This is a genomic window from Nocardiopsis oceanisediminis, from assembly GCF_048595525.1.
Taxonomy (GTDB): Bacteria; Actinomycetota; Actinomycetes; order Streptosporangiales; family Streptosporangiaceae; genus Nocardiopsis_A; species Nocardiopsis_A oceanisediminis.
Window position 1 is genome coordinate 2,089,759 of the sequence record NZ_JAFMZJ010000001.1, and the last position, 56,663, is coordinate 2,146,421.

Sequence of the window (56,663 nt, forward strand, 5' to 3'; positions counted from 1 at the left end):
GGCCGAGCAGCCGGGCGCCGCTCCGGCGGGCGGCCGCGCGCAGCTCCTCCTCCAGCGCCGCCCCCTCCGGCCCGGACTCGGCGAACCCGCCGCTCACCACCTGGACGAAGCCGATGCCGGCGGCGTCGCGCACCGCCTGCGCGCAGCCGCGCGCCGGGACCGCCACCAGCGCGTAGTCCACCTCCGGCGGGACGTCGCGCAGCGAGGGGACCGCGGGCACCCCGTCGACCTCGGCCGCCTCGGGGTGCACGGCGACCAGCGTCCCGGAGAAGCCCGCGGCGCGGTACTGGCCGAGGAGCATGTTGCCGAACGACGGGCGGCCGGCCGAGGCCCCGGCCACGGCGATCCCGCGCGGGGCGAACAGCCGGGTGAAGTCGGTTCCGGGGCCTCGGCCGGCCCCGCCCGCCCCGCCGCGCCGCGCCGCCGGCGCGACGGGCTCGCCGCCCTCCTCCCGGAGCAGCAGCCGGGCGTCGACCGCGACCGCCCCGCGCGGGCCGGCGATGACCGGGTTGAGTTCGAACTCGGCCAGCCGGGGCCCCAGCCGCTCGGCCAGGCCGCCGGGGCCGCCGACCGCCATGACCAGGTCGAGCAGGGCCGGGCGGTGCACGGGGGCGGCGCCCCGGGCGCCGTCGAGCAGGGCGGCGCCGCGCAGCCCGGCCAGCATCGCCTCGGCCTCGCCCCGGCGCACCGGGCAGGGCAGCACCGCGGCGTCGTCCAGCACCTCGGTCCAGACCCCGCCCAGGCCGACCATCAGCACCGGGCCGAACGCGGGGTCGGCCAGCGCGCCCACGATCAGCTCCACGCCCGGCTCGGCCTGCTCTTCGACGAGGAACCCCGCGGCGGCGTACCCGGCCCCGGACAGGGACCGGCCCATCTCCTCCGCGGCGGCGGCGACCTCGTCCGGCCCGGCCAGCCCGAGCCGGACCGCCCCGGCGTCGCTCTTGTGCAGCAGCCCGGGGCCGTGGGCCTTCAGCACCAGCGGGGGCCGCAGCCCCGCGGCCGCGCGCGCCGCGCCGGCCGCCGAGCCGGCCACCGCTCCGCGCGGTACGGGGACCCCGGCGCGGGCGGCGAGCGCCTTGGCCCGGTGCTCGGGAACGGCCTGCGGGGCCGGCCCGGGGCCGGTTCCGGCGGGTGCACTGGTCATGCGGAACTCCTCGGGTCGGGGCCCCGGTCCCGGGGCGGGGAGGGCCGATGGGCCCTGGCCCGGGCCCGCGGGGCGGGGCCGGAACGGGCCGCTGCGGGGCCCCAGGGCCCAAAAAGGAAAGCGGGCCCCTGGTGGGCCTGTCGGGGCGGACGGTGGCGGGGTGAGGATGCCGGAAGAGCGGTACGGGCCCGGACGTCGCCGAACGGGCCCGGTGGAGAGGCGTCCGGGTACGCCCGCGTCCGCTCCGCGGGCGTGCGCTGGACACGGGCGCAGGAGGACGGGGCCGGCACGGGGATCCGCGGCGCACCTTTCGCCATCCCCAGCGGATCGGACGACCGTGCCGGCCCGCGCCCCCTCCCCGGGCGGACCCGGGGAGGTGCGTCCGGGGACTCCGCGCCTCCGCGCCGCCTCGGAGGCGGGCGGCCGCGCAGCGGTGCGGCCCGCCCCTCTTCCCGAGGGCGCCCGCTCCGCCCCCTTCGGACCGGGCCTTCCCGCCCGCCGTCGCGGGGGAGGCGGGACGCGGGCCCGCCGGGGACCGCTCGGCCGCGCCGGTACGGCGGCCGGGGAGGGCGCACCGCCCGCTCCGGCGGGGGTCCCGGCCCCGGCCGGGCCGGGACCCGTCCGCCCGGAGGGAGGCCGCCGTCCGAGGCGGCCGGGCGGAGCGCACCGGTGTCCCGCCGGAGCGGGGAGTGCCATCGCGGGCGCCGCCGCTCGCGGGCGGGCGCGGACCGCTCCGCGGACCGTCGGAGTCCGGCGCGCCGCCGGAGCGGGCCCGGCTTCGGAACGGAGCTCGGAGGCACCGCCGGCAGGCCCCTTCCCGGCCGGGAGGGAGGGCGGCGTCCGGGGCGGCCGGCCGGGGAGGAGAACACGCGCCGGCGCCTCTTTCCGCACCGGGGCGGCGGTCACAGCCGGTCGGCGTAGCGGGCGCGGATCTCCCGGCGGAGCAGCTTGCCGGGGCCGCCCGAGGCGTCCGCGGTGTGCGGCAGCTCGTCGGCCAGCACCACCGCGTCGGGGCGCCGGTGCTCGGGCAGCCGCTCGGCCAGGGCCGCGGCGATGCCCTCCGCCGTCGCCCCCGACCCGGGGCGGGCCACCACGGCCAGCAGCAGCCGCTGCTCGACGGGGTCCTCGCCGTCGGTGTTCTCCGGCACCCCCACGGCCCCGGCCTCGGCCACCTGCTCCAGTTCGGCGGCGGCCTCCTCGACCTCGGCGGGCGGCGTCCAGCGCCCCCCTTTCAGGATCGCGTCGGAGCGCCGCCCCAGCACGTACAGCCTGCCCTCCGCGTCGATGCGGCCGAGGTCCCCGCCGACGTACCAGACGCCCCGGAGCACCTCTGCGGTCTTGTCCGGGCGGCCGTCGTAGCGGGCCATCCGGTGCGGGCCGGCCAGGTTGATCTCGCCGACCTCGTCCACCAGCGGCTCGCCGCCGGGGCCGGTGACCCGGACCGCGAACCCGGTGCGGGCCCGCCCGGAGGAGCGCAGGTCCTGGCTGCCGTCGTCGAGCCGGCCGCACACCGAGTAGGGGGCCTCGGTCTGGCCGTAGTAGCCGTACACCCGGGCCTGCGGCATCCGCTCCTTGATCCGGTCGAGCAGCGCCGGGGCCAGCGGCTCGCCGCCGAGGACGATGGTGGTGACCGAGGACAGGTCGGCGGTGCGGTGCGCGTCGCCGGCGAGCAGCGCGCTGAAGAAGCTCGGGATCAGGCTGACGTGGGTGACCTTCTCCCGGGGCACCACCCGGAGGAAGTTCTCCGGCCCCCAGTCCTGCTCCAGCACCAGGTGCATCCGCCCGTACAGCGCCGGGCCGGCGATGGCGGGGAAGCCGATGCCCCAGATGATCGCGCCGGTGCCGAAGACCGAGTCGGCCTCGCGCGGGATGTCCTGCCACAGCCGCGCGGTGGCCAGCGCGCCGGCGTGGGTGTGCAGCACCGCCTTGGGCAGGTCGGTGGAGCCGGAGGTGTAGAAGAGGGCCAGCGGGTCGTCCCCGGAGCCGCGGATCTCCGGCTGGTCCTCGGGGCACCGGGCGGCGAGGGCGTCCAGATCCACCGCGTCCTCGGAGGGGCCGCCGAGCCGCAGCCACAGGCCGATCCCGGGCAGCTTGGGGCGGATCTCCGCGACGAGCGCGTCCATCCCGGCGTCGTAGACGAACGCGGTGGCGCCGGAGCGGTCGACCACGGCCGCCAGCACCTCGGCGCTCCAGAACGGGTTGAGCGCCGCGGTCACCGCGCCGATCTTGAACTGGGCGAGGTAGGTCTCGGCCACGCCGAGCGTCTCGCCGAGCAGCGCGGCGACCCGCCTGCCGGGGGCGACGCCGGAGCGGAGCAGGGCGTGGGCGCGCCGGTTGACCGCCCGGTCCAGCTCGGCGTAGCTGAACCGGCGCTCGCCGCAGTAGGTCAGCGCGGTCCGGTCCGGGCAGGCGAGCGCGCCGGCGGTGAGGACGGCGTAGCCGTAGTTGCCGAAGGGGTCGGCCGCGGGGGCGGGTGCGTTGGCGGGGGAGGGCGTCACGGTTCCGGTCTCCTTCGCTGCCTGCGGTCGCCGGTGCCGCGCCCGGCCGGGCGCGGCACCGGGGTCATCGCCGGGGGAGGGGTGAGTAGAGGACCACGGGGTTGCCGGAGGGGTCGCCGACGACGGCGCGGACCTCGTGCGGGCCGGCCTCGGCCGGGCGGAGCAGCGGCGCCCCCCGGCGGGTCAGCTCGGCGACGGCCGCCTCGACGTCGGGCACCCGCACCGAGACGGCGGGGACGCCGCCGGTGACCTCCTCGCCGCCGGCGGCCAGGGCCAGGGTGACCCCGCCGCCGTCCAGCGCGGCGAACCGGTCCCCGTCGGTGAACCGGACCGGCAGGCCGAGGCCGTCGCGGTAGAAGGCGGCGGAGGCCGCCACGTCGGTGCTGGGGTACAGGACGCTGCCGATGCGGGCCGCGGCGCCGTCGCTCATCGCTCTCCTTCGCGTCGGGGGCGGAAGTCGGGGATCGGGCCGAAGCCGGGCAGCTCGGTGAAGGCCACCTCGACCGGCATGCCGACCGCCTCGGCGCCGGGCGGGTGGCCGAGCAGGCCGCCGAAGGCGCGCAGTCCGGGCTGCTCCTCCAGCTCCACCCAGGCCACGGTGTAGGGGGCCAGTCCGGCGAAGCCGGGGACGAAGGGGCGGTGCACCGTGGTGTGGGTGACCACGCGCCCCCGCCCGGAGACCGCCTCGTAGGCCAGGGAACCGCCGCCGCAGAACGGGCAGCGCTCCTCGGGGAAGTGCACGTAGCGGCGGCACGAGGCGCACCGCTGGATGGAGAGCACTCCGGCCCGGCAGGAGGCCCAGTACGGCTCGGTGAGCGGGGTCGGCACCGGGTGCGGCCGCTCGCCGGGGACGCTCATCGCGGCGACCTCCTCACTGCCGGCCCTGCGGTGCGGTCCGGAGCCCGGTCCGCTGCGGGACCCGTGACAACCGGATGCAGTCAAGCTAGCGTACGCTTGGTTGGTCGGCAAGGGCGGGCGCCGTCCGGGCCGGCCGCGGCCGCGCCTCCCCCCGGCCCGGGGCGGGAGGCGCGGCGCCCCGGCGCCCGCGCGCCGGGCCGGACCCGGAGGAAGGCGGGAGCCGATGCCGTTCGACCTGCGCACCGCGCTGGCGCCGGAGCGCACCGCGGTGCTCGCGATGGAGCTCCAGGAGGGCGTCATCGGCGAGGGGGCGCGCTTCCCCGAGCTCGCCGCGGCGGCGGAGCGGGCGGGCCTGCGGGCCAACGCCGCCCGGGTGCTGGGCGCGGCGCGCGCCGCCGGCGTCCCGGTGGTGCACTGCACCGCGGCCTTCCGCGCCGACCGCCGGGGCAGCCACACCGGCAACTCCCCGTTCATCCGCCGCCTGCTGCGCGACCCCGGCCACATGCTGGAGGGCACCCCGGCCGCCGAGGTCCTCGGCGGGCTGCGCGACCCCGGCGACCTGGAGTCCCGCCGCCACCACGGCTTCTCCCCGTTCACCGGGACCGGCCTGGACACCGCGCTGCGCGCGATGGGCACCGGCACCGTGGTCGCCCTCGGCCTCTCGGTCAACCTGGGCGTCCTGGGGCTCGCCCTGGAGGCGGTCAACCTCGGCTACCGGGTCGTCGTCGCCGAGGACGCGGTGGCGGGGGTCCCGGAGGAGTACGCGCGGGCGGTCATGGAGAACACCATCGCCCTGCTCGCGGCGCGGGCGCCGGCGGAGGACATCGCCGCCGCCTGGGCCGGCTGAGCGGGGACGGAGCCGCCGTGCGGCGGCCGACGGGAAGGACGGAGCGGATGGCCGACGGACACCGCGGGCGGCCCCTGGACGGGCGGACCGCGCTGGTCACCGGAGGAGCGGGCGGCATCGGCCGGGCGGTCTGCGCGGCGCTGGCCGCGGCCGGGGCGCGCACGGTGGTGGCCGACCTCGACGGGGCGGGGGCGGAGCGGACCGCCGCGGCGCTGCCCGGCGCCGCCGCGGTCCGGATCGACCTGGCCGACCCGGAGGACGTCGCCGCCGGCGCCGACCGGGTGCGCGCCGCCGCCCCCGGCGGCGTGGACGTCCTGGTGCACAACGCCGGGGTGAGCGTCATCGGCCCGTTCTGCGAGAGCGACCCCGCCGACTGGGATCTGATGTGGCGGGTCAACGCCCGCGCCCCGATGCAGCTCACCCAGGCCTTCCTGCCCGGGATGACCGAGCGCGGGTTCGGCCGGCTGATCTTCGTCTCCTCCGACGGCGCCCGGGCCGGCTCCGGCGGGGAGGGCGCCTACGCGGCGACCAAGGCCGCGCTGTTCGGCCTGGCCAAGACGCTGGCCAGGGAGACCGCCCGGCACGGGGTGACCAGCAACGTGCTCTGCCCCGGCCCCACCGACACGCCGATGCTGCGCGGCGTGGCCCGGGAGCACCCCGGCCTGGTGGACCGGCTGGCCCGGGGGATCCCGGCCGGCCGGCTGGGCGAGCCCCGGGACGTGGCCGAGGCCGCCGCCTTCCTGGCCGGCCCGGGGGCCGCCTACATCACCGGCCAGACGCTGTCGCTGAGCGGCGGCCTGACCATGCACTGACCCGCGGGCGGCCCGCCGCTCAGCGGAGGCTGTCGTAGACCGCCTTGACCAGGCGCATGGAGCGCATCCCGCCGGACAGCTGCGCGCCCAGCCCGTTCACCACGTAGCCCAGGGAGATGCCGTGATCGATGTCGGCCAGGCCGATCGAGCCGCCCGATCCGGTGTGCCCGAACGCGCCCTGCCGGGCGGCCCGGGGCACCGCGAAGGTGAGCGAGGGCCGCATGAAGCCCAGCCCGAACGAGCTCTCCAGCACCAGCACCCGGTCCGGCCCGGCCACTCGGGGCCGGACGGCGCCGCGCAGCGTCTCCGGCGCGACGATCCGCCCGGCCAGCAGGTCGCGGTAGAACCCGGCCAGGCCGGTGGCGGTGGTGACCACGCCGGCGGCCGGCCACCCCGCGGCGAGCACGCCCCGGTTGTTGAACCGGCCGGGCACCGCCGCCATGTCGGGCCGGGCGAAGCTCCGGGAGAACGGGCTCTCCGGGTCCTGCGCGGCGCGCTTCATCCGGCTGAGCGGGTCGTCCCCGGTCGGCGCGGCCCCGGCCGGGGCCCCGCCGCGGTCCGCGTCGGCGGCCGAGGAGGTGAGCCGCGCGGCGCGGTCCAGCACCGCGTCGGGCGCGCCGACCCACAGGTCCAGGCCGAGCGGCCCGGCGATCTCGTCGGCCACGTAGCCGCCCACGGTGCGCCCGTCCAGTCGGCGCACGATCTCCCCGGCCAGCCAGCCGTAGGTGAAGGTGTGGTAGCCGTGCGCGGTCCCCGGCTCCCACTCGGGCTCCTGCCCGGCGAGCAGCGCGGCCATCGCCGCGGGGTCGGCGGCCTCCTCCGCCGACACCGGCCGGGCGAACGCCGGAAGCCCGGCCTGGTGGGAGAGGAGGTGCTCGCCGGTCACCCCGGCCTTGCCCGCCGCGTCGAACCCGGGCCACCAGGAGGCCGCCGGCGCGGTCAGGTCGTGCCCGCCGCGCTCGGCGGTGCGCAGCGCGGCGGCCGCGGTCAGCGCCTTGGTGCAGGAGAACGCGAAGCAGGGGGTGTCGCGCTCCCAGCGGCGCCCGGTCCTGTGGTCGGCGAGGCCGCCCCACAGCTCGACGACCTTCTCGTCGCCGACGTGCACGGTGATCGCGGCCCCGGTCTCCAGGCCGCGGGCGAAGTTGTTCTCGAACACCTTGCGCACCCGCGCGAACTCCGGCGCGCACGCCCCCTGCACCTCGGCGGCCCCGTCCGGAACCGCCTCTCCGCTCTGAGCTGCCGATCGCACCTGCGACACTCCCTTCTCCGGCCGCGCGGCGGCCGCCTCCGCGACTGTAGACCACCCGCCCCCGGGGGCGCCCGCCCGGGACCCCGGGCCCGATGAGAGGCGCGGCACGCCCCCGCGGCCCCGTACCCGCGGGGAGCGGCGCGCACCGCGCACGAACGGACAGGAGGACGGCCATGCCCGAACCGCCGCACAACTGGGGCCGCTGGGGGGACGGCGACCAGCTCGGCACGTTGAACCTGCTCACCCCGGAGCGGGTGCTCGCCGCGCTGGCGGCGGCGCGCACCGGCCGGGTGCTCAGCCTGGCCCTGCCGATCAAGGGGGCGACCTCGGGGGCGGCCCCCTCCGGGATCCCGCACATGGCGGGGCGGCCGCTGCCGCAGCACTTCATGTCGATCGACGGCGGCGACTACGCGGCCGGCGTGCGCCCGATCGGCGCCGGCCTGAAGACCGCCGACGACGCGCTGGTGCTCTCCCCGCACGGCACCACCACGCACATGGACGCGCTCTGCCACATGTGGAGCGGGGACGCGCTGTACAACGGCCACCCGGCGGGCAGGGTGCGCAGCTACGGCGCGGGTCGGCTGGGCATCGAGCACGCCGCCGGGCGCGGCGTGGTCGCCCGCGGCGTGCTGTTCGACGCCGCCCGGCACCGAGGGGTGGAGCGGCTGGAGGCGGGGGACCGGGTCGGCGCGGAGGAGCTGGAGGAGATGGCGGCCGCCGCCGGGTCGGACGGGCCGCGGGCCGGCGACGCCGTGCTGCTGCGCACCGGGTGGCCGCTGGCCTGGGCCGAGGACCCCGCGCGCTACCAGGGCGCCCAGCCCGGACTGGGCGCCGACGCCGGGCGCTGGCTGGCCGGGCGCGACGTCGCGCTGGTCGCCGCGGACAACACCGCGGTGCAGGGACTGAACGCCGAGGGCCGCTCCGACGAGGACCTCGGCGACGACCTGCACCTCACCCTGCTCTGGCGGCACGGCGTCCACCTGGCGGAGATGCTCTGGCTGGAGGAGCTGGCCGCGGCGCTCGCCGCCGGGGACCGGTCCGACTTCCTGTTCATCGCCCTCCCGCTCCCGGTGCACGGCGGCACGGCGAGCCCGGTCAACCCGGTCGCGGTGCTGTGACGGCCCCCTGCCGGGCGGACCCCGGCGCGGCCGGGCGCCGGTCCGGCCGGTCCGCGGAGCACCGGCCCGGCGCCCGGCCCGCCCGCGAGCGCGGGCGCGGGCGCCCGGACCCCGCTCGGCGGGCCGGCCCCCGTCCGCATCGCCCCGGGGCCGCCCGCCGTCTCGCGGGGGCGCCCCCGAGAGACGGGCGCGGAGTGGGCGGGGCCGTCCGCGGCCCCGCCGGCCGCCGTCCAAAAGCGCGAGGCGGCCGCGGGCTCCCGGAGGAGCCGCCCGTTCCCGGGCACCGGTCCGTCCGGCCTGCTCGGCGGGGCCGGGCGGCGGTGCAGGCGGTGGGCGCCCGGCCTGCGCCGACGCGCTCCGAGCGTTCCGGGGCCGGCCGAGAGGGGGGGGCGGATCGTTGGAGAATCCGGCCGCGAGCGAGCGGCTCGGATGGGAATCGAGCAGGCCGCATGCGACAGGACAGCAGCTCGGAGGGGTCCCCGGGGCGCCGAAACCTGGGGGCGGCGGCCGGATCCGGCCGCTCGCGGGGGTGGAAGCCTGTTTATCGGCTGCTTATCCTTGCTGCTCATGTGGGTGGTTCCCGGGCCGCTCAGGGGACGAATCGAGACATTTCAGTTACACGAACAGGCCATGGGCGTGATCCCCGGGCCGCTACGTTCTGAACGCGGCGGGCCCTGCTCCCCGGCGGGCGCGGGGGCCGCCTCCGGCCGGGGCCGGTCCGCCCCGCGGCCGGTCCCAGGGGCTGTCCCCCGCCCCTGGGCCCGGTCCGCTCCCCGGACGCCGCTCATTCCCCCGGGTAGCCCCCGCCGCCGTGCTCCGCGTCCAGCGCCGCGTAGTCCGGCAGCTGCCCGGCCCGGGGCACCTCGTCGGTGAACACCACCCGCCGCGGCTTCTTGTACGAGGCCAGCAGGGAGCGGGCGTGCGCCACCACGGCCCCGGCGTCCAGGGCCGATCCGGGCGCCCGCCGCACCACCGCGGTGACGCTCTGCCCCCACCGCGCGTCCGGCACCCCGATCACCGCCGCGTCGGCGATCTCCGGGTGAGCCCTGAGCGCGCGCTCGACCTCCGCCGGGTAGACGTTCTCGTTCCCGGTCTTGATCATCTTCAGCCGGGGCCCGATGAAGGTGATCGTCCCGTCGGGCTCGCGCCGCCCCAGGTCGCCGGTGCGGTGCCAGCCGCCCTCCGCCTTGCGCCGGTTCAGCTCGGGGCGGCCGTGGTAGCCGCTGAACAGCGTCCTGCCCCGGGCGGTGATCTCCCCGGTCTCGCCGGCGGGCAGCTCCTCGCCGTCCGGGCCGGCGATGCGCACCTGCACCATCGGCGAGGGCCGGCCCGCGCCGCCCGCCCCGCCCATGCCCAGGGCCAGGAAGGTGAGCATCCCGCCGACCTCGGTCTGGCCGTACCCGCCCATCCCGGAGGCGTTCCACGGGTCGGTCCCCACGGTGATCCGGGAGTCCCAGTCCGGGGAGTGCGCGGTGAAGCGCAGGCTGGACAGGTCGCGCCCGCCGGCCGCCTCGGCGATCGCGTCCAGCATCGGACCGAAGCCGAAGATGTGGTCGACCCGCTCGGCCTCGATCAGCCGGGCGGCCTCGGCCGCGTCGAAGGAGGGCAGGTAGACGTTGGCGCCCCCGGCGTGCAGCGCGGCCAGGTTGAACATCACCGTGCCGACGTGGAACAGCGGGCCGCTGTTGAGGAAGGTGAACCCGGGCTCGATCCGGCGCAGCCAGAGCAGGACCGCGCTGTGCGCCAGCAGCGCGTCGGAGGAGAGCAGCGCGCAGCTCGGCCGCCCGTCGAAGGCCGCGGTGTACAGGCCGAGCACGGGCAGCGAGCCGTCGCCGTCGGCGTCGGGGTCCCCGGCGGGCGCGGCGGCCAGGAACTCCTCGTACTCGTCCGGCTCCGCGCCCGGGGCGCCGGCCGCGCAGTGCACCCAGCGGGCCCCGGCGGCCTCCGGTGCGGCCTCGCGGGCGGCGCGGACCGCCTCCCCGATGCCCTCGGACTGCCACAGCACCGCGGCGGGGGCCAGGTCGGAGAGGACGAAGGCGAGCTCGTCGGCGCTCTGCCGCCAGTTCGCCGGGACGAAGACCGCGCCGAGCCGGCCCGCGGCGAGCAGGCCCTCCTGCAGCCGGACGGAGTTGCGCCCGATGTAGCAGACCCGGTCGCCGCGGCCGACGCCGGCCGCGGCCAGCGCGTTCGCCAGCCGGTTCACCCGGTCGTCGAGCTCGGCGTAGCCGAGCCGCACCGGGCCGTCCACGGCGGCCGTGCCGTCCGGCCGGGACCGCCGGTGCTCGCGCAGGACGTCGCCGAGGGTGAGTCGATGGACGGTCATGCTGCCTCCGGGGGCGGGGAGGGGGCGGGGGAGTGCGGCGCGCCGGTCACCGGAAGGCCGGCATGACCTCGGCCGCGAAGAACTTCAGCACCTTCTTCATCTCCTCGACCGGCATCGGCCGGGTGCTGCCGAAGTCGCAGAGCAGGTGGTCGAAGCCCATCTCGCGGAGCATGGCGATCTGGCCGACCACGCGCTCGGGGTCGCCGATCACCTCCAGCTGCTCCCAGCGGAAGTCGGGCCCGACCGAGCCGCCCTTGAGGTAGCGGTTCTGCCAGTACTCGAAGCCCTCGGCGACCTCGCCGGTGCGCCGGTCCACCGGTGCGCTGCGCTCGTTGAAGATGCGGGACCGGTCGAAGGAGGACTCGAACCGCTCCAGGTCCTCGCGGGCCTGCTCGGCGGTGGGCGCCACGTACACCGACCGGCTGACCACGAGTTCGGCGGCGTCCGGGTCGTGGCCGTGCGCGGCGGCGGTGGCCCGCCAGGTCTCGGCGGCGCGGGCGACCTTGCGGAACGGGGCCGCCGGGTCGGCGAGCACGGGCAGGCCGCGGGCGGCGTAGCGCTCGACGGTCTCCGGGCTGACCGCGGCGACGTGGATCGGCGGGTGCGGGTCCTGCAGCGGCAGCGGCACCAGGGCGACGCCCTCGTCGATGCCGGGCGCCACCCGGTGGAACTCGCCCTCGTGGCGCACCCGCTCCCCGCTCCACAGCGCGCGGATCACCCCGAGCGACTCGTCGAAGCGGGCGCGCGCCTGGGCGAGGTCGACGCCGAACCCGTCGAACTCGAAGCTCTGGTAGCCGCGTCCGACCCCGAAGTCCAGCCGCCCGCCGGAGACCACGTCGACCAGGGCGGCCTGCTCGGCGACGTGCACCGGGTCGTACAGCGGCAGCACCACGATCCCGGTGCCCAGCCGGAGCCGCTCGGTCCGGGCCGCCAGGTGCCCGAGGAAGGTCAGCACCGAGGGCACCGCACCGTAGTCGCGGAAGTGGTGCTCGGCGAGGCGCACCCCGTCGAACCCCAGCTCCTCGGCGAGTTCGATGAGCTCGACGTGGTAGTCGTACACCTCTCCGAACGACTGCCCGTCGAAGCGGTGGAACAGGTGGAACGTGGAGAACTTCATTGCTCGGGCCGCTCCTCGTGCGATGGGGTCTCTGCACCGCCTCATACCAAGCGCTCGCTTGGGTAGCGTAACAGCCGCCCCCGAGCCTGGCCAGCGTCGGGCGGTCCGGCCCCCCGGGCCCTTCCAGCGCGATGATCTTGACGCTGCGGGGGCATCGGAGCGCTTCGTCGCCCCCGCAGCGTCAAGATCATCGAGGAGGGGCGGGTGGCGGGCGGCCGGGGGCGGGCCGCTAGGTTCGGGCACATGGCAATCAGGCACATCGCGCTGTTCAGCTGGAACTCCGAGGCGACGCCGGAGCGCGTCGCCGAGATCGAGGGGGCGCTCTCCCGGCTTCCGGGGCTCATCCCGGCGCTGCGCGGCTACAGTTTCGGTCCGGACCTGGGCATCTCCGAGGGCAACTTCGACTTCGCCGTGGTGGCCGACGTCGACGACGCGGACGGGTTCGCCGCCTACCGCGACCACCCGGACCACCAGGCCGTGCTGGGGCTGGTCAAGCCGCTGCTGGCCGCGCGGGCGGCGGTGCAGTTCGTCCTCCCGGAGTCCGATTAGATCGCGTTCTCGTTCACCGTTCCCGGGACGGGTGCCGGTCGGCGCCCGCCCCGCTCTCGTGTCCCCCCGGTGACCTGTTCCCGAGTGGGGGAAAGCGGATCGCGCCGCACCGGACCGGTCGCGAGGGTTGCGCTAGAACGAGTTCCAGTATTACCTTTTGGGGCAGAGCCGGGCCCGGTGCGGGCGCCCGGACCGGGCGCGGACCCGGCGGGGCGGCCACCGGGCGGCAGGCAGAAGAACGCGTCGCCCGCCGGGGATGGATCGCGCCCCGTCCCCGGCGGGCGGCGTCTCTGCGCGGGAGGCGCCATGCGCGGCAGCGGAATCGCCGACCGGGCGGCCGTGGCCGGCGTCGGGGCGACCCCGCTCAGCCGGGCCTCGGGCCGCACCGAGCTCTCACTGGCCGCCGAGGCCGCCCGCGCCGCGCTCGCGGACGCCGGGATCGGCCCGGACGGCGTGGACGCCGTGCTCAGCTACCACCTGGACGACTCGGCGCCGGTGACCGAACTCGCCCGCGAACTCGGCATGAACCGGCTGGGCTGGCACAACGAGATCCGCGGCGGCGGGACGCAGAGCGCCTCGATCCTCGGCGACGCCGCCATGCTGGTGGCCACCGGCCAGGCCGAGACGGTCCTGGTCTACCGGGCGCTCAACGGCCGCTCCGGGAAGCGGATGAACCGCACCGGACTCCGCCTCGGCGCCGGCGTCGAGCAGCAGTTCACCGTCCCCTACGGGGTCCTGGGCCCGGTCAACGCCTTCGCCATGGTCGCCCGGAGCTATCTGCGCGAGGCCGGTCTGGACGGGCGCGACCTGGCCGCCGTGGTCGGGGCGTCCCGGGCGCACGCCGCCGCCAACCCGCGCGCGCTCCGCCGCACCCCGCTGGACCGGGCCGGCTACCTCGCCGAGCCGATGGTCTCCGAACCGCTCCGCCGGGCCGACTGCTGCCAGGAGACCGACGGCGCGTGCGCGCTGGTCGTCACCGGCTCCGGGCGGGCCCTCGCGGCGGGGGCGCCGCGGATCCGCGCCGTGGTGCGCGGCGGCCGGCCGGGGCACTCCCGCCCGGACCGCACCCCCGACCCGGCCGGGGTGTTCTCCGCGGGCCTGGCCCCGGAGCTGTACGCGGCGGCCGGGATGCGCCCCGCCGACGTCGACGTCGCCCTGCTCTACGACGCCTACTCGTTCCTGGTCCCGCGCCAGCTCGCCGACTTCGGCCTGGTCGCCCCGGAGGACATGGCCCGGGTGCTGCGCTCCGGCGGGATCACGGCCGCGGGCGCGGCGGCGGCCGGCGGCGTCCCGGTCAACCCGCACGGCGGCCTGCTCTCCGAGGGGTACGTGCACGGGCTGAACAACACCGCCGAGGCGGTCCGCCAGCTCCGCGGCGACGGGGTGAACCAGGTGCCCGGCGCGTCGGCGGCACTGTGCACCGGCTTCGGCGGCGCCTACGGCGCCGCCGCCCTCCTCGTCGTCGCCTGACCGGGAGGAGGACGCCCCCCGGCGGGGCCGGGCGGGCGCGGCCCGAGGGTGCCCGCCGCGTCCGCCGGGCCGGGGGCGAGCCCCATGAGAACCCGGCCGGGGCCCCGCCGGTGCCGCGCCGGCCCTTCCGGCCGGCGGACGGCGGCCCGGTCGACGAGTCCCGGGGGCCGCCCGGCCGGCCGCTCGGCGCCGCGATCACCGCGCCGCGGAACGGCCGGGACCGGCTGCACAGGTCGGCCCGGTCAGGCCACCGGGACCCCCAGGGCGCGCAGGTCGCCGGCGGTGCGCACGGTGAAGAACCAGTCCCGGAACCGGTCGTGCGCCCGGAGCGGCCCCGCGGGGGCCAGCGCCCGCTCCCCGACCAGGTGGAACCGGTAGCCGAACGGCGCCAGCAGCGCGGTCAGCCGGTCGGTGTCGGCGCCGGGCAGCACCTCGCACAGCACGTCCGGCCGGTGCTCCCGGAGGAACCCCTGCCCGTGCGCGAACACCTCGGCCTCGGTGCCCTCGACGTCCACCTTGAGCAGCGGGCGCCCCCGGTCGGCGCTGCCCGCCTCGCCGGTGAACGCGTCCAGCGCGACGGTGCGCACCGGGACCCCGTCGGCGAAGTCCATCTCGCTGGAGTAGAAGCAGGGCAGCGCCGAGTCGCCGGACTCGGCGGGCATCGCGACCAGGCCGTCCAGCGCGCCGACCCCCACGTGGTGCAGCGTGGTGCGGTGCAGCACCCGGTTGCGCACCGCGTTGTCGAACAGCCCGCGATAGACCTCCGGGACCATCTCGAAGGCGTGCGCCCGCAGCTCGGCGTTGACCGCGGTCCCGACCAGGGTGAACAGCCCGGTGTAGGCGCCGATGTCGAACACCGTCGGCGCCCGGCGGGCCAGTGCGGCGAACGCCTGCACGGCGAGGTCGTCGGCGGGGCCGGGGCGGCGGCCCCGCCCCCAGTACAGCTCCTTGGCGATCACGCAGCGCGCCGGGGCGAGCATGGTGAAGGAGGCCCCGCCGGCGTACCCGGTGACCTCGCGGACCGAGGACGGTGCGGGGAGCCGGCCGGTGGCGCGCAGCCCCGGCGCGGCGAGGCGGACCGCGCCGCGCATCGCCAGGTTCGGCAGCGGGCTGCCGAGGAGCCGCTTGACGTGCTTCTTCGCCCCGTACCAGCTGCGTTTGCGGGCGGTGGCGGTGGCCCGGAAGTCGGTGCCGTCCGGCGGTCCGGGCCGCCGGCCCGGGCCGGGCCCGCCGCGGGTGCGCTGCGCGGGGACGGGCCCGCCGGTGCGGGTGCGCTGTGCCATGGGAGGCGCCCTCCGGGACTTCCGGGTCGGATGTCTGCCGCGGGCGCCGGTGCGGCCCGCGCGGCCAGGCTAACGCGCGGGCCGCCGCCGTTCACCGACATCGCCGGGCGTGTACGCCGGACGTGCCGGGGTCAGGCCTCGAAGGAGCGCTCGCCGAAGCTGATCCCGTCGAAGAGCACCGTCATGAAGTGCTCGGCCAGGTCATCGGTGCCGAGCGGGCCGTCCGGGCGGTACCAGCGGACCGCCACCCAGATGGTGTCGCGGATCATCCGGTAGGTGAGCTTGGGGTCGATGTCCGGACGGAAGGCGCCCTTGGCCTGGCCGTCCCGGATCACGTCCATCCAGATCCGCTGGATCTCCTGCTCGGCCTCCTCCAGGTAGCCGAACCGGGGGAACTGGCGCAGGTAGTTCCAGTCGTTCTGCAGCACGGTGATCGCGGCGCGGTGCGGTTTGAGCGAGCGGTACGCGGCGCCGATCAGCCTGCCGAGCAGCTCCCGGGGCTCGCCGCCCTCCTCCAGCGCGGCGCGGTAGTCGCCCAGCAGCTCGTCGAGGTAGGAGGAGAGCACCTCGTCCACGATCGACTCCTTGGAGTCGAAGTGGTGGTAGAGGCTTCCGGAGAGGATCCCGGCCTCGTCGGCGATCTCGCGGACGGTGGTGGCCTGGAAGCCCTTCTGGGCGAAGAGGTCGGCGGCGAGCCGGACCAGGTCGACCCGGCGCTCCGAGGCGAGCGCGGAGGACTGGCGGCCCCGCCTGCGCGGGGCGCGGGGCGGCGTGCGCGCGGATCCGCCCTGGTCGGAGTCCTGGCCGGAGGGTGAGGCGCCGGTGGCGCTGCTGCGGGTGTTCACGCTCCCATTATGCGGACGCTGTCCAATCGCTTGCTCGTCCGGAGGCGCTCACCCCAGCAGGGCGCTCATCTCGCGGACGGTCGGGCAGGGCCAGCGGAGCATGCAGCACTGGCAGCGCTGCACGGCGGGCCCGGGGCCGCTGCTGATGCCGCCGCCGTCGCGCGGCCGGTGCAGCGAGAGCAGGTTGAGGCAGAGGTCGGCGAAGGCCGAGATCTCGTGCCGGGCGTTGGCGTAGAACGCCACGTCGTTGATGCGCAGCAGCCCGCTGTCGCAGTTCTGCCGGGGAATGCCGACGGTGTCCGGCCCCCAGGGCGCCGCCCGGTCGGCCCGCTCGCGCACCCCCTCGACGTACAGGCGGAGCCGTTCGTGCACATCGAGCTGGTCGTCCGCAGAGGCGAACAGATCGGAGATCGACATCGGACCCCTTCCCCCGGTCCATACTCACTGTGCAAATAATGTCACAGAGTGTGTTCAGGGGAGAGGGGAAACGCCCTGCGGCCCGCTTCCGGGCGGATCCGCGCGGGCCGCCCCGGGGGGCATGGGGCGGCCCGCGCCTCGGGATGGCCGCACGGGGGCGGCCGCCGGGGCCGCCCGCCCACCCGGGGCAGGTGCCCGGGCGGAGCGGGGGTCAACCCCGGATGGCCGGATCCGGCACGGCCCCCCGGCGCGGCGGGAGCACCGGGGCCGGCGGCGAGGCGAAGAAACCGGTGTCGGAGGCGGGCCGGCGCAGCATCCGGTAGAGCCCCACCTGCCCCACCGCCATCAGCGGGACCAGCGGGACGATCGCGATCCCGGCCAGGGCCAGGGTGCCCGCCGGCGGGCCGTCCAGCGGCAGCGCCTGGGCGGCGGCCGCCAGCAGCGGGGCCGAGCCGATCGCCACCGCCGAGGTGTGCCGGGACAGCCGCGGGCCGGACAGCCCGGCCGTCGCCGCCAGCGCCGCGGCCGGCACCAGCGCGGCGGCGGCCAGCACCAGCGGCCGCTCGATCGCGGAGCCGCCGGGCAGCACCGCCGCCACCGCGGTGACCGCGACCGCGCCCAGGGCGACCCGGGCCAGCACCCGGGTGAGCCGGCCGGCGTCGTCGGCGCTCGCCGCCTCCCCGGTCTCCGCCGGCACCAGGCGCTCCGCGCCGAACGCGGCACCGCGCAGCAGGAAGACCGCGGCGACGGCGAGCGTGCAGGCGACGGTGAACGGGCTCGGCGCCGCCCCGCCGGAGATCAGCCCGGCCAGCACCGCGCCCCAGCTCAGCGCGAGCACCCAGCTGCCGCCGACGATCAGCGCGTCGCACCCCCGCCGCCAGGACCCGGTGTCGATGCGGGCCCGGAACCACAGCCCGGCGTCGCGCAGCAGCCACGCCGCGAGCAGCACGGTGAACACCGGCCACAGGCCGCCGAAGAGCGCGCTCTTCAGCTCCGGGAAGAGGCCGGCGACGACGCCGACCGCGCCCACCAGCCACACCTCGGTGCCGAGGAAGTAGGGGGCGGCGGCCGACACCAGGCGCCGCCGCTCGGTCGGGGTGCGGGCCAGGTAGGGCATGAGCATGCCCAGGCCGATGTCGCACCCGGCGAGCACGAAGTAGCCCACGACCAGGCCGGTGAGGAAGAGGACGGGGACGGTATCCATGCTTGGTTCTCCTGCGGTCGTCGGGCTGGTGGTCAGAAGGTCCGGACGGGGGCGGGCTCCGCCTCCTCGGCGGCGGCCGGCGCCAGCGGCCCGCCCTCGGGGCCGCGCCGGGCGAACCGGACGAGCAGCCAGAGGGTGGCCCCGCCGAGCACGGCGAAGGCGACGGTGAAGAAGGAGAAGGAGGCGAGCGCCATCGCCGGGCTCAGGTCGGTCATCGCGTCGGCGGTGGTCAGGTGGCCCCGCACCACCCAGGGCTGGCGCTCGGTCTCCCGGAAGATCCACCCGCCGATGCTCGCGGCGTAGGGGAGCACCGGCAGGAACACCACCGGGTGCAGGAACCAGCGCCACTTGCTCAGACCGCGCAGCAGCCACACCAGCGCCAGCAGCCCGGCCGCGATGGAGATCAGCAGCCACGAGCTCATCATCACGATGTCGCCGGTCGCCCCGAACGCGCCGGCGACGGAGGAGTCCGCGGCCTTCTCGATGGCCGCGATCTCGTCGGCGGTGTAGGTGAGCCCGGCCGTCGGCGGCTCCTTGCCGAACAGGCTGAACTGGGTGCCGCCGGTGATCACCGTGGGCATCACGCCGAGGACCAGCATCACCGTGCCGCCGCGGATCCCGCGGTGGAACATCCGGTCCGGGTCGTTGCGCCGGGCCAGGTGGTAGGCGCTGACCGCGGCCACCACCGCGCCGCCGACCAGCAGGGCGCCGCTCGCCACGTGCCAGAACGCCATCACCGCCGAGGGGTTGGCGACCAGCGCCATCGGGTCCTCCAGCACGGCCTCGCCGCCCTCGATCCGGAACCCGTCGGGCCACTTGAGGACGCCGTTGGCGACCAGCACCCAGTAGGCGGAGAGGTAGGCGGTGCCCGTCACCACCAGGAAGCAGGCCCAGTGCGCCCAGCGGCCCATCCGGTCCCAGCCGAAGATCCACAGGCCGAGGAAGGTCGACTCGATGAAGAACGCGGCCATCGTCTCCACCGCGAGCGGGGCGCCGAACACGTAGCCGAACATCTCGTTCAGCCCGCTCCAGTTCAGCCCCAGCTGGAGCTCCATGACCAGACCGGACAGGATGCCCATCGCGTAGTTGACCAGGTAGAGGCCGCCCCAGAAGCGCACCGCGCGCATCCGCGCGGCGTCCCGGCGCAGTGTCGCGATGAACTGGGTGACCAAGATGTACGGCGCCAGGCCGAGGGTGAAGGCGACGAACATGTAGTGCGTCGCCGCTGTGAGCGCGAACTGGAGCCGCGCGAGGACAAGCGGGTCGTCGAACATCGCCCTGCGCCTTCGCCGGTAGGGGAACGGAACGCTCCGATGCTCCTGCCCGACCCGCCCTCCGGGCATCGCCCGGGGGAAGGCAATCTCCCTACCGCACCGGGGGTGCGGAACCCGCTCCGGCTACGCCCCCGGGGGTAGGGGGGAACCCCGACGCCTCCCCGGGGGCGGCCGCCCGGACCCCGGGGAGGCCCCGGACGCCCGGCCGGGGAGCGGGGGCGCGGCGGCGCCCCGGCCCGCCCCCGGGTCAGTCCAGCCAGCCGGGGGTCACCAGCGACGACTCGTAGGCGAGGACCACCAGCTGGGCGCGGTCGCGCATGCGCAGCTTCACCATGATCCGGCTGACGTGGGTCTTGGCCGTGGCGGGGCTGACCACCAGCCGCCCGGCGATCTCGTCGTTGGACAGCCCCGCGCCGACCAGCGCGAGCACCTCGCGCTCCCGCTCGGTCAGCCCGTCCAGGGAGGCGGCCGGCGCGGCGGCGCGCGGCGCCCGCCGGGCGTAGTCGGAGATCAGCCTGCGGGTGACGCCGGGCGAGAGCAGCGCGTCCCCTTCGGCGACCACCCGGACCGCCTGCAGCAGGTCCTCCGGCTCGGTGTCCTTGACCAGGAACCCGCTGGCGCCCATGCGCAGCGCCTCGAAGATGTACTCGTCCAGGTCGAAGGTGGTGAGGATGATGATCCGGGGGCCGTCCGGGCCGGACTCGGCGAGGATCCGCCCGCTGGCGGCGAGCCCGTCGGTGCCGGGCATCCGGATGTCCATCAGGACGACGTCGGGGCGGGCCGAGGCGGTCAGCCGGACCGCTTCGGCACCGTCGGCGGCCTCGGCCACCACCTCGATGTCGGGGGCGCTGTTCAGCAGGGCCCGGAACCCCGCCCGGACCAGCGACTGGTCGTCGGCCAGCAGTACTCTGATCAATCCTCGCCCCTCACTGTGGTCGAGCGCTCCTCACCCGGCCCCACCCATCATCCGGCAACATCGCGTCCGGCATCGCCGGGGCGGGGGGAACCGCCGCCGGCCGGGAAGTGCGGGAGCCGCGCCCGGACCTCGAAGCCCCGGCCGCCCGGCCGCGGCCCGGCGGAGAAGTCCCCGCCCAGCAGCGCGGCGCGCTCGCGCATCCCGGTGATGCCGTTTCCGGGGCGGACCCCGTCCGGCGCGCCGCCGCCGTCGTCGGAGACCGAGATCTCCAGCCACCGCTCGCCGAAGACCAGGCCGACCCGGGCGTGCGCCGCCCCGCTGTGCCGGACCGCGTTGGTCAGCGCCTCCTGGACGATCCGGTAGCCGGTCGCCTCGACGTTGGGCGGCAGCCGCCGCTCCCCGGTGGCCTGCACCGACACCTCCAGCCCGGCGGTGCGGGTCTCCTCGGCCAGCGCCGCCAGGCCGTCCAGCGCGGGGGCGGGGCTGCGGGGCGCCTTCTCATCGACGGCCCGCAGCACGTCCAGCGTGGCGCGCAGCTCCTGCAGGGCCGACTTGCTGGTCCGCTTGATGGTGGCGAGCGCCTCGGCGGCGCGCTCCGGCTCGGATTCGATCAGGTAGAGCGCCGTGCCCGCCTGCACGTTGATCAGCGAGATGCTGTGCGCCACGGTGTCGTGCACCTCGCGGGCCAGCCGCAGCCGCTCGTCGGCGGCGCGGCGCAGGATCTCCTCCTCCCGGCTGCGCGCGGCGTCGGCCCGGCGCTGCTCCTGCACGTAGAGATAGTCGCGGCGCCAGCGCACCAGCTCGGCGGAGATCAGTACGACCAGCACCCAGGCGAGGACGCCGAACGCCTGGCCGATGCGGAACGCGCCCTCGTCGGTGAACTCCCAGGCGTAGACGGTGAGCCACTGCGCGATCCCCAGCGTCCAGCCCTGCCACCGCATGCCCTGCGCGACCGGGACGAACAGCGCGAGCGCGGCGCAGAGCATCAGCGGGCCGTCGGGGAAGCCGAGCGGGTAGTAGACCGTGGCGGAGGGGACCACGACCAGGCCGGTCGGCACCGGGGCGGTGCGCACCCAGAGCAGCGGCACGGTGCCGAGCAGGATCAGCGCGTAGCCGAGGAATCCGAGGTCGCTCAGGGACCGCTCGAACTGCGGGGTGTGCCACAGGTCCAGGGCGACCGTGGGCAGAGCGACGGCCGCCGCGATCACGGCGGCGATCAGGACGTCGGTCCGGGACGGACGGGGAGGCAGGCGGATCATCGCGGTTCGACGTTACGCGCCCCCGCCCCGGTCGGGGGTCCCCCAGGGGGAGGTTCCCCGGGCCGGGGCGTACTCCGCCGGGAGTACGCCCCGGCCCCGGCCGGGCCCGCGCCCCGGGACGGGGCGGCCGTCCCCGGGGCCCCGGCCGCCGGGCTACGGGGCTCCGGGCCGGCGCCGGCGGCGCTCGCCGACCGCGCGGGCGAGCGGTTCGGCCCCCATCGAGGCGAGCAGCAGCACCGCCCCGGCCGCGCCCAGCGGCGTCATCGCCTCGCCGAGGAAGGCCACCGACAGCAGCGCCGCGGTCAGCGGCTCGGCCAGCGTGCCGACGGCCGCCCCGGTGTCGGAGGCGGTCCGCAGCCCGGCGAAGTAGGCCAGGTAGGCCAGCACGGTGGGCACCGTGCCGAGGAAGGCGAGCAGGGCCAGGGTGTCGGCCCGCACCGGCACCGCGAGGCCGGTCGCGGCCCCGGCGGGGAGCAGCAGCACCGCGCCGATGAGCATGCCCAGCCCGGCGTTGGCCAGCGGCGACAGGCCCTCCACCGGCCTCCGGTTGACCAGGGTCATCGCGGAGAAGGCCAGCCCGGCGCCGAGCGCGCAGGCCAGGCCGCCGGCCAGCCGGGCGGGGGAGCCGCCGGTCCCGGGGAACCCGGCGAGCAGCGCCAGGCCCGCGACGGCCAGCAGCACCGGCACGGCCAGCCGCGCGCCGGGCCGGCTCCGGGACAGCGCGCACACGCCCGCCGCGACGAAGACCGGCACGCTGCCGATCTTGACCAGCGTGGCCAGGCCCACCGGGATCAGCGCGAGCGAGCCGAAGTAGAGCATCTGGAACACCGCGTGCAGGGCGCCGTTGACCGCCAGCCGCCGGAGCAGCGGCCGGGAGCGCGGAATCCGCCCCAGCTCCCCGGTGGCCAGGAGGAAGGCGGAGATGAGCAGGCCGGCCAGGAGCAGCCGGTAGGTCGCCGCGGCCATCGGGGCGACCCCCTGGGCCTGCAGCAGGTGCCCGGCGGGCCCGCCGGTGCCCCAGAGCACCCCGGCGAGCAGCAGCAGCGCGAACCCGCGCTGGGACGGCGCGCGGAAGGGGGCCGCGGCCTGCGCCGCGGGAAGGGAAGACGACACGAAGAGGACTCCTCCGTCGACGGGACAAGGGGTCGTCGAGGGGCGTCCGCGATCACTTGAGGAGCCCTCCGCGGCTCACCGCGGGGGGAGGACCCGGCGCCCCGGTCAGCCGACCGGAGGGGGCGTCACGAAAAGCCGTGACTCGTGCTCCATCGCTTCCTCGCACTCTTCCGCGCCCACCGCCCGCCCGACCGGGCGGGACGTGTCCGGGACACGCTACCGCGCGGACCCGTCGGATGACAGGGCGACCCCGGCTCCCCAACGGTGGACCACCGGCCCCGGACCGGTCGGCCGAGGAGGCCGCGGTGCCTCGGGCGGCACCGCCCGGGCCGGGGAGCGGGTCGGCGCCCGCGAACCCGCCCGGGGCCCTGCGGCCCCGATCCGCTCCCGAGATCCGGACGAGCCGATCCGCGGGCCGGCCGTCGCCGAGGGACCGCTCGGCCGCATCGCGGGCCGGCCGCGCAGGTGCGGGACCCGGCGCCGCGGCCGGGGAAAGGGGTCCTGCGCCCCAGCGGCGCCGATGCGCGGGCGGCGGCCCTCCGCCGTGCGGTGCCCCGTGTCCCGGCGCTGCCGGTCGGGGCTCTCCACGACCGTCGGGTGCGCGGCCGGCCGCCCGGGCCCTTCGCCCTCGCGCCGTCCCGCTTCCCCGCCGGTCTCGGCGTTGCGGCCCTGCCAGAGCCGCAACGCCAGGACCAACGCGGGAGGGAGGGGCGTGCCGGGGCGGAGCGGGCGCCTCGCGGGGCGGGCCGCGCGAGGCGCCCGCATACCCGGCAGGTTCTCAGCGGGTGAAGGCGCCCTCGGGCGGGGCGGGGGAGTCCTCGGCGGCGCCGTCGCGGACCGGTGCGGCCCCCGAGGCGAACCGCTCCAGGTCCGGGCCGCAGACGAGCCGGGCCATGTCCGGGTCGCGGTGGGCGCGGCGGCCCAGCTCGTCGACGGGCAGCGGGCGGTCCGAGGCGGCCAGGACGAGGTTGCCGAACCGGCGCCCGCGCAGCACGGAGGGCTCGGCGATCAGCGCGGTGTGCGCGAAGGCGGTGGCGGCGGTGGCCAGCTGCGCCCTGGTGTGCGCCAGGCGCCCGCCGTCGGCGACGTTGACCGCGAGCACGCCGCCGGGGCGGAGCACGCGCGCCGCGTCGGCGTGGAACTCGGCGGTGGTCAGCGCGGCCGGGGTGCGCGCACCCGCGAACACGTCGCACACGACCAGGTCGGCGGTGCCGTCCCGGCGCTCGGCCAGCCAGGTCCGGGCGTCGCCGATGCCGACCCGGATCCCGGCCCGCCGGTCCAGCGGGAGCTCCCGGCGGACCAGCTCGACCAGGCCGGCGTCGATGTCCACGGCCCGCTGCCGCGATCCCGGCCGGGTCGCGGCGATGTAGCGGGCCAGGGTCAGCGCGCCCGCGCCGAGGTGGAACGCGTCGATCGGCCGCCCGGCCGGCGCCGCGAGGTCGGCGACGTGCCCGAGCCGGCGCACGTACTCGAAGTCCAGGTGCGTCGGGTCCGCCAGGTCGACGTGCGACTGCGGCGTCCCGTCCACCACCAGCAGCCAGGAGTCCGCCCGGTCGGCGTCCCGCAGCAGCTCCGTCCGCGGCCCGTCCGCTGCCGTCTCGGCTCCCATGCCCGCCCCCTGCGCCGTCGGCGGGAGAAGGGCCGCCGGCGCCGGAGAACCCGCCGCCCCGCCCTCTCCCGCGATGATCCGCCCGGCCGGGGCGCCTCCCCGGTCCGCAACCAAAGGTACGGCCGGCGCGGCCCTGGTCGGACCGGGAGCCGGGACGATGATCTTGGCGTTGCGGGGGTACCGGAGCGCCCTGATGCCCCCGCAACTCCAAGATCATCGGGGAGGGGCGCTCCCGGTCCGGCGAGGGCGCGGCCGGCGGGGTGCGCGGGCGTCACCCCCAGGGCAGGTCGCCGTACCCGCCCCGGTAGAAGACGAGCGGGCCGCCGCCGGCCGCCCTGCCGGTGTCCAGGTGGTGCACGCGGGCGACGACGATCAGGTGGTCGCCGGCGGGGTGCTCGGCCTCGACGGAGCACTCGAGCCAGGCCGGCGCGCCGTCCAGGACGGGGGCCCCGGAGGGGGAGGGGAAGTGGCAGAGGCCGGCGAACTTGTCGCCGCCCTTCGAGGCCAGTCGGCGGCAGGCCTCCTCCTGGTCGGCGCCGAGGATGCTGACGGCGAGCCGGTCCGCCCGGCGGAGCGCGGGCCAGCTGGTGCTGGTGTGGGCGACGCAGAAGCCGACCAGCGGCGGGTCCAGCGAGACCGAGGTGAAGGAGTTGGCGGCCAGGCCCGCGGGGCGGCCGGACTCCGGGTCGCGGCAGGTGATGGCGACGACGCCGGTGGGGAAGCGGCCCAGCGCGTCGCGGAACCGGTGCCCATCGACCGGAGGGCGGTCCGGGGCGGGGCCGCGGGGCGCGGCGGAGCCGTTGGCGCGGTGCTGCGGGGCCGCCCCGGGGGGCGGGGCCTCGACGATGGTGCGGTTCGCGCATCCGGGGTTGCCGGCAGACATGGGCGTCGCCCTTCCTGTGCGGGGCCGAGTTCGTCCGGAGCGGCGGCGGCCGCTTGACCCAAGCGCTTGCTTGGTTCATCACTGTACCCGCTTTTCCGCGCCCCGTCACGGGGGCGGTCTCTTGACACCAAGCAGTTGCTTGGTATTGGGTCGGTGCGGGTCGATCGGAACCCGGGCCGCGCCCGCGCCGAGCGGGACGGGCGCGGCCCCGGGCACGGGGAAGGAGGCCGAGGCGGTGGGCGCACCCCTGCGGGACGCGGCGGCCGTGGCCGGCGTCGGATACACCCCCTTCAGCAAGGACTCCGGGGTCAGCACCACCACGCTGGCCTGCGAGGCGATCCTCGCGGCGCTGGACGACGCCGGGCTGGCCCCCGAGGACGTCGACGGGATCGCCACCCACCGGGTCGGCGACTCCAGCCCGCCCTGGGTGGTGGCGCCCGCCCTCGGCATCGAGGACCAGGGCTGGTACCTGGACCAGTTCGGCGGCGGCAGCGTCTCGCACGCGGTGCTCGGCCAGGCCGCCATGGCCATCGCCGCCGGCGTCGCCGAGACCGTCGTCTGCTACCGCGCGATCAACGCCCGGTCGGAGTTCCGGATGGGCGGCCAGGGCCGGCCCCCGGCGGGCGCCTTCGACCTGCAGTACCAGGCGCCCTACGGGCTGCTCGCGCCGGTGCAGCACTACGCGCTGCTGGCCCGCGCGCACATGCTGGCCTACGGCACCTCCCACGAGCACCTCGGCGCGGTCGCCGTCGGCCAGCGGGAGAAGGCGGCCGGCAACCCGCGCGCGCTCAAGCGGGACCCGATCACCATGGAGGACTACCTGGCCTCCCGGTGGATCGCCGAGCCGTTCCGGCTGCTGGACTGCTGCCTGGAGACCGACGGCGCCTGCGCCCTGGTGCTGACCTCCGCCGAGCGCGCCCGGGACCTGCGCCGGCCCCCGGTGAACATCACCGGTGCGGCCTGGGGCGGAGGGCACTCCTCCTACTCGGGGGCGGGGGCCGGCGGGATCGGCGCGGACACGACCACCTCGGCCGCCGCCCGGCTGGCGCCGCGGCTGTACGCGATGGCCGGCCTCGGCCCGGCCGACGTCGACGTCGCCGAGCTCTACGACTGCTTCACCTGGACCGTCCTGGTGCAGCTGGAGGACTACGGGTTCTGCGCCAAGGGCGAGGGCGGCCCGTACGCGGCCTCCGGCGCGCTGCGGACCGGAGGGGAGCTCCCGGTCAACACGCACGGCGGCTTCCTCTCCGAGGGGTACGTGCACGGCATCAACCACGCGGCCGAGGCGGTCCAGCAGCTGCGCGGCGAGGCGGGCGGGCGCCAGGTCCCCGGGGCGGAGGTCGCGCTCTCCACCGCGCAGCCGGGGTACGTGCTGGCCGGGACCTCGGCGCTGCTGCTGACGGCCGCCCGCTGAACGGCGGAGCGCGCGGGCCGCCCCCGGCGGTAGGAGAGAGGAGAGGCCATGACCGAACCGGCACGCCCCCGGCCCGGCGCGGACCGGGACTCCGCTGGCTGGTGGGAGCTGGTGCGCGGGCACCGGCTCACGGTGCAGGGCTGCACCGGCTGCGGGCTGCTCCGCTTCCCCGCGCGGGAGTTCTGCCCGGCCTGCCGCTCGCGGTCGTGGGAGTGGCGGGACTCCGCCGGGACCGGGCGGGTCGCCGCCTGGACCGTCACCCACCGGCCGTTCCACCCCGCGTTCGCCGCCGAGACGCCCTACACGGTGCTCCGCGTCGCCCTGGACGACGGCCCGGGGCTGCACTGCTGGGGCCGGCTCGCCGGCGCCGGCCCCGAGGTGCTCGCCGCCGGCCTGCCGGTCGAGGCGGTCTTCACCGACGCGGAGCCCGGCCTGACCCTGGTGGACTGGCGCCCGGCGGCGGCACCGCGCTGACGGCGCGCCCCCGGGTCACCCGGCCGGGTCCCCCTCGGCCAGGCGGCGCAGGCGCACCTTGTCGATCTTGCCGTTGGCGTTGGCGGGCAGCGAGTCGGCCAGCACCACCCGGCGGGGGACCTTGTAGTTGGACATGTTCCGCTCGGCCCAGGAGGCGATCTCGGCCGGGGAGGCGCCGGAGCCGGGGGCGGGGACGACGAACGCGCAGCCGACCTCGCCCAGGCGCGGGTCGGGCACCGGGACCACCGCGGCCCGCGCGACCGCGGGGTGCCGCATCAGCAGGGACTCGATCTCGGCGGGGTAGGCGTTGAACCCGCCGACGATGAACATGTCCTTCTTCCGGTCCACCACCGACAGGTTCCCCTCCCGGTCGAGGACGCCGATGTCGCCGGTGCGCAGCCGGCCGCGCCCGTCGACCGCCTCGGCGGTGCGCTCCGGGTCGCCCCAGTAGCCGAGCATCACCCCGTGCCCGCCGACCAGGATCTCGCCGCGCTCACCGGGCGGCAGCGGCGCCCCGCTCTCCCCGACGACCTCGACGGTGACCCCGGGCATGGCGCGGCCGGCGCTCCCGGCGATGGTCTCCACCGGGTCGCCCGCCCTGGTCATCGAGACCACGGTGCCCTCGATCAGCCCGTAGGCGTTGACCATCCGGCGGACCACCCGCTCGTCGAGGAGGCGGCGCACCAGCTCCGGGGGGACCGAGGCCGCCCCGCAGATGCCGACCCGCAGCGAGGGCGCGGTCCGGCCGGAGGCCGCCAGGCCCTCCAGGATCCCCTGGAACAGGGTGGGCGGCCCGGCGAGGACGCCGACCCCCTCCTCGGTGATCAGGTCCAGCAGCGCACCGGGGTCGAAGACCGGCACCGGCAGCAGCACCGCCGCCCGCATCACCCCCGCCAGCAGCCCCGCGTTGACCCCGAAGCCGTGCGAGAACGGCGCGATCACCGGGTAGCGGTCGCCCTCGCCCAGCGTCACCACCTCGGCCCAGTCCCAGTAGCCGCGGAGCAGCTGGCCGTGCGGGATCATCACGCCCTTGGGCGCCCCGGTCGTCCCGGAGGTCGCCAGGATCTCGGCCAGGTCCCCCGGGCCCACCGCCAGCGCGCGCTCCTCGGCCGCGGCGGCGGGGACCCGCCCGCCTCCGGCCAGGAACTCCTCGAAGGAGCGGGTCCCGGCGCGCCGCGCCGCGGGGTCGCCCGGTCCGGCGTCGAGCAGCACCGCCCGGTCGAGGCCGGGCAGCCCGGCGAACGGGCGCCCGTCCGCGGGCGGCCCCTCGGCCCCTTCGATCAGCCGCACGAACGAGGTGTCCAGGAAGTGCTCGGTGCAGAGCAGCAGCCGGGCCCCGGTGCGGCGCAGCAGGTCGGCGGCCTCCAGGCCCTTGAACCGGGTGGAGAGCGGGACCAGGACCGCCCCGGCGTCCCACACCCCGAAGGCGGCGGCCGCCCACTGCGGGGTGTTCGGGCCGAGCAGGGCGACCCGGTCGCCGGGGCGTACCCCGGCGGCGATCAGCGCGCGCGCGGTCCGCCGCGCCCCTTCGGCGAGGCCGGCCGCGGTGGTCCGCTCGGAGCCGGAGGCGAGCAGCACACCCTCGGGGCGGGACCGGGCCCGGGACCGGAGCATGCGGGGGATGGACGTCCACCCGGGCGGCAGGGGCGCGAACCCGGGCTCGGGGGCGGGGCGGGGGCTGCTCTGCTGCATCGCGGATCCTCTCTGCGGGCCGGGACCCGCACGGAAGGGGGGAAACCGGGGAGGAGGCGGAAGAGGAGGCGGCAGGGGAGGGAGGGAAGGGGAAGCGGAGGGCGGTACCGGCCGCCGGCCACCGGGAGCGTGGTGAAGGCCCGGTGCAGAGGAACCACCGGAGCCGAGCGGCCCGGGGAGCGACGCCCGCCCCGGCCGGTGGAACGCGGGCGACCCCTTCGAGAGCGGGAGGCCGGACCGGGCGCCTGCCGGGGACCGAAGCCGGTTCCCGGCGGCGCCTGAGCTCCGCCGGGTCGGGTGCCTTCCGAGCGGGCCGCACCGGGTCGGAGCCGGAGGCCGCGCGCGGTCCCGGGCGCTTCGCCGGTAAAGGTTGCGGGTACGGCTTCCGGGCCTGCTGCAGGCGGGGTTCCAGGGGCCGCGGCCCCGCCGGCTGCGGCGTGCCCGCCGCATACCGGGTCGGGCGCTTCCGGGCGGGCCGCACCGGGTCGGGGCCGGAGGTCGCGCGCGGTCCCCGGACCCGGCCGCAGAGGCGGCGGGCGGCACCCGGTACGCCTCCAGGGCCCGCTGCAGGCAGGGGCCCGGATGGGCGCCTCTCGGCCCTCCCGGTGCATCCCCATCGGCCGGGAACGCGGCCCGCCGGGGGCCGCCGACCGGGGCCCGTGCGGGCCGTGCGGGCCGCTCGGAAGGGAGCCGCGGGGCGGTGCCCCCGGCCTCCGGGTTTCCGCGGCGCCCGTGCCCGGGGCGGGGCGGCCGCCCCGCCCCCCGCGTTCCGGTCGGTGGCGGGTGCGCCGCGGGAGGCCGGGCCGCGTCCGTGGTGCGGCGGGGAGGGTCACAGGGCGCCGCGGTCGCGGCCCAGGTGGTGGCCGCGCTCGTCGGTGAGCGAGCCGGAGGCGGGGCCGGGCGGCAGGTCCGGGCCGGCGGCGCCGGTGACCACGTCGATGTGGACCGGGGTGGCGGCGAGCAGGGCCTGCTCGATCCGCTTGGTCCACATCGGGTTGCCCACCAGGGACTCCCGGATGAAGGAGACGTGCAGGGCCGCGGTGTCCAGGGTGCCCGGGCGGGACACCCGCAGCTCCCAGGAGCCGATGCCGTCGATCGGCGCCAGCGCCCGCTCCAGCCGGGGGAGCGAGATCCGGCGCCCCCGGACCAGCACCCCGTCGCCCACGGTGTACCCCGGCAGCGGGACCAGGTCGGCGCCCTCGGCCGCCTCGGCGGCGAATCCGGTGCGCACCGCGGCCCCCTCCAGCGCCGAATGCCACAGCGGCCGGGTGACCAGCTCGGCCGTGCCCGCCGGGTAGGGGGCCCGCAGCACCTCGTCCTTGGCCGGCGGGGCCAGCTCCACCAGGCCCGGCCGGGGCTGGTGCAGCCCGCCGCCGGAGCCGTCCCGGCAGGCCACCGGCACCTGGAGCAGCGGGTCGACGAACAGGTCGGCCACCTCGGCGTCGAACTCCGCCGCCAGCTGCCGGCGGCTGTGCTCCCCGGTGATCTCCCCGGCCAGCAGGATCCGGCGCAGCCCCAGGTCGAGCGGGTCCACCAGGAACTCCGCGTGCATCCGGGCCAGCAGGTCCAGCGCGCCGGTCGGGGTTGCGACCAGCACCGTGGCGGCCAGCGACTCCAGCGCCCGGTGCAGCCGCATCCGCCCGCGCGGCCCCAGCGAGGCCGCGGAGGCGCCCGCGGCGGCCGCCGCCTCCGCCACCAGGGGGCCGGTCTGCTCGCCGTCGCCGTTGAGGGCGACCGCCACCCGGTCGCCGGGTCCGACGCCGGCCCGGGCCAGCACCGCGGCGCCCACCTCCACCGCGGCGGCGCGGTCGGCCGCGGTCAGCGGGACGGCGCTCTCCGCGTCCGGCGAGACCAGCAGTACCTCCCCCGGCCCCCCGGCCCCGGCGGGCGGGGCGGGGAAGGGGGCGTCGGCGCGGATCCACGCCGGTTCCGGCACCCGGCTCATCCCGGGACCACCTCCTGCTTGAAGAGCTTGATCGAGTTGCAGACGTGCTCGTGGGCGAGTCCGCCGACCTGGGCCTGGAGCAGCAGGTCGGTGGCGCCCGCCTCGCGGATCCGCTCGACCGCGGCGCGGGAGCCGGCCACGTCGTCGATGACCACCATGCGGTGCCGGCCCAGTACCTCCAGCGCCTCCTCCGGGGGCATGCCGGCGGCCAGCTGGCCGAGCACCCGGTGGGTGGCGTGCCGGGCGTCGTAGTAGTCCGGCGGGGTGACCAGGTTGACCTGGCGGCGGATGTACCAGAGCACCGCGTCGGAGGCGGTCTGCACCGCCTCGTCCCGGGTGGGCGCCACGTGCCAGGGGATCATCAGCGCGACCCGGCGGGTGTCCGGGTCGAAGCCGTGCTCGGCCAGGGTGCGCTTGTAGGCGGCGATGTCCTCGGCGACGTCGTCCAGCCCCTTGAGCATGGTCATGCCGAGCAGGTTGTAGCCGCGGCGCGCCGCCGCCAGGTACCCCTCCAGGCTGGTGGAGGCCACCCACACCGGGGGGTGCGGCTCCTGGGTCGGGCGGGGGTAGACCGAGACGCCGGGCACCTGGAAGTAGGGGCTGTCGATGGTGACCGGGGAGCCGTCGGCCCGCCAGATCTCCAGCACCGCCTCCAGCGATTCCTCCCAGATCCGCCGGGACTGCTCGAAGGGGCGCTGGAAGGCCTGGTACTCCAGCGGGGAGGCGCCGCGGCCGGTGCCGAACTCGACCCGGCCGCCGGAGAGCACGTCCAGGGTGGCCACCCGCTCCGCGGTGCGGATCGGCGGCTGGAACGGCAGCAGCACCACCCCCAGGCCGAGCCGGAGGCGGCGGGTGCGCTGGGAGATCGCGGCGAGGATCAGGTCGGGGGCGGAGGAGTGCGAGAAGCCCCGGGTGAAGTGGTGCTCCACGAACCAGGCGGCCTCGTAGCCGAGTTCGTCGGCCAGTTCGGCCTGGGCCAGCACGTTGTCGAAGGCGCGCCGCTCGACCTCGCGGGTGCGGCCCCGGACCTCGACTTCGTACCCCAGGCTGACTCGTAGGGACGGCATGGCGCCTCCGGTCTTCGACGGTCACGAGCAACCAAGCGAACGCTTGGTAGCGTATCAGTGCGGTACCGGACCGACAACGAATCCGGAGCGCGCCGCCGCCGGGGAGGGCGCCGATGTTTACCCGGACCCGGCCGGCTCGCAGCCCGGACACCCGCTCCCGCCCGCCCGGCCCGCCTTCTTCGCCCAACCGTTACCGGGGGTTCCGTCCCCGGGAGCCGTGCCATCGTCATGCGCCGTCAGCGTGTGCGGGACGCGCACCGCGATGAGCAACGGCACTGGAGGAATCAATGCGAGGCAGGTTGAGGCGGGCCCTGGCGGCCGCCGCGGCCGCCGCCGCCGTCCTGGCCGGGGCGGCCGCCCCGGCGCAGGCCGAGCCGGCGGGCACCCTGGCCCTGGCCGGCCCGGTGGCCCAGGGCGAGGCCGCGAAGTTCGGCTACGGCACCCCCGACCCGCACGGCGCCAACTGGATCGGCGTCTACCACCGGGGCGAGGGGCCGGTCGAGGAGGAGTACACCGAGCCCTCCCTGGCCTGGGCCTACGCGCCCGAGGCCGAAGGGGAGGCCGAAGTGGACACCGCCGCGCTGCGCGCCGGCGACTACACCGCCTACCTCCTGGCCCGGGACGGCTACGAGTGGCTGGCCGAGCCGGTCGACTTCACCGTCACCGACGACCGCCCGGTCTCCTTCCCCGCCGACGAGATCACCCTGCGCAACGGGCGCGAGGGCGACGCCTACCAGGCCTCCGTCGGCGGGCTCGCCTCCGGCGGCGGAGAGCCGGAGTTCAGCAAGGCCTCCGGCCCGGAGTGGGCCGAGGTGGCCGCGGACGGCACCGTCACCGGCACCCCCGACCAGGGCGGCGCCGACGCCGAGGTGGTCGTCGAAGCGGCCGGCGCGGACGGCTCCACCGACCGGATCACCGCCGTCGTCCCGGTCCGCGAGGAGAAGGAGCCGCTGGTCGGCGAGCTCGACGTGATGAGCTACAACACCTGGCACGCCGGCACGCAGGTCGACGGGTACCACGAGAAGCAGCTCCGCTACCTCGCGGAGAGCGGCCCCGACATCGTCGGCCTGCAGGAGACCGAGGGCGAGGCGGCCGAGCGGCTGGCCGGCGCGCTCGGCTGGTACCACTGGCAGTCCCCCGGCAGCCTCGGCGTGATCAGCAAGTACCCGATCACCGAGGAGCGCGGCGAGGTCAACGCCTCGGGCAGCGTCAAGATCGCGCTGGACGGCGAGGAGTCCGAGGTCGCGGTCTGGAACGTCCACCTCGGCTACACCCCCTACGGCCCCTACGACGCCTGCGACGCGGGCATGCCGGTGGACCGCATCCTGGAGCGCGAGGCCGAGTCCGGGCGCACCCCGCAGATCGAGGACACCGTCGCCGCGATGGAGGAGGACATCGCCGCCGCCGGCGACGTTCCGGTGCTGCTGCTCGGGGACTTCAACTCGCCGTCCCACCTGGACTGGACCGAGGCCAACCGGGAGAAGAACTGCGGCTACGCCGACGTGCCCTGGCCCGCCTCCACGGTGCCCGCCGGCGCCGGCCTGACCGACTCCTTCCGCGAGGCCCACCCCGACCCGGTGGCCGAGCCCGGCACCACCTGGTCCCCGCTGTTCCCCCGCCGGGACGGCGCCACCGGGGTGAAGGAGCCCCAGGACCGGATCGACTTCGTCTACTACGCCGGGGACCTGGAGGTCCGCGGCTCCGAGGCGCTGGTCGCCGGAGACCCGCAGGTCTACCCGGACCACGCCGGCAACGAGTGGACCTCCGACCACGCGGCGGTGATGACCGCCTTCGCGCTGGACGGCTGACCCCCGCCCGCCGTCCGGCTGCGGGCGGCACAGCGGAGCGCTAGCCTGGAACCCCTCTGACCACCAGGCTTGCCCTGACGCATCACCAACCGAGGAGTGGCCGTGCTGCTGCGGATGTCGACCCTGTTCCTGCGCACCCTGCGCGAGGACCCAGCGGACGCAGAGGTGCCGAGCCACAAGCTGCTGGTCCGCGGCGGCTACGTGCGCCGCGCCGCCCCCGGCGTCTACAGCTGGCTGCCGCTCGGCAAGCTGGTCCTGGAGAACGTCGCCGGCGTCGTCCGCGAGGAGATGAACCGGATCGGCGGCCAGGAGGTGCTGCTGCCCGCGCTGCTGCCCCGCGAGTACTACGAGGCCACCGGCCGGTGGACCGAGTACGGCGACACCCTGTTCCGGCTCACCGACCGGAAGGGCGCCGACTACCTGCTCGCCCCCACCCACGAGGAGGTCTTCACCCTCCTGGTCAAGGGCGAGTACTCCTCCTACAAGGACTTCCCGGTCATCCTCTACCAGATCCAGGAGAAGTTCCGGGACGAGGCCCGCCCCCGGGCCGGCGTGCTGCGCGGCCGCGAGTTCCACATGAAGGACTCCTACTCCTTCGACATCGACGACGAGGGCCTGCAGCGCTCCTACGCCAAGCACCGCGACGCCTACGTCCGCACCTTCGACCGGCTCGGCCTGCGCTACGTCATCGTCTCGGCGACCTCCGGCGCGATGGGCGGCTCAGCCTCCGAGGAGTTCCTCGCCGAGACCCCGAACGGCGAGGACACCTTCGTCCGCAGCACCGAGTCGGACTACGCGGCCAACGTCGAGGCGGTCAAGGTCCCCGCGCCGCCCGCGCGGCCGATCGAGGGCCTGCCCGAGGCGGCCGTGCACCACACCCCGGACACCCCCACCATCGAGACCCTGGTCGACCACCTCAACGGGGCCGGCCTGGGCCGCACCTTCACCGCCGCCGACACCCTGAAGAACGTCCTGGTCAAGGTCAGGCGGCCGGGGGAGGAGGAGTGGGAGGTCATCGGCATCGGCGTGCCCGGCGACCGCGAGGTCGACGTGAAGCGCCTGGAGGCCGCCCTGGAGCCCGCCGAGGTCGCCCTCCTCGAAGAGGCCGACTTCGCCGCCCGCCCCTACCTGGTCAAGGGCTACGTCGGCCCGGCCGCGCTGCAGGGCAACAAGCTCGCCTACTACGCCGACCCGCGCATCGTGGCCGGCACCGCCTGGGTCACCGGCGCGGACAAGGCCGACCACCACGTGGTGGACCTGGTCTGCGGCCGCGACTTCACCCCCGACGGCGTGCTCGACGTCGCCGACGTGCGCGACGGCGACCCCTCCCCGGACGGCAAGGGCACGCTCTACACCGCGCGCGGCATCGAGATCGGCCACGTCTTCCAGCTGGGCCGCAAGTACGCCGACGCCTTCGAGGTGGACGCGCTCGGCCCGGACGGCAAGCCCAAGCGGATCACCATGGGCTCCTACGGTGTCGGAGTCTCCCGCCTGGTCGCCTCCATCGTCGAGCAGTCGCACGACGGCAAGGGCATCGTCTGGCCGCGCGCCGTGGCCCCCGCCGACGTGCACGTGGTCGCCACCGGCAAGGGCGAGCAGATCGAGGTCGCGCTGCGGCTGGCCGAGGAGCTGGAGGGCAAGGGCGTCCGCGTCCTGGTCGACGACCGCAAGGGCGTCTCCCCGGGCGTGAAGTTCACCGACGCCGAGCTGCTCGGCGTGCCCACCGCCCTCATCGTCGGCAAGGGCCTGGCCGACGGCGTCCTGGAGCTCCGCGACCGCCGCACCGGCGACCGCGAGGAGGTCTCCCTGGACTCCGCCGTCGCCAAGGTCACCGCCATCGTCGAGGCCGACGAGAAGGACTGACGCGACGTCTTGGAGGGCGCTCCGCCGCACCTGCGGGGGAGCGCCCTCCGCCGTAGAATCGGGGCGGCTCCCGGCCGGTCGCAAGAAGATAACGCCCGTTGTTTCCCCAGGTCATTCGCTCTGAGTCCCGCGCACGCGGGAATGGACCGGGATAATGGCACGCATGACGATCTACACCGTGCTGAGTCCCGCGCACGCGGGAATGGACCGGCCTTGCGGTCGGTGCGGACCCTGGCGGGCGGCTGAGTCCCGCGCACGCGGGAATGGACCGGTGCAGCGACCATGGTGTACACCCCCCGGCCCCTGAGTCCCGCGCACGCGGGAATGGACCGACGAGGAGGAGGACGAGGCCGACGCGGAGGTTCTGAGTCCCGCGCACGCGGGAATGGACCGGGCCGCTACCCCGCCCGCCGGACCGTCGAGGCCTGAGTCCCGCGCACGCGGGACCACCGCCCCAGGGCGGTCAGTCGCCCTCGTTCTCCTCTGCTGCGGTGGGGGAGGGCGAGGGTGCCGCCTTCTCCGGGTAGCCGGGGAAGGCCGGGAGGTCGCCGCCCCATTCCAGGGAGCGGGCGACGGCAGCCTGGAGGGCGCTCGCGGCGAGTTCGCGGAGGGTTCCGCTGCCGGAGGCGGCGCCGGCCAGTTGGAGGGCGCTCTGCGCGGCGGTCTCCTCCAGGGAGCGGGCGTAGCCGCGCAGCTCCTCGGGGTCGTCCGAGTCGGGGAGCGGGTAGGCGGCCTCGGTCGGGGCCGGGTCGGCCTTGCGGGCGACCAGCTCCTCGCGGAAGGTGTCCCGCTGGGCCCGGTGGGCGTCCATGAACCGGCCGGCCCGGTCGCGGTCGCCGCCCTCGGAGCGGGCGCCGATGTAGGTGTAGCCGTAGACGGCGGCGTGCGCGGCGCGCAGCGCGTCCTGCAGGGCGGAGACCTCGCCCGGCCCCTCGTCGGCCGAGGCCGACGGGGAGGACCCGGACGGGGAGCGGGGCGGTGTCGCTGTCACGAGGCCTCCTCGGCGAGCAGGTGGGCATGGCCGATCTCGCAGGCGCCGACCGAGGCGAGCAGCTGGGCCAGCGCCGGCTCCAGCACCTGGGCGCACTCGCGGGCGCGGCCCACCGCGGCGGCCTCCTCGAGGCTCTGCAGGTCCGCGGTGGACGGGGGCTCCTCGGGGACCGGTTCGGGGGAGGGCGACGGGCCGCCGTCGCCGCCCCGCTCCGCGTCCTCCGCCCCCTCCTCCGCCGCGGAGTCCTCGGGCAGCCGGTCGCGGAGCGCGGCCAAATGCTCCTCGTGGTGGGCGAGGAAGGACTCCAGCAGCTCCGCCGGGCCCTCGCCGGCCCCGACCGCGGCGCGGTACCGGGCGATGAGCCGCTCCTTGGCGGCGACGGCGCCGCGCAGGATCCGCTCGTCCTGGCCGACCTCGCTGGGGTACCAGCGGACGCCGCAGCCGGCCGCGCCCGCGGCCGCCGCCGCGGCGAGGGCCCCGAGCAGGGCGGCGCGCCGGGTGACCGCGGTGCCGCCGGAGCGGGAGCCTGCGCGGCGGGAGGGGCCGTCCCCTTCGACCGACTCGCCCAACCTCGTCCTCCTCCTCAGGTCACCGCGGGATGCGGTTCCATCTTTCCATGCACGGGCGCCCCTCCCGCGCACGCGCGGACCCGCGAAGACGCGTGGAACCCCCGCTCCATCGGGGATCGCGCGCCCTTCGCTGCGCGGATTGCCTGGGGAGGCCGCGATTGTGGATACCCTTGGACACGAACCGCGGTCGCAGCGACGCGCGGACGACTTTCATGCACAGCTGGACCGCCCCGGACATCCGTCTGCGGAGCCGGGCGGAATTCCCCGGAGAGAGGAATACGGATGGGGGCGCAGGCTCGCCAGGACCGCTTGGCCGCCGTGCTTGAGCCGGTGCTGGCCGAGGCAGGCCTGGAGCTGGAGGCCGTCGAGGTCGTCCCGGCCGGCAAGCGGCGGCTGCTGCGCGTGGTGGTGGACTCCGAGAACGGGGTCGACCTGGACGCCGTCGGCGAGGTGAGCCAGCTGGTCTCGACCGCTCTGGACGCCTCCGACGCGATGGGCAAGGCCCCCTACGTCCTCGAAGTGACCTCCCCCGGTGTGGACCGGCCGCTGACCCTGGCCCGGCACTGGCGGCGCTCGCGCGGGCGGCTCGTCTCGGTCCGGCTCGCCGAAGGCGGCGAGGTCACCGGCCGGGTACTGGACGCCGACGAGTCGGGCGTCTCCCTGAGCGTCGACGACGCGACGGTCGAGTACGGCTACGCCGACATCGAACGGGCCAAGGTCCAGGTGGAGTTCCGCCGCCCCGCCGACGACGACACCGCCGCGGCGGACTAGAGGGGGAGCCCCGTGGATATCGATATGAGTGTCCTGCGCAGCCTGGAGCGCGAGAAGGACATCTCGGTTGACCTCGTCGTCAAGGCGATCGAGGACGCCCTGCTGATCGCCTACCACCGGCAGGAGGGCACCGAGTCCTCGGCCCGGGTCGAACTGGACCGCGGCAGCGGCCACGTCACGGTCTGGGCGAGCGAGACCGACGAGGAGACCGGCGCCGTCCGCGAGTACGACGCGACCCCGAGCGGGTTCGGCCGGATCGCCACCTCCACCGCCAAGCAGGTCATCCTGCAGCGGTTGCGCGACGCGGAGGACGAGCTGACCCTCGGCGAGTTCGCCGGCCGCGAGTACGAGATCGTCTCCGGCATCATCCAGCAGGGCAAGGACCCGCGGAACGTCCTGGTCGACCTGGGCCGGCTGGAGGCGATCCTGCCCCCGCAGGAGCAGGTCCCCGGCGAGGACTACAACCACGGCGAGCGGCTGCGCGCCTACGTCGTGCAGGTGCGCAAGGGCCACCGCGGCCCCTCGGTCACCCTCTCCCGCACCCACCCCAACCTGGTGCGCAAGCTCTTCGAGCTGGAGGTGCCCGAGATCGCCGACGGCACCGTGGAGATCGCCGCGATCGCCCGGGAGGCCGGCCACCGCACCAAGATGGCGGTCAAGTCCAACAAGACCGGGGTCAACGCCAAGGGGGCCTGCATCGGCCCGCTGGGCAGCCGGGTCCGCAACGTGATGGCCGAGCTCAACGGGGAGAAGATCGACATCGTCGACCACTCCGACGACCCGGCCGTGTTCGTCGGCAACGCGCTGTCCCCCGCCCGGGTGAACCGGGTGGAGGTGCTGGACGCGGCGGCCAAGGTCGCCCGGGTCACCGTGCCCGACTACCAGCAGTCCCTGGCCATCGGCAAGGAGGGGCAGAACGCCCGGCTCGCCGCCCGGCTCACCGGGTGGCGGATCGACATCCGCTCCGACGCACCCGAGGGCGACGAGGACGGCGGCGGACGGGCCGATGCCCCGGCGCGCTAGACTCGGAGGGGCCGGAGGGCACCAGCCGGTCCGCACCTGCATCGGGTGCCGGTCCCGGGCGGAGCAGTCCGATCTGCTGCGGCTGGTCGCCGACGGCCTGCTGGTCCTCCCCGACCCGCGCCGCCGTGCGCCGGGTCGGGGCGCCTACCTCCACCCCGATCCGGAGTGCCTGCGGGCGGCCGAGAAGCGGCGGCCCTGGCCGCGCGCGTTCCGGGCGCCGGGGCGGTACGACGCCTCGCGGGTGGCGGCCTACTTCGCGGAGTAATGCGCGTTGGAGTAGGCCGCGGTCTAGGGATAGGGTTGGAATGATCCAGCCGAGAGCGCGGTTGTAACGACCGTGCGCCGGCCGGTCTTGTCGTGCCGGAAGATCCGGCGAACTGACCCATTGTTGTGTAGCGACGAGGAAGCGGGTCGAGATTGCGATGAGCGCTCGATGAGTACGCAGCGATGAGTACGTCAAGCTAGCGACGGTCCGGCACAAGCCCATGTCCCGGACCGAAGTAGAGGAGAGCAGTGGCGAAGGTCCGGGTATACGAGCTTGCCAAGGAGCTCGGAGTCGAGAGCAAGGTCGTCATGGCCAAGCTCCAGGAGTTGGGCGAATTCGTCCGATCGGCGTCCTCGACGATAGAGGCTCCGGTCGTGCGGAAGCTCACCGACGAGCTCAAGCCGGGCTCTGCGGGTAAGAAGGGCGGCTCCGGCAAGCCGTCCGCGCAGGAGTCCAAGCCGCGCGAGCGCGGCGCGTCCACGCCGGGCGGGGAGGCCAAGTCGGCCCCCAAGCCCGGTCCGAAGCCGGGTCCCCGCCCCGCCCCGCGCACCGGCGCGGCCGGCGGCGGTGCCCCCAGCGCCCCCAGCGGCAGCGCCCCCGAGGGCCCCGCGGGCGGCGCTCCCAAGCCCGGTCCGAAGCCGGGCCCCCGTCCCGCGACGCCCAAGCCGGGGCAGCCGCAGGGCGGTCGCAGCGACCGCGGTGAGCGTCCTGAGCGCGGCGAGCGCCAGGAGCGCGGTGAGCGTCCTGAGCGCGGCGAGCGCGGCCGCGGTGAGCGCGGTCCGAAGCCGGGGCCCCGCCCCGCCGGCCCGCGTCCGGGCAACAACCCGTTCTCGACCCAGGCCACCGGCATGGGCGCCAAGCCCGGACCGCGTCCGGGCGGCGGCGCTCCGCGCCCCGGCGGCGGTGCCCCGCGTCCCGGCCAGGGCGCTCCCCGTCCCGGCGGCGGCGGCGCTCCGCGTCCGGGCGGCGGCGCTCCCCGTCCCGGCGGCGGCGCCCCGCGTCCGCAGGCCCCGCGCCCCGGCGGCGCTCCGGGCGCCGGCGGTCCGCGGCCCAAGCCGGGCCCGCCCGCAGGCGGCGGCGCTCCGCGTCCGGGCGGTCCGCGCCCCAGCCCGATGAACATGCCCTCCTCCCGGCCGACCCCGCCCGCGGGCGCCGGCCGCGGCGGTGGCCGCCCGGGTGGCGGCGGCGGTCGTCCCGGTGGCGGCGGTGGCCGTCCGGGCGGCGGCGGCCCGCGTCCCGGCGGCGGTGGCGGCGGCTTCGGCGGCCCGCGTCCGGGCGGCTTCGGCGGCCGTCCCGGTGGCGGCGGCCGCGGCCGCGGCGGTACGGCCGGAGCCTTCGGGCGCCCCGGCGGCCCGCGCGGACGCTCCCGCAAGTCGAAGAAGGCGCGCCGTCAAGAGTTCAACGAGATGGGGGCGCCGTCCTTCGGCGGCGTGAAGATCCCCAGCGGCAACGGGCAGACCATCCGGCTGTCCCGCGGCGCCTCGCTGTCGGACTTCGGCGACAAGATCGGGGTCAACCCGGCCTCCCTGGTCCAGGTGATGATGCACCTGGGCGAGATGGTCACCGCGACCCAGTCGCTGCCCGACGAGACGCTGCAGCTGCTCGGCGAGGAGCTCAAGTACAACGTCTCCGTCGTCAGCCCGGAGGACGAGGACCGCGAGCTGCTGGAGTCCTTCTCCATCGAGTTCGGCGAGGACTCCGGCACCGACGAGGACCTGCGTCCGCGTCCGCCGGTGGTCACCGTGATGGGCCACGTCGACCACGGTAAGACGAAGCTGCTGGACACCGTCCGGAACAGCAACGTCGCCAGCGGCGAGGCCGGCGGGATCACCCAGCACATCGGCGCCTACCAGGTGTCCACCACGGTCGACGGTGAAGAGCGCAGGATCACCTTCATCGACACCCCGGGCCACGAGGCGTTCACCGCCATGCGTGCCCGCGGTGCCCAGGCCACCGACATCGCGGTGCTGGTGGTCGCGGCCGACGACGGCGTGAAGCCGCAGACGGCCGAGGCCATCGACCACGCCAAGGCGGCCGAGGTGCCGATCGTGGTCGCGGTCAACAAGATCGACGTCGAGGGCGCCGACCCGCAGCGCGTCCGGGCCCAGCTCACCGAGTACGGCCTGGTCGCCGAGGAGTACGGCGGCGACGTGCAGTTCGTCGACATCTCCGCGCTGCGCGGGGAGAACATCGACGCCCTGCTGGAGTCGATCGTGCTGACCTCCGACGCGGCGCTGGACCTGCGCGCCAACCCGGCGATGGAGGCCCAGGGCCTCGCGATCGAGGCCTACCTCGACCGCGGCCGCGGCTCCATGGCCACGGTCCTGGTGCAGCGGGGCACGCTCAACGTCGGCGACTCGATCGTCTGCGGCGACGCTTACGGCCGCGTCCGCGCCATGCTCGACGAGCACGGCGAGAACGTGTACCACGCCGAGCCGTCCCGGCCGGTGCAGGTGCTGGGCCTGACCAACGTGCCCAGCGCCGGCGACAACTTCCTGGTCGTCAAGGACGACCGGGTCGCCCGCCAGATCGCCAACCAGCGCGAGGCGCGCGAGCGCTTCGCCCAGCAGGCGAAGGCGGCGCGCCGGGTCACCCTGGACAACTGGCAGAAGACCCTGGAGGAGGGCGCTCGGACCGAGCTCGCCCTGCTCATCAAGGGCGACATGTCCGGTTCCGTGGAGGCCCTGGAGGAGTCGCTGCTCAAGATCGACGCGGGCGGCGACGAGGTCGACATCCGCATCGTCGGCCGCGGCGTCGGCGCGATCACGCAGAACGACATCAACCTGGCGGCGACGTCCGAGGCCATCATCATCGGCTTCAACGTCCGGCCGGAGGGCAAGAACAGCGAGCTCGCCGACCGGATGGGCGTGGACATCCGCTACTACTCGGTCATCTACCAGGCGATCGATGAGGTCGAGGCGGCGGTCAAGGGCCTGCTCAAGCCGATCTACGAAGAGGTCCAGCTGGGCACCGCGGAGATCCGCGAGATCTTCAAGGTCCCCAAGATCGGCAACGTGGCGGGTTCGATCGTCCGCAGCGGCATCGTCCGGCGCAACGCCAAGGCGCGGCTCATCCGCGACGGGGTGGTCGTCTCCGACAACCTCACCGTGGAGTCCCTGCGCCGGTTCAAGGACGACGCCACCGAGGTCCGCGAGGGCTACGAGTGCGGTATCGGCCTCGGCCACAACGACCTGCGCCTCGAGGACATCATCGAGACCTACGAGATGCAGGAGAAGCCGCGCGACTGACGCGGTGGCAGGAAGCCAGGCAGTATCCCGGGGGTCCGGCCGCACGGCCGGGCCCCCGGGCTCCCCGGATCCTCTCCCCGGCCCGCCGCTCCGTCATGCGGCACACGATGACATCCAGACCAAGCAACGGCCGCCGCACCGCGCGGAGCGGCGCCTACATCGGGTCGCTGACCCTGGACATCCTGCTCGGCGACGTCCGGTCGCTGAAGCAGAAGCGCTCGGTGGTGCGCCCGATCGTCGCCGAACTCCAGCGGAGGTTCTCCGTCTCCGTCGCGGAGACGGGGGAGCACGACCTCTACCGCAGGGCCGAGATCGGCATCGCGGTGGTGGCCTCCACGGCGGCCCACTGCACCGAGGTGCTCGACACCTGCGAGCGGTTGGTGGCGGGGCGGCCCGAGATCGAGCTGCTCTCCGCCAGGCGGCGGCTCTTCAGCCCAGAGGAAGATTGAGGACCATGGTCGACGCCGCACGAGCGCGCAAGCTCGCCGACCGAATCCAGCGCATCGTCGCGGAGATGCTGGAGCGCCGGATCAAGGACCCCCGCCTGGGGTTCGTGACCGTGACCGACGCCCGGCTCACCAACGACCTGCGCGAGGCGACCGTCTACTACACGGTCTTCGGCACCGACGAGGAGAAGGCCGGCACCGCCGCCGCCCTGGAGAGCGCCAAGGGCGTGATCCGCTCCGAGGTCGGCCGGCAGACCGGGCTCCGGCACACCCCCAGCCTCGCCTTCGAGCGGGACGAGGTGCAGGACAACGCCCAGCACATCGAGGAGCTGCTCGCCGAGGCGCGCAGGTCCGACGCGGAGGTGGCGCGCACCGCCGCCGGTGCCAGCCACGCCGGGGAGGCCGACCCCTACAAGACCCCGCGCGACGAGGACGAAGAGGGCGCGGAGTGACCCGGAGCCCCGGCCCCGACGGCGTCGTGGTCGTCGACAAGCCGGCCGACTGGACCTCGCACGACGTCGTCGCGCGGGTCCGGCGGCTGGCCGGCACCCGCAAGGTCGGCCACGCCGGGACGCTCGACCCGATGGCCACCGGGGTGCTGGTGCTCGGCCTCGGCCGGGCCACCCGGCTGCTGGGCCACCTCACCCTGACCGAGAAGGCCTACGAGGGCACCATCCGGCTCGGCGAGACCACCGACACCGACGACGCCCAGGGCGGCTGCACCGGCCGCACCGACGCGTCCGGTGTCGGGCAGGCGGCGCTGCTGGCCGGCGCCGCCGCGCTGACCGGGGAGATCGAGCAGATCCCCCCGCAGGTCAGCGCGGTCAAGGTGAACGGCAAGCGGGCCTACAAGTCCGCCCGGGAGGGCGAGACCGTCGAGCTCAAGGCGCGCCCGGTCACCGTCTCCGAGTTCACCGTGCTGGACGTCCGGCACGGCGAGCGGACGGTCGACGCCGACGTGCGGGTCGTCTGCTCCAGCGGCACCTACATCCGGTCGCTCGCCCGGGACCTGGGGGCCGCGCTGGGGGTGGGCGGCCACCTCACCGCGCTGCGCCGCACCCGGGTGGGCCCCTACGGCATCGAGCAGGCCGCCACCCTGGAGCGGCTGGCCGAGGAGTTCACCGCGCTGCCGCTCTCCCAGGCGGTTGCGGCGGCGTTCCCGGTGCGGGTGCTGGACGCCGAGGAGGCGCGCCGGGTCGCCCACGGCGGCCGCATCGCGGCGGGCAGCCTGGGGCCGGGCCCGATCGGGCTGTTCGCACCGGACGGCTCGGTGGTGGCGCTGGCCGAGGAGAAGGCCGGGCAGAGCAGGCCGATCGTGGTGTTCGCGGGCGGATGAGCGCGCGGGCCGCGCGGCGGGGCGCCCCGGGGGCCGGGGCGCGGTCGGAGGGAGTTCGACGTGCAGGATGAGGCCGGAGCGGACGGCGGCGTCCGCGGGCTGATCGAAGAGGGCCGGGTGGAAGAGGCCGCCGCGGCCCTGGGCCGCCCGCACCGGGTGGAGGGCGTCGTGGTGCACGGCGCCGCCCGGGGCCGGGAGCTGCTCGGGTTCCCGACCGCCAACCTGGACGTGGTGCACGGCACCGCGGTGCCCGCCGACGGCGTCTACGCCGGCCGGCTGCTGCTCACCGACGCCCCGGAGGGCGGCGGGGAGCAGAGCTGGCCCGCGGCGGTCTCGGTGGGCACCAACCCCACCTTCGACGGCGGGCACCGCACCGTCGAGGCCTACGCCCTGGACCGCGACGACCTGGAGCTCTACGGCCGCAAGATGGCGGTGGAGTTCGCGCACCGGATCCGCGGACAGCGCCGCTTCGCCGACGTCCGGGAGCTCATCGACGCGATGACCGCCGACGTCGCCCGGGCGCGCGAGCTGATGGCCTGACCGGCCGGCGCCGGCCGCGGGCCGGGCCCGGACGGTGGGAATGTGGGTTAGACTCGGTGGGGCGACCGGGCTGATCAGCCCTGCCCTTCCCGCGTCGGCGCCGGTGCCGGAAGGCCGCCCGGTCCGCGGGCCGGGGCGCCGAGGCGCCGCCCGCGACCGGACCACCCGCAGACGGTGACTGCTCGTACGCGCGGTCACCGCGGCTGCGCGCCGCCCCGGTCCCGCCGGGAGCGGCTCCGCGATAACGCGTACCGAACACAGAAGAGAAGGAGCGACGTGTCGATCGACGCCGCCACCAAGCAGAAGATCATCGCCGAGTACAGCACCGGCGACGGTGACACCGGGTCGCCGGACGTGCAGATCGCACTGCTGACGCACCGCATCACCGAGCTCACCGAGCACCTCAAGACGCACCAGCACGACCACCACAGCCGCCGCGGCCTGCTGCTGATGGTCGGCCGGCGCCGCCGCCTTCTCAAGTACGTGCAGAAGAAGGACATCAACCGCTACCGCGAGCTGATCCAGCGCCTGGGTCTGCGCCGCTAGCGGACGGAGGGGGAGCGGTTCCGGCCGCTCCCCTTTTCTCGATGCGTACGGATTCCACTGGTGTGGATCTATCGCGTCCCACCGTGGCCAGGCAGTATGGTCCACAGTGGAGCCCGGTCGCAGGACCGGGCGAAGAACAGATCAGACGAAGACGGACGGAGCGCTCCCGCGCTCTGCACCTCGGCCGCCGTGTCGGGGCCGGTCCTCGGTAGTGGTCTGCGGCCCGCCCTCCGGGGCATGCCGCAGGCTTCGATCGATGGCCGGCGTTCGCGGACCGGGCCGCGCCGGGCGACGCCCGGTCGGCGGTCGGGGAACGAATCTCGGCGGCGGACAGGAGGGCCCCACCGGGGTCCGGACGCGGGGCCTGCGCACCCGTCTTCCGCAGTCATGAGGAGGACGCCCATGGAGGGCGCGTATTCCGCCGAGGCCGTGATCGACAACGGCCGCTTCGGCACCCGTACCATCCGCTTCGAGACGGGCCGGATGGCCCGCCAGGCCGCCGGCTCCGCCGTGGCCTACCTCGACGACGAGACGATGGTCCTCTCCGCGACCACCGCCTCCAAGCGGCCCAAGGAGAACCTGGACTTCTTCCCGCTCACCGTCGACGTCGAGGAGCGGATGTACGCCGCCGGGCGCATCCCCGGCTCGTTCTTCCGCCGCGAGGGGCGCCCGTCCGAGGACGCCATCCTCACCTGCCGCCTCATCGACCGGCCGCTGCGCCCCTCGTTCAAGCACGGGCTGCGCAACGAGATCCAGGTCGTGGAGACCGTGATGGCGCTCAACCCCGACCACCTCTACGACGTGGTCGCGATCAACGCCGCCTCGATGTCCACCCAGCTGGCCGGCCTGCCGTTCTCCGGCCCGATCGGCGGCGTGCGCGTCGCCCTGATCGAGGGCCAGTGGGTCGCGTTCCCGACCCACAGCGAGCTGGAGGACGCCACCTTCGACATGGTGGTGGCCGGCCGCGAGCTGGAGGACGGCGACGTCGCGATCATGATGGTCGAGGCGGAGTCCACCCCGAACACGCTCAAGCTGGTCTCCGACGGTGCCGTCGGCCCGACGGAGCAGACCGTGGCCGAGGGCCTGGAGGCGGCCAAGCCGTTCATCCGGGTGCTCTGCCGCGCCCAGCGGGCCCTGGCCGACCAGGCCGCCAAGCCCACCGGCGAGTTCCCGATCTTCCTCGACTACGAGGACGACGCCTACGAGGCGGTCAAGGCCGCGGTGAGCACCCGGCTGGCCGAGGCGCTGACCATCGCCGACAAGCAGGACCGCGAGGTCCGGCTGGACGAGGTCAAGGCCGAGGCCGCGGAGAGGCTCGCCGAGGACTTCGAGGGCCGCGAGAAGGAGATCGGCGCCGCCTTCAAGTCGCTGAGCAAGCAGCTCATGCGCGAGCGGGTGCTGCGCGACAAGGTCCGCATCGACGGCCGCGGCCCGAAGGACATCCGCCAGCTCTCCGCCGACGTCGGCGTGGTGCCGCGGGTGCACGGCTCGGCGCTGTTCGAGCGCGGCGAGACCCAGATCCTGGGCATCACCACGCTGAACATGCTCCGCATGGAGCAGACGGTCGACACGCTCAACCCCGAGCGGACCAAGCGCTACATGCACAACTACAACTTCCCGCCGTACTCCACCGGTGAGACCGGCCGGGTCGGCTCGCCCAAGCGCCGCGAGATCGGCCACGGCGCCCTGGCCGAGCGGGCCCTGATCCCGGTGCTGCCCGCCCGCGAGGAGTTCCCCTACGCGATCCGGCAGGTCTCCGAGGCCCTCGGGTCCAACGGGTCCACCTCGATGGGCTCGGTCTGCGCCTCCACCATGTCGCTGATGGCCGCGGGCGTGCCGCTCAAGGAGATGGTCGCCGGCATCGCGATGGGCCTGATCAGCGAGGGCGGCGACTACGTCACGCTGACCGACATCCTCGGCGCCGAGGACGCCTTCGGCGACATGGACTTCAAGGTCGCCGGCACCCGGGAGCTCATCACCGCGCTCCAGCTGGACACCAAGCTCGACGGCATCCCCGCCGAGCAGCTGGCCAACGCGCTGCAGCAGGCCCGCGGGGCCCGCCTGGCCATCCTGGACGTGATGGCCGAGGCCATCGAGCGCCCGGCGGAGATGAGCCCGAACGCGCCGCGCATCCTCACCGTGAAGATCCCGGTGGACAAGATCGGCGAGGTCATCGGCCCCAAGGGCAAGATGATCAACTCCATCCAGGAGGACACCGGCGCCGACATCACCATCGAGGACGACGGCACCATCTACATCGGTGCCACCGACGGCCCGTCCGCCGAGGCGGCCCGGGACACGATCAACTCGATCGCCAACCCGACCATGCCCGAGGTCGGCGACCGCTACCTCGGCACCGTGGTGAAGACGACCGCGTTCGGCGCGTTCGTCTCGCTGCTGCCGGGCAAGGACGGCCTGCTGCACATCTCGCAGATCCGCAAGCTCCACGGCGGCCAGCGCATCGAGAACCTCGACGACGTGGTCAGCATCGGCGAGAAGATCCAGGTCGAGATCCGCGAGGTCGACGACCGCGGGAAGCTCTCCCTGGTCCCGGTCGAGGTCGTCGAGGCCGAGACCGCCGCCAAGGAGGAGAAGGACTCCGGCTCCGAGGAGGCCGCCGCGGAGAAGAAGCCCGCCGACGACGCCCCCGAGGACGGCGAGGGCGCGTCCGCGCCGCGCCGGCGCCGCCGCAGCCGCGGTGCGCGCAGCAGCGAGAACACCTGATCCTCGCCCGCCTGAACCGGGGCGGCCGCATCCTCCGGGGTGCGGCCGCCCCGCGTCTTTGCACAGGACCGCGGAGCGGCCTCGCCCCGGGCCGCCGCAGCCGGTAGAACGGGGTGCGGGGCGCGCCGCCCCGCGGCAAGGGCCCGCACCGGGCCGACCGAGACGATCGTGAGAAGGATGGAATTGAGCTCTCCCGCCACCGCCGCCGAGCAGGAGCCCGGCACCACGGTCACCCTGCTGGAGCCGGGCGAAGGGTCCGGCCTGGTCCGCCGGACGGTGCTCCCCGGCGGCCTGCGCGTGGTCACCGAGGAGGTCCCCGGGCTGCGCTCGGCGGCCTTCGGCATCTCCGCCACCACCGGCTCCCGGGACGAGGACGACGCGCACGCCGGTGCCGCGCACTTCCTGGAGCACCTGCTCTTCAAGGGCACCGCCACCCGGGGCGCGATGGAGATCTCCGCGGCCCTGGACGCGGTCGGCGCCGACCACAACGCCTACACCACCAAGGAGCAGACCAGCTACTACGCCAAGGTCCTGGACCGGGACCTGCCGCTGGCGGTGGACGTGGTCGGCGACATGGTGGCGCACTCGGTCCTGGACCCCGGCGAGGTGGAGACCGAGCGCGGCGTGATCCTGGAGGAGATCGCGATGTACGAGGACGAGCCGGCCGACCTGGTCGACGACGTCTTCGCCGCGCACGTCTTCGCCGGCTCCGCGCTGGGCCGGCCCATCCTGGGCACCAACGAGACCATCGGGCGGATCTCCCGGGACCGGATCGCCGAGCAGTACCGCGCGGCCTACCGGCCCGCCGAGCTGATCGTCGCGGCCGCCGGCAACCTCGACCACGACCGGGTCGTCCAGGGGGTCCGGGAGTCCTTCGCCGACGTGCTGGCCGAGGCGGGCGACGAGCGGCCCGCCGCGCCGCGGATCGGCGGCGGCCCGGTCCGGGTGCACCCCGGGACCGCGCTGCTCTCCCGGGAGACCGAGCAGGCCCACCTGATCCTGGGCTGCGAGGGGGTGCACCGCACCGACCCGCGCTGGTACGCGCTGCGGGTGCTCTGCTCGGCCCTGGGCGGCGGCATGTCCTCCCGGCTCTTCCAGGAGGTGCGGGAGAAGCGCGGCCTGGCCTACGCGGTCCAGGCGTACCACAGCGGCTACGCCGACACGGGGCTGTTCCAGATCTACGCGGGCTGCCTGCCGGAGAAGACCGACGAGGTCCTCGGGGTGTGCCGGGAGGAGCTGGCCAAGGCCGCCTCCTCCGGCCTGACCGGGGAGGAGGTCGACCGGGCCAAGGGCCAGATCAAGGGGTCGTGGGTGCTCGGCAGCGAGGGCAGCAGCTCCCGGATGGGGCGGCTGGCCGCCCACGAGCTCGGCCACCCGAAGCACTACTCGCTCGACGAGGACCTGGCGCTGTTCGACGCCGTGACCCCGGACGACGTCGCCGCGGTGGCCGAGGAGGTCCTCGGCCGACCGCAGGCGCTCGCCGTCGTCGGGCCCTATGAGCAGGGCCGGGTCTTCTGATCCCTCAGCGGTGCCGCTGGACCGTCAGGGGCGCTGCCGCTTCCGGCGCTTGATCGCGATGAGCTTCGGGCGCTGGGCGTCGGCCGCGCCCTTCACGGTCAGCTCCAGCAGCCCCTCGTCGAACGCGGCCTCGATGTCGTCCTCGTCGACCCCGTCCGGGAGGGTGATCTCCCGGCGGAACGCGCCCCGGTAGCGCTCGGCGGCGTAGTACACCACGTCGCCGGGCTCCGCCGGGCGCTCCCCGGCGATGGTGAGGTAGCCGTGCGAGAAGGTGACCTCGACGTCCTCGGGGGCGATGCCCGGCAGCTCGCTGCGGATCACCAGGTCGGAACCGCGGGCGAAGATGTCGGTGGTGGGGCTCCACGCGTCGGAGTAGCCGCGCTGGGTGGCGCCGCCGGTCTCCAGGTTCCCCATGGTGTCCGAGATGCGGTTCATCTCGCTCATCATGTCCAGCACCCCGCGGAACGGGTTGCCGCGGTGCTTCTTGGGCGGCATGCTCGCTGTCACCTCACTTTCGCTCGTCGGGGTCGGGCGTCTCCTCCGGAGAGGACTCCGCTTCTTCGTTCCGGCCGACCGGGATCCGGTCGCCCCGCTCGGAGGGGTCCTTGGAACCGGAGCGGACCACCGGGACGGTCCCCGCCGTCCGCTCCGCGGACAGCGCCTTCATCAGCCCGGCGGCGATGAAGAGCAGGACGATCGTGAACGGGAGCCCGGTCGACACCGCCGCCGCCTGCAAGGCCGTCAGTGCCGCCGATCCGCCGATCACCAGCAGGACGATGGTGATCACGCCCTCCATGGTGGCCCAGAAGATGCGCTGGGCGCGGACCGGGTGCGGGTCGCCGCCGTTGGTGAGCATGTCCACCACCAGCGAGCCGGAGTCGGAGGAGGTGATGAAGAAGATGGCGACCACGAGGATGGTCAGCAGCGCCACCGCCTTCAGCACCACGGCCGGCAGCGGGAAGGCGTCGATCAGGGCGAAGGTGGCCGCCCCCTCGTTGTCCACCCCGGAGATGGCGCCCCCGGTCTTCTCGTCGTAGAACATCCCGGTGCCGCCGAACACGCCGAACCAGATGACGCTGACCCCGAGCGGGGCGAACAGGCTGGCCGAGATGAACTCGCGGACGGTGCGGCCGTAGGAGATCCGGGCCAGGAACATGCCGACAAACGGCGACCAGGAGATCCACCAGCCCCAGTAGAAGATGGACCAGCCCTCGGAGAACGCCTTGGCGTCCGGGTCGCCCTGCGGGGAGAAGAAGCTCAGGCTCATCTGCACGATGTTCTGCAGGTACTCGCCGAGCCCGGTGGACATCATGCTGATCATGAACAGCTTCGGGCCGAGCAGGAACATCACCAGCAGGAGCGCCGCGGCCATCCACATGTTGGTCACGGCCAGGCGCCGGATGCCCTTGTCGACGCCGGCGACGACGCTGGTCACGGCGATCGCGGTGATCACGCAGATGATGGCGATCTGCATGAGCTGGCCGTCGGGGAGGCCGAACACGTGGTTGAGGCCGTAGCTGATCTGCTGCGTGCCCAGGCCGAGCGAGGTGGCCAGGCCGAACAGGGTGCCGAACACGGCCAGGATGTCGATGAGGTTGCCGATCCAGCCGTTGATCCGGTCGCCGATCAGCGGGTAGAGCGCGGAGGCCGGGCGCATCGGCAGGCCCTTGCGGAAGCAGAAGTAGCCCAGCGCGAGCCCGAGCACGATGTAGATCGCCCACGGGTGCAGGCCCCAGTGGAACAGGGTGTACTGCATCGCGGTGGTCTGCGGGTCGCCGGAGGCGGTGATGAACGGGTCGTTCATGTGCAGCGCCGGCTCGTACACCCCGTAGAACACCAGGCCGATGCCCATGCCGGCGGTGAACAGCATGGCGAACCAGGCGACGGTGGTGAACTCCGGCCGGGACGAGTCGGGGCCCAGCCGGATGGAGCCGAACCGGCTGAACAGCAGCCAGATCGACAGCACCAGGAAGATGGTGGTGGCGAAGACGTAGATCCAGCCGAAGTTCTGCCCGATCCCGTCGCGCACCGCGACGGTGATCTCGCCGAACCGCTCAGGGATGGCGATCCCCACCACGATGAAGGCCAGGACCACGGCGCCCGCGATGAAGAACACCGGGGGATTGGTGTGCTCGCGGAGGTAGGACGTTAAACGAGAGATGGTTACCCCTCCTCAGGAATCCGGCGGGCCGCTCCCCGGTCGTGCGTACGGCCGGGACGAAGCGGAATCCGCCTCTGAGAAGTACGGGATCGACCGCGCCGTCCGGATCAGGGCTTCCGGATATCGGGTTGTGAATTGGTGGGTTGTCGTGCGAAGCATGCTGGATCGGCGTTCGGCTCCGCCACTAGAAGCCTAGAAGCGCGGAACAGGCCGGTACACAGAGTACGGCCATCGGTTATGGCATTTTGATGTGTTCGATGGGAGATCATTGCCGTCGCCGCGGCGTGTCCGGCGCCCCGGAGGGGTCGGTGCGCATCGTCCGCGGGCGCCGCGGCTCCGGGGGGCCCTCCGCGGAGGCCTCGCCGTCCCGCCGCACGGCGGTCACCAGGCTCACCGCCATCAGCACCAGGACCGCGCAGAACGGCAGCGCGGCGCAGACCGCCGCGGCCTCGAGCGCCTGCACCGCCGCGTCGCCGCCGGCGACCAGCAGCACGACGGCGATCAGCCCGATCAGCGAGGACCAGAGGACCCGCTGCAGCCGGACCGGGTGCGGGTCGCCGCCGTTGGTGAGCATGTCCACCACCAGGGAGGCCGAGTCGGCCGAGGTGATGTAGAACGCGGCCAGCACGACGATGGCGAACACGACGAGCGCCGCGTAGGCGGGCTCGGGGAGCCCGAAGGCGTGCAGCAGGCCGAAGAGGGCCGCCCCGGGGCCGCCGCCGGTCGGGGCCGCGCCGCCCTGCAGGCGGTGGAAGATGCCGGCGCCGCCGAACACCCCGAACCAGGCGACGGAGATCGTGAGCGGGGCGAACAGGCAGGCCCCGATGAACTCGCGGACGGTGCGGCCGTAGGAGATCCGGGCCAGGAACATGCCGACAAACGGCGACCAGGAGACCCACCAGCCCCAGTAGAACAGGGTCCACCGGCTGGAGAACTCCTGCGCCTGCGGGTCGGTTCCGGGCGGTACGAAGGTCAGGCTCATCTCCACGATGTTCTGCAGGTACCCGCCCAGGCCGCTGACCGCGGCGCCGACCATGAAGAGCTTGGGGCCGAGCGCGGCGGTCACCGCGAGCAGGGCGCCGGCCGTCCAGAGGGTGAGCACGGCCATCCGGCGGATGCCCCGGTCCAGCCCGGCCAGCACGCTGACCACGGCGACCGCGGTCACCGCGGCGATGACCACCAGGTGCAGCGCGGCGCCGTCGTGCAGCCCGAAGGCGCCGGACAGCCCGCTGCCGATCTGTCGGGTGCCCAGGCCGAGCGAGGTGGCGATGCCGACCAGGGTGGTGAAGACGGCCAGGATGTCGATGAGGTTGCCGATCCAGCCGTTGATCCGGTCGCCGATCAGCGGGTAGAGCGCGGAGGCCGGGCGCATCGGCAGGCCCTTGCGGAAGCAGAAGTAGCCCAGGGCCAGGCCCGGCACGATGTAGATCGCCCAGGGGTGCAGGCCCCAGTGGAACAGGGTGTACTGCATCGCGGTGGTCGCGGGCTCGCCCGACTCGGAGACGAACGGGTCGCCGGTGTGCGTGATCGGCTCGTGCACGCCGTAGGTGACCAGGCCGATGCCCATGCCGGCGGTGAAGATCATCGCGATCCAGGAGGGGAAGCCGAACTCGGGCCGGGCGCTGTCCGGTCCGAGCCGCAGCCGCCCGAACCGGCTCATCATCAGCCACAGCGCCAGCCCCAGGAAAAGTGCCGCGGACAGCACGTAGAACCAGCCGAAATAGGTGCCGATCGCGGAACGGAGGGAGAGGGCCGCCTCTTTGAAACGCTCCGGCTCGGCCACCCCGACGGCGCAGAAAACGAGGACCAGCGCCCCGGACGCGAAGAAGACCGAGGGGTTGGTGTGCCTGCGGATATGGTCTCTGATGCGAGAGATGGGGCTTCCCTCCTCGGATTCCCGGCGCCCTCGCACCGGAACCGCCGCCGGCGGCCCGCCCGGTGTCGAATTGCATTCCGGTGCCCGCGCTTTTCGGTCCGGACTCCACGGATCATAGACCGCGCGCGCCCTTCTCCGCATTCGTTGCGGATCCCCGCAGACCTCCCGGTGGCGGCGCCCGGGCCCGACCCGGGCGCCGCCCGGTTCAGCGGGGGCCGGGGGCGGCGGTGTCGCCGCAGGACTCCAGCACGGCGGCGAGCACGGCGGCGAGGTGCCGGTGCTCGCCGGCGTCGAGGCCCTGCAGGAGGCGGGCCTCGTTGGCCAGGTGGAGCGGGAGGACCCGGTCGATCACCTCAAGCCCCCGAGGGGTGAGGCGGATCTTGACGGAGCGGCGGTCGGAAGCGTCGCGTACCCGGGTGACCAGGCCTTTCTCATCCATTCGGTCGACGCGGAGGGTGACCGCCCCGGTGGTGACGAGGGACGCCTTGAGGAAGCTCTTCGCGGTCAGCTCGTAGGGCTCTCCGGACCGGCGCAGCGTGGACAGGATGTCGAACTCGCCCGGTTCCAGGCCGTGCTCGGCCAGGAAGTCCTTGATCTCCTTGTCCCACAGCCGGGACAGCCGCATGATCCGGCCGACGATGCCGATCGGCGAGACGTCGAGGTCGGGGCGCTCCCGGCGCCACTGCTCCAGCACCGCCGCCACCGCATCCGCCATGGGGATCCTCCCGAACTAGATAGTTGAGCACTCATTTAATTGACACTCGTTCAAGTGGTGGTTATCTTAGCACTCGCCTAACCACCTCTCAGCTAAGGACCATGATGCCGTTCACCGCCGCCCGCAGCACCCGCGTCCACTACGAGGTCGACGGCCAGGGGCCCGGCCTCGCCCTCGTCCACGGCATGGGAGGCGACGCCGAGAAGGTCTTCGGCAACGTCTTCGGCCACTTCACCGACTCCCGCACCGTCATCCGGCCCAACTTCGGCGGCAGCGGCCTGACCGAGGACGACGGCGGGGAACTGAGCGTCGACCTCATCGCCGACCAGATCACGGCGGCGATCCGCGACGCCTCCGACGGCCCGGTGGACCTGCTGGGCTTCTCCCTCGGCGCGGTGGGGGCGGCCGCCGTCGCCGCGGCCGCCCCCGAGCTGGTGCGCCGGCTCGTCCTGGTCGGCGGCTGGGCGCACACCACCGGCCCCCGGGACCGCTACTACTTCGAGACCGCGCGCAGGATGCTGGAGACCGACCGCGAGATGTTCAAGCGCTTCTCCGCGCTGACCGGCTTCAGCGCCGCCGCCCTGGACCGGTTCGGCCACGAGGGCCTGGCTTACTCGCTGGCCGACGCCTGGCCCCCGGAGGGCATCGGGCGCCAGATCGACCTCGCCCTGCGGGTGGACATCAGGCCGCTCCTCTCCGAGATCACCGCCCCCACGCTGGTCGTCGGCTTCGCCGAGGACGCCATGGTCCCCCCGGCGGGCTCCAGGGAGCTGCACGGCGCGATCCGCGGCAGCCGCCTCGTGGAGGTGGCCGGCGAAGGGCACATGGACTGGTTCGCCGACCCCGGCCGCCTCATCGAGATCACCCGCGACTTCCTGGACGCCTGACCCCACTCCTCCCCGCGGGCGGGCCTCCGGCGCGATCCGGCCCCGCCCCCTTCGAAACGAACAGGACCACCACGATGGCAGCGACAGCAACGGAAGCAGCGGACACCGCCCCGGAGGCCGTGACCGTGATCGGTCTGGGCGACATGGGGTCGGCGATCGCGCGGACCTTCATCGAGCGGGGGTACCGCACCACGGTGTGGAACCGGACCGCGGGCAAGGCCGCGCCGCTGGCCGGCGCCGGAGCCTCGGTCGCCGCGACGGCCGCCGAGGCCGCGGCCGCCAGCCCGCTGGTGGTGGTCTGCCTGCTCGACACGGCGGCGGTTGAGCAGGTGCTGGCCTCCCTCGGGGACGCGGTGCAGGGCAGGGTACTGGTCAACCTCACCAGCGGCTCGCCCGCCCAGGCCCGCGACCACGCCCGGTGGGCCGGCGAGCACGGCGCCGCCGGCTACATCGACGGCAAGATCATGGGCGACCCGCCGTACGTGGGCACCCCGAACATCATGTTCCCGTTCAGCGGCTCCGAGCAGGCCTTCCGGGCCCACGAGCCGGCGCTGAAGGAGCTGGGCACCGTCGCCTACCACGGCGAGGACGCCGGGGCGGCGGCGGTGGAGTTCATGGCCCAGGTCGCGGTCGGCTACGAGCTGCTCATCGGCTTCCTGCACACGCTCCGCCTGGTGCGCGCCGAGGGGGTGGACGCGGAGGAGTTCGCCGGCCGGGTGGCGGCCTCGATGGCCGGCTACCCGCCGCTGCTGGAATCGATGGCCAAGGCGGTGAAGACCAGCGAGTACGGCCCGGACCTGGGATCGCTGAACGTCCAGGCGGCGCTGATGGGCGACATGATCTCCCACCGGGAGTCCCTGGGCGTGGAGGCGGTGCGGATGCGCGAGGTCAAGCGGCTGATGGACCGCCGCATCGCCGACGGCCACGGCGACCAGGGCTTCTCCAGCCTGTTCGAGCTGCTTCCCCCGCGTGCCTGAGACCCGTCCGGTCCCGGCGGCCGGGCCGGAGGGTCCCGCCCTCCGGCCCGGCCGCCGGGAGCGGGTCCGCCGGAGGCGGAGCGGGAACCCCGCCGCGGAGCCGGCGTGCGCCGTTCCCGCCCCCGGCCGCGGTACGGGAGCCGGGAGCGGACCGGAGGGGCGGAGGCCGGGGGAGGGGCGGGGGCGTCAGGCCTCCCGTCCGGCCTCCGGCCCCGGAGCGAAGTCGGCGGCCGGCTCCGTGGCGTAGCGCCGCATCGTCCGGACGGTCGCCTCGGCGGCCGGCTCCCGGCCCTCGGCGAGGGCGTCCCGCAGGTCCCGGAAGTACTGCAGGTACAGGTCGGGCGAGAAGGTGCAGAGCATGACGGCCGGCCGGTCGCCCGGGTGGGCGAAGGTGTGCGGGGCGCCCGGCGGGACCATCACGAGCGTGCCCGCGGTCGCGTCGCGGACCTCGTCCCCGACGGTGAAGCGCACCGTTCCGGAGATGACGTAGAAGCCCTCGTCGTGCTCTGCGTGGCGGTGCTGCGGCGGTCCGTCCGTATGCGGGGGGAGGACGGTCTCGCCGATTCCGAGGCGGTGCCCGGTGGTGGTGCCGTCCAGGAGTGCCTGCGGGCCGTGCCCTGGAACGGCACGGTCGGGATGGCCCCGCTCGGGCACGCCCCGCCCGGGGGGGCTGGTGCTGGCGCCGCTGACCGGCGCGGAGCCCAGCCGGGCGGTGGCGGCGTGGCGGAGGGGGACGCGAACCCGCTGGTCCGCTCCTCCGTCCGGATCGCGGCCGCCGCCTACCGGGACTGAGGCCCCGCGGCGGGCGCCGCCGGCCCCGCGTTCCGGCGGGGCCCGGGGGAGACCGGGGCCCGTTCGGGGCGGCGGGCTCCTCTAACCTGGAGGTATGAGTGGTCTCTCCCAAGAACAGGTCGGGCGCGTCGTCGCGCTGGCCATGGATCTCGCCAGGCAGGGGCGGAGCGAAGAGCTGATGGAGTTCTTCGACCACGGCCTGCCGGTCGACACCTGCGACTCGGAGG

The 56,663-nt window shown here is 75.3% G+C and carries 50 protein-coding genes and 1 CRISPR repeat array (2 of these 51 only partly in view); of the genes, 23 read left to right on the plus strand and 27 right to left on the minus strand.

What is annotated here, in order from left to right:
- From J0910_RS09395 to J0910_RS09410, 4 genes are all read right to left on the minus strand, one after another.
- Positions 1 to 1,144 carry the 5' portion of an acetate--CoA ligase family protein gene (locus J0910_RS09395; RefSeq protein WP_420158139.1) on the minus strand. It extends 1,073 nt beyond the left edge of the window, so the window shows 1,144 of its 2,217 coding nt (coding positions 1–1,144); the start codon lies at positions 1,142 to 1,144; its stop codon lies beyond the left edge, outside the window.
- 902 nt (positions 1,145 to 2,046) lie between these two features.
- Positions 2,047 to 3,642, minus strand: a complete 1,596-nt coding sequence (locus J0910_RS09400) for a class I adenylate-forming enzyme family protein (protein ID WP_420158140.1) — start codon at positions 3,640 to 3,642, stop codon at positions 2,047 to 2,049.
- Positions 3,643 to 3,706: 64 nt separating this feature from the next.
- The gene (locus J0910_RS09405; protein ID WP_420158141.1) at positions 3,707 to 4,072 is read right to left on the minus strand and encodes a VOC family protein; all 366 of its coding nucleotides are present in this window, start codon (positions 4,070 to 4,072) and stop codon (positions 3,707 to 3,709) included.
- Positions 4,069 to 4,500 carry a Zn-ribbon domain-containing OB-fold protein gene (locus J0910_RS09410; protein ID WP_420158142.1) on the minus strand — a complete coding sequence of 144 codons (432 nt, stop codon included), beginning with the start codon at positions 4,498 to 4,500 and terminating at the stop codon, positions 4,069 to 4,071. The genes J0910_RS09405 and J0910_RS09410 overlap by 4 nt, the downstream gene beginning before the upstream one ends.
- Positions 4,501 to 4,723: 223 nt before the next feature.
- On the opposite strand from J0910_RS09410, the gene J0910_RS09415 reads away from it, so the two are divergent.
- Entirely contained in the window at positions 4,724 to 5,347 is a 624-nt protein-coding gene (locus J0910_RS09415) for a cysteine hydrolase family protein (protein WP_420158143.1), read from the plus strand.
- Between the two features lie 47 nt (positions 5,348 to 5,394).
- The gene (locus J0910_RS09420) at positions 5,395 to 6,159 is read left to right on the plus strand and encodes an SDR family NAD(P)-dependent oxidoreductase (RefSeq protein WP_420158144.1); all 765 of its coding nucleotides are present in this window, start codon (positions 5,395 to 5,397) and stop codon (positions 6,157 to 6,159) included.
- 19 nt (positions 6,160 to 6,178) lie between these two features.
- Here the strand turns inward: J0910_RS09420 and J0910_RS09425 are convergent, their stop codons facing one another.
- Entirely contained in the window at positions 6,179 to 7,408 is a 1,230-nt protein-coding gene (locus J0910_RS09425; protein ID WP_420158145.1) for a serine hydrolase domain-containing protein, read from the minus strand.
- Between the two features lie 173 nt (positions 7,409 to 7,581).
- Between J0910_RS09425 and J0910_RS09430 the strand changes: the two genes are divergently transcribed.
- Positions 7,582 to 8,526 carry a cyclase family protein gene (locus J0910_RS09430; protein WP_420158146.1) on the plus strand — a complete coding sequence of 315 codons (945 nt, stop codon included), beginning with the start codon at positions 7,582 to 7,584 and terminating at the stop codon, positions 8,524 to 8,526.
- 784 nt (positions 8,527 to 9,310) lie between these two features.
- Here the strand turns inward: J0910_RS09430 and J0910_RS09435 are convergent.
- Complete coding sequence (locus J0910_RS09435) at positions 9,311 to 10,849, minus strand: AMP-binding protein (RefSeq protein WP_420158147.1); 1,539 nt, start codon at positions 10,847 to 10,849, stop codon at positions 9,311 to 9,313.
- Positions 10,850 to 10,895: 46 nt separating this feature from the next.
- Entirely contained in the window at positions 10,896 to 11,966 is a 1,071-nt protein-coding gene (locus tag J0910_RS09440) for an LLM class flavin-dependent oxidoreductase (protein WP_420158148.1), read from the minus strand.
- Positions 11,967 to 12,209: 243 nt separating this feature from the next.
- Here J0910_RS09440 and J0910_RS09445 point away from each other — a divergent pair, with 243 nt between their 5' ends.
- Together J0910_RS09445 and J0910_RS09450 are read left to right on the plus strand one after the other, a co-directional pair.
- A complete protein-coding gene (locus J0910_RS09445; RefSeq protein WP_420158149.1) occupies positions 12,210 to 12,515 on the plus strand; it encodes a Dabb family protein in 306 nt (101 codons plus the stop codon).
- Between the two features lie 306 nt (positions 12,516 to 12,821).
- Entirely contained in the window at positions 12,822 to 13,985 is a 1,164-nt protein-coding gene (locus tag J0910_RS09450) for a thiolase C-terminal domain-containing protein (RefSeq protein ID WP_420158150.1), read from the plus strand.
- Between the two features lie 242 nt (positions 13,986 to 14,227).
- On the opposite strand, the gene J0910_RS09455 is transcribed toward J0910_RS09450, so the two are convergent.
- The 10 genes from J0910_RS09455 to J0910_RS09500 form a co-directional block, all read right to left on the minus strand.
- Positions 14,228 to 15,268 (minus strand): FkbM family methyltransferase, encoded by a 1,041-nt coding sequence (locus J0910_RS09455; protein WP_420158151.1) that lies wholly within the window; start codon positions 15,266 to 15,268, stop codon positions 14,228 to 14,230.
- A 131-nt stretch (positions 15,269 to 15,399) separates the two neighbouring features.
- On the minus strand, positions 15,400 to 16,113 hold the full coding sequence (locus J0910_RS09460) for a TetR/AcrR family transcriptional regulator (protein WP_420158152.1): 714 nt from the start codon (positions 16,111 to 16,113) through the stop codon (positions 15,400 to 15,402).
- A gap of 48 nt (positions 16,114 to 16,161) precedes the next feature.
- Positions 16,162 to 16,530 carry a hypothetical protein gene (locus tag J0910_RS09465; RefSeq protein ID WP_420158153.1) on the minus strand — a complete coding sequence of 123 codons (369 nt, stop codon included), beginning with the start codon at positions 16,528 to 16,530 and terminating at the stop codon, positions 16,162 to 16,164.
- A 211-nt stretch (positions 16,531 to 16,741) separates the two neighbouring features.
- Entirely contained in the window at positions 16,742 to 17,734 is a 993-nt protein-coding gene (locus J0910_RS09470; protein WP_420158154.1) for a cytochrome d ubiquinol oxidase subunit II, read from the minus strand.
- A gap of 32 nt (positions 17,735 to 17,766) precedes the next feature.
- Positions 17,767 to 19,008: a cytochrome ubiquinol oxidase subunit I gene (locus tag J0910_RS09475; RefSeq protein WP_420158155.1), complete on the minus strand. Its 1,242-nt coding sequence runs from the start codon at positions 19,006 to 19,008 to the stop codon at positions 17,767 to 17,769.
- 247 nt (positions 19,009 to 19,255) lie between these two features.
- Entirely contained in the window at positions 19,256 to 19,924 is a 669-nt protein-coding gene (locus tag J0910_RS09480; RefSeq protein WP_420158156.1) for a response regulator, read from the minus strand.
- 47 nt (positions 19,925 to 19,971) lie between these two features.
- On the minus strand, positions 19,972 to 21,183 hold the full coding sequence (locus J0910_RS09485; RefSeq protein ID WP_420158157.1) for a sensor histidine kinase: 1,212 nt from the start codon (positions 21,181 to 21,183) through the stop codon (positions 19,972 to 19,974).
- Between the two features lie 153 nt (positions 21,184 to 21,336).
- A complete protein-coding gene (locus J0910_RS09490; RefSeq protein ID WP_420158158.1) occupies positions 21,337 to 22,296 on the minus strand; it encodes a DMT family transporter in 960 nt (319 codons plus the stop codon).
- Between the two features lie 778 nt (positions 22,297 to 23,074).
- The gene (locus J0910_RS09495; RefSeq protein ID WP_420158159.1) at positions 23,075 to 23,905 is read right to left on the minus strand and encodes a spermidine synthase; all 831 of its coding nucleotides are present in this window, start codon (positions 23,903 to 23,905) and stop codon (positions 23,075 to 23,077) included.
- 271 nt (positions 23,906 to 24,176) lie between these two features.
- Positions 24,177 to 24,788, minus strand: a complete 612-nt coding sequence (locus J0910_RS09500) for a flavin reductase family protein (protein WP_420158160.1) — start codon at positions 24,786 to 24,788, stop codon at positions 24,177 to 24,179.
- Between the two features lie 235 nt (positions 24,789 to 25,023).
- On the opposite strand from J0910_RS09500, the gene J0910_RS09505 reads away from it, so the two are divergent.
- Both J0910_RS09505 and J0910_RS09510 read left to right on the plus strand, forming a co-directional pair.
- Positions 25,024 to 26,202 carry a thiolase C-terminal domain-containing protein gene (locus J0910_RS09505; protein ID WP_420158161.1) on the plus strand — a complete coding sequence of 393 codons (1,179 nt, stop codon included), beginning with the start codon at positions 25,024 to 25,026 and terminating at the stop codon, positions 26,200 to 26,202.
- Between the two features lie 48 nt (positions 26,203 to 26,250).
- Positions 26,251 to 26,676: a Zn-ribbon domain-containing OB-fold protein gene (locus J0910_RS09510; RefSeq protein ID WP_420158162.1), complete on the plus strand. Its 426-nt coding sequence runs from the start codon at positions 26,251 to 26,253 to the stop codon at positions 26,674 to 26,676.
- A 15-nt stretch (positions 26,677 to 26,691) separates the two neighbouring features.
- On the opposite strand, the gene J0910_RS09515 is transcribed toward J0910_RS09510, so the two are convergent.
- The 3 genes from J0910_RS09515 to J0910_RS09525 all read right to left on the minus strand — a co-directional run bounded on the left by J0910_RS09515 (position 26,692) and on the right by J0910_RS09525 (position 31,380).
- Positions 26,692 to 28,368: an AMP-binding protein gene (locus J0910_RS09515; protein WP_420158163.1), complete on the minus strand. Its 1,677-nt coding sequence runs from the start codon at positions 28,366 to 28,368 to the stop codon at positions 26,692 to 26,694.
- Between the two features lie 829 nt (positions 28,369 to 29,197).
- Positions 29,198 to 30,313: a phenylacetate--CoA ligase family protein gene (locus tag J0910_RS09520; protein WP_420158164.1), complete on the minus strand. Its 1,116-nt coding sequence runs from the start codon at positions 30,311 to 30,313 to the stop codon at positions 29,198 to 29,200.
- Positions 30,310 to 31,380, minus strand: a complete 1,071-nt coding sequence (locus J0910_RS09525; RefSeq protein WP_420158165.1) for an LLM class flavin-dependent oxidoreductase — start codon at positions 31,378 to 31,380, stop codon at positions 30,310 to 30,312. Before J0910_RS09525 ends, J0910_RS09520 begins: the two co-directional genes overlap by 4 nt.
- A gap of 287 nt (positions 31,381 to 31,667) precedes the next feature.
- On the opposite strand from J0910_RS09525, the gene J0910_RS09530 reads away from it, so the two are divergent.
- Together J0910_RS09530 and J0910_RS09535 are read left to right on the plus strand one after the other, a co-directional pair.
- Positions 31,668 to 33,188 carry an endonuclease/exonuclease/phosphatase family protein gene (locus J0910_RS09530; RefSeq protein WP_420158166.1) on the plus strand — a complete coding sequence of 507 codons (1,521 nt, stop codon included), beginning with the start codon at positions 31,668 to 31,670 and terminating at the stop codon, positions 33,186 to 33,188.
- Positions 33,189 to 33,290: 102 nt separating this feature from the next.
- Positions 33,291 to 35,051, plus strand: a complete 1,761-nt coding sequence (locus tag J0910_RS09535; RefSeq protein WP_420158167.1) for a proline--tRNA ligase — start codon at positions 33,291 to 33,293, stop codon at positions 35,049 to 35,051.
- A gap of 120 nt (positions 35,052 to 35,171) precedes the next feature.
- Positions 35,172 to 35,444: a CRISPR direct-repeat array (repeat unit 29 nt; unit sequence CTGAGTCCCGCGCACGCGGGAATGGACCG).
- A 70-nt stretch (positions 35,445 to 35,514) separates the two neighbouring features.
- Here the strand turns inward: J0910_RS09535 and J0910_RS09540 are convergent.
- Both J0910_RS09540 and J0910_RS09545 read right to left on the minus strand, forming a co-directional pair.
- On the minus strand, positions 35,515 to 36,042 hold the full coding sequence (locus tag J0910_RS09540) for a ferritin-like domain-containing protein (protein ID WP_420158168.1): 528 nt from the start codon (positions 36,040 to 36,042) through the stop codon (positions 35,515 to 35,517).
- A complete protein-coding gene (locus J0910_RS09545) occupies positions 36,039 to 36,611 on the minus strand; it encodes a hypothetical protein (RefSeq protein ID WP_420158169.1) in 573 nt (190 codons plus the stop codon). Before J0910_RS09545 ends, J0910_RS09540 begins: the two co-directional genes overlap by 4 nt.
- 282 nt (positions 36,612 to 36,893) lie before the next feature.
- Here J0910_RS09545 and rimP point away from each other — a divergent pair, with 282 nt between their 5' ends.
- The 11 genes from rimP to J0910_RS09600 all read left to right on the plus strand — a co-directional run bounded on the left by rimP (position 36,894) and on the right by J0910_RS09600 (position 49,028).
- Positions 36,894 to 37,382, plus strand: coding sequence for a ribosome maturation factor RimP (rimP, locus tag J0910_RS09550; RefSeq protein ID WP_420158170.1), 489 nt, complete (start codon positions 36,894 to 36,896; stop codon positions 37,380 to 37,382).
- 24 nt (positions 37,383 to 37,406) lie between these two features.
- Complete coding sequence (gene nusA / locus J0910_RS09555; RefSeq protein ID WP_420161930.1) at positions 37,407 to 38,405, plus strand: transcription termination factor NusA; 999 nt, start codon at positions 37,407 to 37,409, stop codon at positions 38,403 to 38,405.
- On the plus strand, positions 38,389 to 38,670 hold the full coding sequence (locus J0910_RS09560) for a YlxR family protein (RefSeq protein WP_420158171.1): 282 nt from the start codon (positions 38,389 to 38,391) through the stop codon (positions 38,668 to 38,670). The genes nusA and J0910_RS09560 overlap by 17 nt, the downstream gene beginning before the upstream one ends.
- 248 nt (positions 38,671 to 38,918) lie before the next feature.
- A complete protein-coding gene (gene infB / locus J0910_RS09565) occupies positions 38,919 to 41,918 on the plus strand; it encodes a translation initiation factor IF-2 (RefSeq protein WP_420158172.1) in 3,000 nt (999 codons plus the stop codon).
- 107 nt (positions 41,919 to 42,025) lie between these two features.
- Entirely contained in the window at positions 42,026 to 42,367 is a 342-nt protein-coding gene (locus J0910_RS09570) for a DUF503 domain-containing protein (RefSeq protein WP_420158173.1), read from the plus strand.
- Positions 42,368 to 42,372: 5 nt separating this feature from the next.
- Entirely contained in the window at positions 42,373 to 42,816 is a 444-nt protein-coding gene (gene rbfA / locus J0910_RS09575; protein ID WP_420158174.1) for a 30S ribosome-binding factor RbfA, read from the plus strand.
- Positions 42,813 to 43,700 (plus strand): tRNA pseudouridine(55) synthase TruB, encoded by an 888-nt coding sequence (truB, locus tag J0910_RS09580; protein WP_420158175.1) that lies wholly within the window; start codon positions 42,813 to 42,815, stop codon positions 43,698 to 43,700. The genes rbfA and truB overlap by 4 nt, the downstream gene beginning before the upstream one ends.
- Positions 43,701 to 43,760: 60 nt before the next feature.
- Entirely contained in the window at positions 43,761 to 44,240 is a 480-nt protein-coding gene (locus J0910_RS09585; RefSeq protein ID WP_420158176.1) for a riboflavin kinase, read from the plus strand.
- 276 nt (positions 44,241 to 44,516) lie between these two features.
- On the plus strand, positions 44,517 to 44,786 hold the full coding sequence (gene rpsO / locus J0910_RS09590; RefSeq protein WP_017592442.1) for a 30S ribosomal protein S15: 270 nt from the start codon (positions 44,517 to 44,519) through the stop codon (positions 44,784 to 44,786).
- Between the two features lie 402 nt (positions 44,787 to 45,188).
- Positions 45,189 to 47,510, plus strand: coding sequence for a polyribonucleotide nucleotidyltransferase (locus J0910_RS09595; protein WP_420158177.1), 2,322 nt, complete (start codon positions 45,189 to 45,191; stop codon positions 47,508 to 47,510).
- Between the two features lie 183 nt (positions 47,511 to 47,693).
- Positions 47,694 to 49,028 (plus strand): M16 family metallopeptidase, encoded by a 1,335-nt coding sequence (locus J0910_RS09600; RefSeq protein WP_420161931.1) that lies wholly within the window; start codon positions 47,694 to 47,696, stop codon positions 49,026 to 49,028.
- A gap of 24 nt (positions 49,029 to 49,052) precedes the next feature.
- On the opposite strand, the gene J0910_RS09605 is transcribed toward J0910_RS09600, so the two are convergent.
- From J0910_RS09605 to J0910_RS09620, 4 genes are all read right to left on the minus strand, one after another.
- Positions 49,053 to 49,523, minus strand: coding sequence for an Hsp20/alpha crystallin family protein (locus tag J0910_RS09605; RefSeq protein ID WP_420158178.1), 471 nt, complete (start codon positions 49,521 to 49,523; stop codon positions 49,053 to 49,055).
- Positions 49,524 to 49,536: 13 nt separating this feature from the next.
- Positions 49,537 to 51,144, minus strand: a complete 1,608-nt coding sequence (locus tag J0910_RS09610; protein ID WP_420158179.1) for a BCCT family transporter — start codon at positions 51,142 to 51,144, stop codon at positions 49,537 to 49,539.
- Positions 51,145 to 51,454: 310 nt separating this feature from the next.
- The gene (locus tag J0910_RS09615) at positions 51,455 to 53,044 is read right to left on the minus strand and encodes a BCCT family transporter (RefSeq protein WP_474646606.1); all 1,590 of its coding nucleotides are present in this window, start codon (positions 53,042 to 53,044) and stop codon (positions 51,455 to 51,457) included.
- A gap of 226 nt (positions 53,045 to 53,270) precedes the next feature.
- A complete protein-coding gene (locus J0910_RS09620) occupies positions 53,271 to 53,780 on the minus strand; it encodes a MarR family winged helix-turn-helix transcriptional regulator (protein WP_420158180.1) in 510 nt (169 codons plus the stop codon).
- A gap of 101 nt (positions 53,781 to 53,881) precedes the next feature.
- Here J0910_RS09620 and J0910_RS09625 point away from each other — a divergent pair, with 101 nt between their 5' ends.
- Complete coding sequence (locus tag J0910_RS09625; RefSeq protein WP_420158181.1) at positions 53,882 to 54,667, plus strand: alpha/beta fold hydrolase; 786 nt, start codon at positions 53,882 to 53,884, stop codon at positions 54,665 to 54,667.
- Between the two features lie 74 nt (positions 54,668 to 54,741).
- On the plus strand, positions 54,742 to 55,644 hold the full coding sequence (locus J0910_RS09630; protein ID WP_420158182.1) for an NAD(P)-dependent oxidoreductase: 903 nt from the start codon (positions 54,742 to 54,744) through the stop codon (positions 55,642 to 55,644).
- Positions 55,645 to 55,830: 186 nt separating this feature from the next.
- Here the strand turns inward: J0910_RS09630 and J0910_RS09635 are convergent, their stop codons facing one another.
- Positions 55,831 to 56,298 (minus strand): cupin domain-containing protein, encoded by a 468-nt coding sequence (locus J0910_RS09635; RefSeq protein ID WP_420158183.1) that lies wholly within the window; start codon positions 56,296 to 56,298, stop codon positions 55,831 to 55,833.
- Between the two features lie 232 nt (positions 56,299 to 56,530).
- On the opposite strand from J0910_RS09635, the gene J0910_RS09640 reads away from it, so the two are divergent.
- A protein-coding gene (locus J0910_RS09640) for an ankyrin repeat domain-containing protein (RefSeq protein WP_420158184.1) crosses the window boundary here: on the plus strand, positions 56,531 to 56,663 show its start. It continues 254 nt past the right edge of the window; only the first 133 of its 387 coding nucleotides appear in the window; it begins with the start codon at positions 56,531 to 56,533; the stop codon falls past the right edge of the window.

Coding starts and splice junctions, on each gene's coding strand:
- J0910_RS09405 (WP_420158141.1), bottom strand. CDS start 4,072: ATGAGCGACGGCGCCGCGGCCCGCATCGGCAGCGTCCTGTACCCCAGC.
- J0910_RS09410 (WP_420158142.1), bottom strand. CDS start 4,500: ATGAGCGTCCCCGGCGAGCGGCCGCACCCGGTGCCGACCCCGCTCACC.
- J0910_RS09415 (WP_420158143.1), top strand. CDS start 4,724: ATGCCGTTCGACCTGCGCACCGCGCTGGCGCCGGAGCGCACCGCGGTG.
- J0910_RS09420 (WP_420158144.1), top strand. CDS start 5,395: ATGGCCGACGGACACCGCGGGCGGCCCCTGGACGGGCGGACCGCGCTG.
- J0910_RS09430 (WP_420158146.1), top strand. CDS start 7,582: ATGCCCGAACCGCCGCACAACTGGGGCCGCTGGGGGGACGGCGACCAG.
- J0910_RS09435 (WP_420158147.1), bottom strand. CDS start 10,849: ATGACCGTCCATCGACTCACCCTCGGCGACGTCCTGCGCGAGCACCGG.
- J0910_RS09440 (WP_420158148.1), bottom strand. CDS start 11,966: ATGAAGTTCTCCACGTTCCACCTGTTCCACCGCTTCGACGGGCAGTCG.
- J0910_RS09445 (WP_420158149.1), top strand. CDS start 12,210: ATGGCAATCAGGCACATCGCGCTGTTCAGCTGGAACTCCGAGGCGACG.
- J0910_RS09450 (WP_420158150.1), top strand. CDS start 12,822: ATGCGCGGCAGCGGAATCGCCGACCGGGCGGCCGTGGCCGGCGTCGGG.
- J0910_RS09455 (WP_420158151.1), bottom strand. CDS start 15,268: ATGGCACAGCGCACCCGCACCGGCGGGCCCGTCCCCGCGCAGCGCACC.
- J0910_RS09465 (WP_420158153.1), bottom strand. CDS start 16,530: ATGTCGATCTCCGATCTGTTCGCCTCTGCGGACGACCAGCTCGATGTG.
- J0910_RS09470 (WP_420158154.1), bottom strand. CDS start 17,734: ATGGATACCGTCCCCGTCCTCTTCCTCACCGGCCTGGTCGTGGGCTAC.
- J0910_RS09475 (WP_420158155.1), bottom strand. CDS start 19,008: ATGTTCGACGACCCGCTTGTCCTCGCGCGGCTCCAGTTCGCGCTCACA.
- J0910_RS09485 (WP_420158157.1), bottom strand. CDS start 21,183: ATGATCCGCCTGCCTCCCCGTCCGTCCCGGACCGACGTCCTGATCGCC.
- J0910_RS09495 (WP_420158159.1), bottom strand. CDS start 23,905: ATGGGAGCCGAGACGGCAGCGGACGGGCCGCGGACGGAGCTGCTGCGG.
- J0910_RS09500 (WP_420158160.1), bottom strand. CDS start 24,788: ATGTCTGCCGGCAACCCCGGATGCGCGAACCGCACCATCGTCGAGGCC.
- J0910_RS09510 (WP_420158162.1), top strand. CDS start 26,251: ATGACCGAACCGGCACGCCCCCGGCCCGGCGCGGACCGGGACTCCGCT.
- J0910_RS09515 (WP_420158163.1), bottom strand. CDS start 28,368: ATGCAGCAGAGCAGCCCCCGCCCCGCCCCCGAGCCCGGGTTCGCGCCC.
- J0910_RS09520 (WP_420158164.1), bottom strand. CDS start 30,313: ATGAGCCGGGTGCCGGAACCGGCGTGGATCCGCGCCGACGCCCCCTTC.
- J0910_RS09525 (WP_420158165.1), bottom strand. CDS start 31,380: ATGCCGTCCCTACGAGTCAGCCTGGGGTACGAAGTCGAGGTCCGGGGC.
- J0910_RS09530 (WP_420158166.1), top strand. CDS start 31,668: ATGCGAGGCAGGTTGAGGCGGGCCCTGGCGGCCGCCGCGGCCGCCGCC.
- rimP (WP_420158170.1), top strand. CDS start 36,894: ATGGGGGCGCAGGCTCGCCAGGACCGCTTGGCCGCCGTGCTTGAGCCG.
- nusA (WP_420161930.1), top strand. CDS start 37,407: ATGAGTGTCCTGCGCAGCCTGGAGCGCGAGAAGGACATCTCGGTTGAC.
- J0910_RS09560 (WP_420158171.1), top strand. CDS start 38,389: ATGCCCCGGCGCGCTAGACTCGGAGGGGCCGGAGGGCACCAGCCGGTC.
- J0910_RS09570 (WP_420158173.1), top strand. CDS start 42,026: ATGACATCCAGACCAAGCAACGGCCGCCGCACCGCGCGGAGCGGCGCC.
- rbfA (WP_420158174.1), top strand. CDS start 42,373: ATGGTCGACGCCGCACGAGCGCGCAAGCTCGCCGACCGAATCCAGCGC.
- J0910_RS09595 (WP_420158177.1), top strand. CDS start 45,189: ATGGAGGGCGCGTATTCCGCCGAGGCCGTGATCGACAACGGCCGCTTC.
- J0910_RS09605 (WP_420158178.1), bottom strand. CDS start 49,523: ATGCCGCCCAAGAAGCACCGCGGCAACCCGTTCCGCGGGGTGCTGGAC.
- J0910_RS09620 (WP_420158180.1), bottom strand. CDS start 53,780: ATGGCGGATGCGGTGGCGGCGGTGCTGGAGCAGTGGCGCCGGGAGCGC.
- J0910_RS09625 (WP_420158181.1), top strand. CDS start 53,882: ATGATGCCGTTCACCGCCGCCCGCAGCACCCGCGTCCACTACGAGGTC.
- J0910_RS09630 (WP_420158182.1), top strand. CDS start 54,742: ATGGCAGCGACAGCAACGGAAGCAGCGGACACCGCCCCGGAGGCCGTG.